Origin of the sequence: Paenibacillus violae (genome assembly GCF_032461945.1) — a bacterium.
GTDB classification, from domain to species: domain Bacteria; phylum Bacillota; class Bacilli; order Paenibacillales; family NBRC-103111; genus Paenibacillus_E; species Paenibacillus_E violae.
In genome coordinates, this window is record NZ_JAWCUD010000002.1 from 461,372 (window position 1) to 519,042 (window position 57,671).

General features: G+C 44.2%; 55 protein-coding genes (2 of these 55 running past the window's edge). 7 read left to right on the plus strand and 48 right to left on the minus strand.

All coding sequences use genetic code 11. The features are described from left to right. On the plus strand, window positions 1-908 hold the 3' portion of the coding sequence (locus RQP52_RS09035) for a GerAB/ArcD/ProY family transporter (protein WP_315950947.1). The gene continues 193 nt to the left of window position 1, outside the view; 908 of the gene's 1,101 nt are visible here — the last part of the coding sequence; its start codon lies beyond the left edge, outside the window; its stop codon occupies window positions 906-908. Here RQP52_RS09035 and RQP52_RS09040 read toward each other — a convergent pair. The 12 genes from RQP52_RS09040 to RQP52_RS09095 all read right to left on the minus strand — a co-directional run bounded on the left by RQP52_RS09040 (window position 897) and on the right by RQP52_RS09095 (window position 12,119). Then, entirely contained in the window at window positions 897-1,127 is a 231-nt protein-coding gene (locus RQP52_RS09040) for a hypothetical protein (protein ID WP_315950948.1), read from the minus strand. The two genes, RQP52_RS09035 and RQP52_RS09040, sit on opposite strands and share 12 nt — an antisense overlap. Next, on the minus strand, window positions 1,124-2,296 hold the full coding sequence (locus tag RQP52_RS09045) for a Ger(x)C family spore germination protein (RefSeq protein WP_315950949.1): 1,173 nt from the start codon (window positions 2,294-2,296) through the stop codon (window positions 1,124-1,126). The genes RQP52_RS09040 and RQP52_RS09045 overlap by 4 nt, the downstream gene beginning before the upstream one ends. Further along, entirely contained in the window at window positions 2,293-3,864 is a 1,572-nt protein-coding gene (locus RQP52_RS09050; RefSeq protein ID WP_379175179.1) for a spore germination protein, read from the minus strand. The genes RQP52_RS09045 and RQP52_RS09050 overlap by 4 nt, the downstream gene beginning before the upstream one ends. 191 nt (window positions 3,865-4,055) lie before the next feature. Beyond that, on the minus strand, window positions 4,056-4,718 hold the full coding sequence (wrbA, locus tag RQP52_RS09055; protein ID WP_379175176.1) for an NAD(P)H:quinone oxidoreductase: 663 nt from the start codon (window positions 4,716-4,718) through the stop codon (window positions 4,056-4,058). A gap of 65 nt (window positions 4,719-4,783) precedes the next feature. Beyond that, complete coding sequence (locus RQP52_RS09060) at window positions 4,784-5,527, minus strand: SDR family NAD(P)-dependent oxidoreductase (protein ID WP_315950952.1); 744 nt, start codon at window positions 5,525-5,527, stop codon at window positions 4,784-4,786. Window positions 5,528-5,747: 220 nt separating this feature from the next. Then, the gene (locus tag RQP52_RS09065; RefSeq protein ID WP_315950954.1) at window positions 5,748-6,245 is read right to left on the minus strand and encodes a hypothetical protein; all 498 of its coding nucleotides are present in this window, start codon (window positions 6,243-6,245) and stop codon (window positions 5,748-5,750) included. Between the two features lie 231 nt (window positions 6,246-6,476). Beyond that, on the minus strand, window positions 6,477-7,148 hold the full coding sequence (locus RQP52_RS09070) for a succinate dehydrogenase cytochrome b558 subunit (protein ID WP_315950956.1): 672 nt from the start codon (window positions 7,146-7,148) through the stop codon (window positions 6,477-6,479). A 161-nt stretch (window positions 7,149-7,309) separates the two neighbouring features. Next, a complete protein-coding gene (locus RQP52_RS09075; RefSeq protein WP_315950958.1) occupies window positions 7,310-8,305 on the minus strand; it encodes an oxidoreductase in 996 nt (331 codons plus the stop codon). A gap of 205 nt (window positions 8,306-8,510) precedes the next feature. Continuing rightward, on the minus strand, window positions 8,511-9,173 hold the full coding sequence (locus RQP52_RS09080) for an SDR family oxidoreductase (protein WP_315950959.1): 663 nt from the start codon (window positions 9,171-9,173) through the stop codon (window positions 8,511-8,513). 245 nt (window positions 9,174-9,418) lie between these two features. Further along, complete coding sequence (locus RQP52_RS09085; protein ID WP_315950961.1) at window positions 9,419-10,738, minus strand: FAD-dependent oxidoreductase; 1,320 nt, start codon at window positions 10,736-10,738, stop codon at window positions 9,419-9,421. 80 nt (window positions 10,739-10,818) lie between these two features. Next, on the minus strand, window positions 10,819-11,568 hold the full coding sequence (locus RQP52_RS09090) for an SDR family oxidoreductase (RefSeq protein ID WP_315950962.1): 750 nt from the start codon (window positions 11,566-11,568) through the stop codon (window positions 10,819-10,821). A 71-nt stretch (window positions 11,569-11,639) separates the two neighbouring features. Continuing rightward, window positions 11,640-12,119, minus strand: coding sequence for a carboxymuconolactone decarboxylase family protein (locus RQP52_RS09095; RefSeq protein ID WP_157321082.1), 480 nt, complete (start codon window positions 12,117-12,119; stop codon window positions 11,640-11,642). A 144-nt stretch (window positions 12,120-12,263) separates the two neighbouring features. On the opposite strand from RQP52_RS09095, the gene RQP52_RS09100 reads away from it, so the two are divergent. The 3 genes from RQP52_RS09100 to RQP52_RS09110 are packed head-to-tail and all read left to right on the plus strand — an operon-like array spanning window position 12,264 to window position 15,991. Further along, on the plus strand, window positions 12,264-13,712 hold the full coding sequence (locus RQP52_RS09100; RefSeq protein ID WP_315950964.1) for a spore germination protein: 1,449 nt from the start codon (window positions 12,264-12,266) through the stop codon (window positions 13,710-13,712). Beyond that, the gene (locus tag RQP52_RS09105) at window positions 13,709-14,881 is read left to right on the plus strand and encodes a Ger(x)C family spore germination protein (protein WP_315950966.1); all 1,173 of its coding nucleotides are present in this window, start codon (window positions 13,709-13,711) and stop codon (window positions 14,879-14,881) included. The genes RQP52_RS09100 and RQP52_RS09105 overlap by 4 nt, the downstream gene beginning before the upstream one ends. Before the next feature lie 15 nt (window positions 14,882-14,896). Then, entirely contained in the window at window positions 14,897-15,991 is a 1,095-nt protein-coding gene (locus RQP52_RS09110; protein WP_315950967.1) for a GerAB/ArcD/ProY family transporter, read from the plus strand. A 54-nt stretch (window positions 15,992-16,045) separates the two neighbouring features. Here RQP52_RS09110 and RQP52_RS09115 read toward each other — a convergent pair whose 3' ends face one another. From RQP52_RS09115 to RQP52_RS09150, 8 genes are all read right to left on the minus strand, one after another. Next, the gene (locus tag RQP52_RS09115; protein ID WP_315950968.1) at window positions 16,046-16,951 is read right to left on the minus strand and encodes an RNA polymerase sigma-70 factor; all 906 of its coding nucleotides are present in this window, start codon (window positions 16,949-16,951) and stop codon (window positions 16,046-16,048) included. A gap of 309 nt (window positions 16,952-17,260) precedes the next feature. Further along, on the minus strand, window positions 17,261-17,851 hold the full coding sequence (locus tag RQP52_RS09120) for a DUF3892 domain-containing protein (RefSeq protein WP_315950969.1): 591 nt from the start codon (window positions 17,849-17,851) through the stop codon (window positions 17,261-17,263). Window positions 17,852-17,928: 77 nt separating this feature from the next. Then, complete coding sequence (locus RQP52_RS09125; protein WP_315950970.1) at window positions 17,929-18,774, minus strand: ABC transporter permease; 846 nt, start codon at window positions 18,772-18,774, stop codon at window positions 17,929-17,931. Continuing rightward, entirely contained in the window at window positions 18,758-19,561 is an 804-nt protein-coding gene (locus RQP52_RS09130) for an ABC transporter permease (RefSeq protein ID WP_315950971.1), read from the minus strand. Before RQP52_RS09130 ends, RQP52_RS09125 begins: the two co-directional genes overlap by 17 nt. After that, on the minus strand, window positions 19,536-20,555 hold the full coding sequence (locus RQP52_RS09135) for an ABC transporter ATP-binding protein (protein ID WP_315950972.1): 1,020 nt from the start codon (window positions 20,553-20,555) through the stop codon (window positions 19,536-19,538). The genes RQP52_RS09130 and RQP52_RS09135 overlap by 26 nt, the downstream gene beginning before the upstream one ends. Before the next feature lie 229 nt (window positions 20,556-20,784). Next, window positions 20,785-21,042 carry a hypothetical protein gene (locus RQP52_RS09140; RefSeq protein ID WP_315950973.1) on the minus strand — a complete coding sequence of 86 codons (258 nt, stop codon included), beginning with the start codon at window positions 21,040-21,042 and terminating at the stop codon, window positions 20,785-20,787. 87 nt (window positions 21,043-21,129) lie between these two features. After that, window positions 21,130-22,014 (minus strand): DUF3298 and DUF4163 domain-containing protein, encoded by an 885-nt coding sequence (locus RQP52_RS09145; protein ID WP_315950975.1) that lies wholly within the window; start codon window positions 22,012-22,014, stop codon window positions 21,130-21,132. 1 nt (window position 22,015) lies between these two features. After that, window positions 22,016-22,525, minus strand: coding sequence for an RNA polymerase sigma factor (locus tag RQP52_RS09150; RefSeq protein WP_315950977.1), 510 nt, complete (start codon window positions 22,523-22,525; stop codon window positions 22,016-22,018). Window positions 22,526-22,722: 197 nt separating this feature from the next. Here RQP52_RS09150 and xerS point away from each other — a divergent pair, with 197 nt between their 5' ends. Next, the gene (xerS, locus tag RQP52_RS09155; RefSeq protein ID WP_315950978.1) at window positions 22,723-23,805 is read left to right on the plus strand and encodes a tyrosine recombinase XerS; all 1,083 of its coding nucleotides are present in this window, start codon (window positions 22,723-22,725) and stop codon (window positions 23,803-23,805) included. Between the two features lie 3 nt (window positions 23,806-23,808). Here xerS and mgrA read toward each other — a convergent pair whose 3' ends face one another. The 9 genes from mgrA to RQP52_RS09200 form a co-directional block, all read right to left on the minus strand. Then, complete coding sequence (gene mgrA / locus RQP52_RS09160; protein ID WP_315950979.1) at window positions 23,809-24,798, minus strand: L-glyceraldehyde 3-phosphate reductase; 990 nt, start codon at window positions 24,796-24,798, stop codon at window positions 23,809-23,811. Between the two features lie 526 nt (window positions 24,799-25,324). Next, on the minus strand, window positions 25,325-26,365 hold the full coding sequence (locus RQP52_RS09165) for a phosphotransferase enzyme family protein (RefSeq protein ID WP_315950980.1): 1,041 nt from the start codon (window positions 26,363-26,365) through the stop codon (window positions 25,325-25,327). A gap of 24 nt (window positions 26,366-26,389) precedes the next feature. Further along, a complete protein-coding gene (locus RQP52_RS09170; RefSeq protein ID WP_315950982.1) occupies window positions 26,390-26,896 on the minus strand; it encodes an ADP-heptose synthase in 507 nt (168 codons plus the stop codon). 169 nt (window positions 26,897-27,065) lie between these two features. Then, the gene (locus RQP52_RS09175; RefSeq protein ID WP_246068962.1) at window positions 27,066-27,596 is read right to left on the minus strand and encodes a ribonuclease H-like YkuK family protein; all 531 of its coding nucleotides are present in this window, start codon (window positions 27,594-27,596) and stop codon (window positions 27,066-27,068) included. A gap of 171 nt (window positions 27,597-27,767) precedes the next feature. Further along, a complete protein-coding gene (locus RQP52_RS09180) occupies window positions 27,768-28,721 on the minus strand; it encodes a C40 family peptidase (RefSeq protein ID WP_315950985.1) in 954 nt (317 codons plus the stop codon). Window positions 28,722-28,869: 148 nt separating this feature from the next. Beyond that, the gene (locus RQP52_RS09185) at window positions 28,870-29,223 is read right to left on the minus strand and encodes a hypothetical protein (RefSeq protein WP_315950987.1); all 354 of its coding nucleotides are present in this window, start codon (window positions 29,221-29,223) and stop codon (window positions 28,870-28,872) included. Window positions 29,224-29,233: 10 nt separating this feature from the next. Further along, window positions 29,234-31,537, minus strand: coding sequence for a thiamine pyrophosphate-dependent enzyme (locus RQP52_RS09190; RefSeq protein WP_127450909.1), 2,304 nt, complete (start codon window positions 31,535-31,537; stop codon window positions 29,234-29,236). A 35-nt stretch (window positions 31,538-31,572) separates the two neighbouring features. Next, complete coding sequence (locus tag RQP52_RS09195; RefSeq protein ID WP_127450910.1) at window positions 31,573-32,583, minus strand: 2-oxoacid:acceptor oxidoreductase family protein; 1,011 nt, start codon at window positions 32,581-32,583, stop codon at window positions 31,573-31,575. Window positions 32,584-32,698: 115 nt separating this feature from the next. Further along, window positions 32,699-32,878 (minus strand): hypothetical protein, encoded by a 180-nt coding sequence (locus RQP52_RS09200; RefSeq protein WP_315950990.1) that lies wholly within the window; start codon window positions 32,876-32,878, stop codon window positions 32,699-32,701. Window positions 32,879-33,151: 273 nt separating this feature from the next. On the opposite strand from RQP52_RS09200, the gene RQP52_RS09205 reads away from it, so the two are divergent. Both RQP52_RS09205 and RQP52_RS09210 read left to right on the plus strand, forming a co-directional pair. Continuing rightward, entirely contained in the window at window positions 33,152-34,351 is a 1,200-nt protein-coding gene (locus tag RQP52_RS09205) for a HAMP domain-containing sensor histidine kinase (protein WP_315950992.1), read from the plus strand. Window positions 34,352-34,441: 90 nt separating this feature from the next. Beyond that, complete coding sequence (locus tag RQP52_RS09210; protein ID WP_315950993.1) at window positions 34,442-34,840, plus strand: hypothetical protein; 399 nt, start codon at window positions 34,442-34,444, stop codon at window positions 34,838-34,840. Between the two features lie 55 nt (window positions 34,841-34,895). Here RQP52_RS09210 and RQP52_RS09215 read toward each other — a convergent pair whose 3' ends face one another. The 19 genes from RQP52_RS09215 to RQP52_RS09305 all read right to left on the minus strand — a co-directional run. Beyond that, window positions 34,896-39,842: a family 43 glycosylhydrolase gene (locus RQP52_RS09215; RefSeq protein ID WP_315950995.1), complete on the minus strand. Its 4,947-nt coding sequence runs from the start codon at window positions 39,840-39,842 to the stop codon at window positions 34,896-34,898. A 200-nt stretch (window positions 39,843-40,042) separates the two neighbouring features. Beyond that, on the minus strand, window positions 40,043-40,528 hold the full coding sequence (locus tag RQP52_RS09220) for a low molecular weight protein-tyrosine-phosphatase (RefSeq protein ID WP_315950998.1): 486 nt from the start codon (window positions 40,526-40,528) through the stop codon (window positions 40,043-40,045). Continuing rightward, complete coding sequence (locus RQP52_RS09225; protein WP_127450928.1) at window positions 40,525-41,259, minus strand: phosphonate ABC transporter ATP-binding protein; 735 nt, start codon at window positions 41,257-41,259, stop codon at window positions 40,525-40,527. Before RQP52_RS09225 ends, RQP52_RS09220 begins: the two co-directional genes overlap by 4 nt. 116 nt (window positions 41,260-41,375) lie before the next feature. Beyond that, complete coding sequence (locus RQP52_RS09230; protein ID WP_315951000.1) at window positions 41,376-41,843, minus strand: RicAFT regulatory complex protein RicA family protein; 468 nt, start codon at window positions 41,841-41,843, stop codon at window positions 41,376-41,378. A gap of 29 nt (window positions 41,844-41,872) precedes the next feature. Further along, the gene (gene miaB, locus RQP52_RS09235; protein WP_379171911.1) at window positions 41,873-43,342 is read right to left on the minus strand and encodes a tRNA (N6-isopentenyl adenosine(37)-C2)-methylthiotransferase MiaB; all 1,470 of its coding nucleotides are present in this window, start codon (window positions 43,340-43,342) and stop codon (window positions 41,873-41,875) included. A 147-nt stretch (window positions 43,343-43,489) separates the two neighbouring features. Beyond that, entirely contained in the window at window positions 43,490-44,059 is a 570-nt protein-coding gene (gene pduL, locus RQP52_RS09240) for a phosphate propanoyltransferase (protein ID WP_315951004.1), read from the minus strand. Window positions 44,060-44,153: 94 nt separating this feature from the next. Then, window positions 44,154-45,020: a 2-oxoacid:ferredoxin oxidoreductase subunit beta gene (locus tag RQP52_RS09245; RefSeq protein WP_315951005.1), complete on the minus strand. Its 867-nt coding sequence runs from the start codon at window positions 45,018-45,020 to the stop codon at window positions 44,154-44,156. Continuing rightward, complete coding sequence (locus RQP52_RS09250; protein WP_127450938.1) at window positions 45,008-46,756, minus strand: 2-oxoacid:acceptor oxidoreductase subunit alpha; 1,749 nt, start codon at window positions 46,754-46,756, stop codon at window positions 45,008-45,010. The genes RQP52_RS09245 and RQP52_RS09250 overlap by 13 nt, the downstream gene beginning before the upstream one ends. 206 nt (window positions 46,757-46,962) lie before the next feature. Continuing rightward, on the minus strand, window positions 46,963-47,904 hold the full coding sequence (locus RQP52_RS09255) for a dipeptidase (RefSeq protein ID WP_315951007.1): 942 nt from the start codon (window positions 47,902-47,904) through the stop codon (window positions 46,963-46,965). 125 nt (window positions 47,905-48,029) lie between these two features. Beyond that, entirely contained in the window at window positions 48,030-48,290 is a 261-nt protein-coding gene (locus RQP52_RS09260) for a stage V sporulation protein S (protein ID WP_028558349.1), read from the minus strand. 113 nt (window positions 48,291-48,403) lie between these two features. After that, complete coding sequence (locus RQP52_RS09265) at window positions 48,404-49,198, minus strand: TIGR00282 family metallophosphoesterase (RefSeq protein ID WP_315951012.1); 795 nt, start codon at window positions 49,196-49,198, stop codon at window positions 48,404-48,406. A gap of 119 nt (window positions 49,199-49,317) precedes the next feature. Next, window positions 49,318-50,859 carry a ribonuclease Y gene (gene rny, locus RQP52_RS09270; RefSeq protein ID WP_315951497.1) on the minus strand — a complete coding sequence of 514 codons (1,542 nt, stop codon included), beginning with the start codon at window positions 50,857-50,859 and terminating at the stop codon, window positions 49,318-49,320. A 387-nt stretch (window positions 50,860-51,246) separates the two neighbouring features. After that, window positions 51,247-51,936 (minus strand): regulatory protein RecX, encoded by a 690-nt coding sequence (locus RQP52_RS09275; RefSeq protein WP_315951014.1) that lies wholly within the window; start codon window positions 51,934-51,936, stop codon window positions 51,247-51,249. Between the two features lie 78 nt (window positions 51,937-52,014). Then, entirely contained in the window at window positions 52,015-53,058 is a 1,044-nt protein-coding gene (gene recA / locus RQP52_RS09280) for a recombinase RecA (protein ID WP_315951015.1), read from the minus strand. A 171-nt stretch (window positions 53,059-53,229) separates the two neighbouring features. After that, window positions 53,230-54,480, minus strand: coding sequence for a competence/damage-inducible protein A (locus RQP52_RS09285; protein WP_315951017.1), 1,251 nt, complete (start codon window positions 54,478-54,480; stop codon window positions 53,230-53,232). Window positions 54,481-54,521: 41 nt separating this feature from the next. After that, window positions 54,522-55,109, minus strand: a complete 588-nt coding sequence (pgsA, locus tag RQP52_RS09290) for a CDP-diacylglycerol--glycerol-3-phosphate 3-phosphatidyltransferase (protein WP_127450952.1) — start codon at window positions 55,107-55,109, stop codon at window positions 54,522-54,524. After that, window positions 55,106-56,434, minus strand: a complete 1,329-nt coding sequence (rimO, locus tag RQP52_RS09295) for a 30S ribosomal protein S12 methylthiotransferase RimO (RefSeq protein WP_315951018.1) — start codon at window positions 56,432-56,434, stop codon at window positions 55,106-55,108. The genes pgsA and rimO overlap by 4 nt, the downstream gene beginning before the upstream one ends. A gap of 127 nt (window positions 56,435-56,561) precedes the next feature. Then, entirely contained in the window at window positions 56,562-57,053 is a 492-nt protein-coding gene (locus RQP52_RS09300; protein WP_315951021.1) for a YajQ family cyclic di-GMP-binding protein, read from the minus strand. A gap of 146 nt (window positions 57,054-57,199) precedes the next feature. Continuing rightward, a protein-coding gene (locus tag RQP52_RS09305; RefSeq protein WP_315951022.1) for a helix-turn-helix domain-containing protein crosses the window boundary here: on the minus strand, window positions 57,200-57,671 show its 3' portion. 407 nt of this gene lie beyond the right edge of the window; the window shows 472 of its 879 coding nt (coding positions 408-879); its start codon lies beyond the right edge, outside the window; its stop codon occupies window positions 57,200-57,202.

The window sequence follows — 57,671 nt, forward strand, 5'->3', positions numbered from 1 at the left end:
ATCCGGGTCTGACAATCATAGCGTATAGTCAAAAAATACTCGGTAAATGGTTAGGAACCTGTTTGGGCCTTTATTATATCTACTTTTGGTTTATGTCTATTTCGATTATGACCATACAACATACCTTTTTCATTAAAACACTGCTATTACCAAGAAGTCCGTCCATCATAGGAAGTCTGACGTTATTGATCCTTTGCGGTCTAGCTGTATATATGGGTATTGAGGTCATTGGAAGATGTTCTGAGTTTCTTACGCCACTGAAATTGGTTTTTTTGATTCCACTTTTGATACTGACGATTGGTGCAGCGGATCATGAACAACTAAAACCAGTTTTAGCAGACGGCTTTCTGCCGGTATTACAAGGAGCCATCCTACCGGCAGGAGCATTTATGAATCAGTTGTTTATTTTGGGATGGCTGCTTCCCTATTTGAATCAACCCCAAAAGGCGTTTAAAATTTCCTTGTATGCGCTTATATGTATCTTTGTTTTTATTTTTATCATTGTTTTATCTACGATTTTGGTTCTCGGTTCGTTAACAGGTCAACTCAACTATTCGTATTTAAGTGTTATGCAATATATAGGTATTGAAGGTTCATTCGAACGCCTCGAAGCCATTGCTGTCATGGTATGGGTCATTGGGAGTTTCGTGAAAGTTTCGGTGTCATTGTTTATATTAAGTATTAGTATAAGCCAGATTTTCGGCATTCGGAATTATCGTGATCTCGTGGCGCCAATCACCCTCTTGTGCCTCATTGGATCTGTTTGGGTTTTCAAAAATGGTGCTGAACTTCAGACTTATCTTACATTAATTTACCCGAGCGGGGGTTTTGTAACACAAAGCCTCATACCGCTTTTACTTCTCCTGATAGACACAATCAAAAGAAAAGCTATGCCTTCAGCGCATTAAAAGCATTTTTCCGATGGGTTCAAAAACAATTTTGAACGGGACGACCATACTCGGCAGCTCAACTCGAGCAATTAATAAAGAGCCGACGATAGACGATATGGCCATTAAACCGCTGAATACCGCTGCTTCTCTATTTTTTTGCCTTTGCAGATTAGATCGGATTGTAACAAAAGACCATACGATCATGAAAGATACAAAAAGAATGATTTTGACGATCATTTTATGATCTCCTTTCTCTTCAAATGTAAAGGAGGACCTGCCATCCCGCTGCCTAATATATTTATCTTTACATCAAAGGAAACGGCTACCTCCGGATACTTATTGTCCCATTGATCTTTCAACGTTTTCCACTGTTTCGGCTCGTCACGGTAGATTTCTCTGCCAAAACCCACACTATCTACTTTGTATTGCTTCTGGACTTTGGATAACGTATCGTGAATTTGTTCTTCAACCGCTTTCTCCAAGGCTTCCTCAACAATTTTAAGATTCTCTGGTATTCGAATATCTAAATTGGTGTTATTTTCCCAAATATTCCCTTCACCTTGAAGCTGTATGTTAAATTTAATCTTACCCCCACTGATCTCCGGAGTAATTTTCCGATCCGTTTTTGATAAAATCATCCCAACCGTTCCACCGCTATCTGGTATATTTGCATTAAGGCTCCCATGCTTCATTCTATTTGTAACCCATAGAAATCCATTGGTTTCATTCTCGTTTAGAAAACCAGCTAATTTGAAGTCCTTAAAAATGGCCGAGCCGGCTAGCTTAAATATATGGCTTTCTTTGACTCCTTCTGTTATGCCATCCGGCGTGATGGCTCCCAAAACGGGGCTGATTCCTTCTCCAGACGAGGCTAAAAAAAAGTCTCGCAATGAGATTGCCAGCTCATTTCTTAAGCCTTCCATTTCCTTGATGGCTTCACTGGGCACTTGTTCAAAGGGGTATTTCACTTTCAGAATGTCCCGCCCTTCTCCTCCCTTTACAACCATGATATATGTTTTTAAGCGTTGTTTTGAATCGTGGGTGTAAATGTCGAGAATGTCTTGAATTCCACGTTTAGACAGCTTCTCACCAATGTAAATAACGACGCGGTGTGCAGTAAACAGTCTACGCGAACTTTTTTTCTGAAGCCTATAGAAAGCTTCATTCACATTACTACCCTCAGCGGAAATAACGAAAAACTTCTCGTTGCTGTTGCCTCCACTCCCCGGCCCTCCTTGCGCAGAGGAAGGAATTGCAATTTGATGGGATAAGATATAGTTCCCGTCTTCGGTTATGTCAAATGCCGTACCCATAATGAAAGCAAGATCGTTTATTTCCGTTCGGTCCCAACAGCCACTTGTGGTCAGCAGTGTGATTAGTACCCCTATAAAAAGGAATGGTTTCATTCTGGAGCTCCCTTCCTTTTGCCCGCAGATTCAGGGCTTGGTTTTTGACCTGCAGGCTCACGTACTGCGTCGTTAAAGCTTGTTGCTTTAGGACGTTGAGTTTTAGCCCATATAGGTGCCCGGATGATGACATCCTTTAATTCAGAGAATGTCATCGGAGTTGCTGGAGCAAAGTATGGGACTCCGAACGAACGAAGCGATGAGATATGTAACACAATACCCAGTAAACCGATTACAATGCCATAAAGACCAAGCGTACCCGCCAGTAATAGCATGGGAAATCGTAGCAATCGGATTCCATTAGCAAAACTGTAACGAGGAATCGTGAACGCTGCAATACCAGTAATGGACACAATAATAACGACCGGTGCGGAAATTATGCCTGCTAATACAGCCGCTTGTCCGATGACCAATGCCCCTACAATACTTATCGCTTGCCCGATTTGCCTAGGTAATCGAATCCCTGCTTCCCGTAAGGCTTCAAATATAATTTCCATTAAGAAGGCTTCGATTACGGCTGGAAAAGGAACAGGCTCTCTAGAGGAGGCAATACTCAGTACCAGATTAGTAGGAATCATTTCCTGATTGAAGGTCGTAATTGCGACGTATAGAGGAGGAGCAAATATCGCGATACTAATGAAAAGGAAACGAATCCATCGCACAAAAGTGGCGATTGGCCAGCGGATGTAATAATCCTCACTTGCCTGGAGCCCCGTCCAGAAGGTCATGGGAACAATTAAAACAAAAGGAGATGTATCCACGAGAATAGCTACTTTTCCTTCCAATAGTTCGGCTGCAACCACATCCGGTCGTTCCGTACTGTGTACAAGTGGAAATGGGGAAAATGGACTATCCTCGATAAACTCCTCCACGTACCCTGAATCAAGGATTCCGTCTATTTTAATCCTTCCAACCCTTTCTCTAACTTCCTCAATGATCGTCTCCGAAGCAATTCCAACAATATAAGTTATAACAACTTGCGTTTGTGAAAGTTCACCGAGTATAAAAGACTCCATTTTTAATCTTGAAGTCTTAATTAAGGAGCGAATTAACCCTATATTCCTTGAAATATTTTCGATAAATCCAACCCTGGGCCCGCGGATGACGGGTTCAGATGTCGGTTCGTCTAGGCTTCTTGTTGATTTGGCATTCACCTTCACCATCATCGCATCGCAGTTCCCTATGGTGATCACGGCTGCATGGCCATTTAAGACTTGTTTCACGATGTCAGTTACTTTGGATATAACACTCGTCATCCCTAGGGAGATACTTTGATCATCCAGCCATTCTGTTTTTGCTATCTCTTCCTGTCTTTCCGATGCAGCGATTAATGGCTTCAAGATATGATCATTAATCAACTCTTCTTCAACCAGGGTTGCAAAGTAGATAATAAGCCAGTGGTTGTGTCCAGCCATTTGAACATGACGGAAAACGATATCAGAGCTGTTGTGGAATATCCGTTTAAGAATAAATTCATTATGCTCTAAATCCTCGGTTAACCCGGAGTTCTCTTCACCTTCAGATTGAAGTTCCTCAGGTATAATTGGATACCCAGGTTTCGTGCGCATCCATTTCCTAAACCATTTCACTGAACAGCCTCCTACAGAAAACACGGATAGATCTAATTTCCCATTTTTTCTCCAAAAATATTCTTGGATGAATGGTCATCTTCATCGCGCTCTCCTTGTTATGGTTAGGAAATAACGCATATAATCCCAGTACCAATACGGCACTGGGATTATATAAAGAATTAGCAATATTATTGAGCTAAACCGGCCTTTACCCATTTGGCAACAGACACAGCGCGTTTTGCTTGGTGCTGGGCAGCAGCGCGCGCGTCTTCCTTAATCGCTCCATTTTGATCCACGGTTACGCTTGTCCCGTACGGATTGCCGCCTGCAACAAATACCGAAGGATCCGTGAACCCTGGCGCTGCCACAATCGCACCCCAATGGTACATGGAAGTGTATAATTGAAGAATCGTTTGTTCCTGACCTGCATTCGGATTTTGGGCGGAAGTCATGGCGCTCACCACTTTATTCACCGTTTTCCCTTGTGCCCAAAGGCCTCCTGTCGTATCTATGAACTGTTTCATTTGAGCTGGTAGATTACCGAATCTTGTGGGCATACTAAAGATGATCGCGTCTGCCCACTCCAAATCTGCCAAAGACACGGTAGGAATATCCTTGGTTTGCTCAAGATGAGCTTTCCAAGATGGATTGTTATCTATCACAGATTGTGGCGCAGTTTCCGGCACTTTGAGAATTTTGACCTCTGCACCTGCTTGAAGTCCTCCTTCAGCGGCCCATTGCGTTAATTGATAATTGGTCCCATTTGAACTGTAATAAATAACGGCTAAATTCACCTTTGATGTTGACACTTGTGTAGACTCCTTTTTAAATAGTTTTTTAAAGATACTCACGAATATCGCTCCAAACTTTATATTTTATGTTCGATTCTATCAACGACTCTCTTACTTAGACTTGCTTACCACTGTCCTGCGTTTTGACCACCATCGACGTGAAGAATTTCTCCCGTCACAAAATTTGCGGATTCCAGATATAAAATAGCATCAACAATTTCCTGCATCTCGCCCATTCGGCCCATCGGGTGTAATGTAGCTAAATAAGCGTGATTCTCAACCGGATGCATCGGTGTTTTGGTGATTCCAGGCGCGACTGCGTTCACTCGGATGCCTTTGTCCGCGAACTCGATTGCCAGTGACTTCGTAGCTGAGTTCAAACCGCCTTTGGTTAAAGCCGGCAGTGCAGCAGGAATGGCTTTAATTGGCTGTTCAATAAACCCACTTGCTGTGATGTTGATGATATGGCCTGAACCCTCTTTCAACATCTCGATTAACGCACGCTGAGTGAGATGGAAGAAGCCTGCGACATTGACGGAAAGGATCGATGCAAAATCTTCTTCCGTGTATTCGGTGAATGGTTTAGCAATAAAAATCCCAGCATTATTAATCAGTGTGTCAATGCGTCCAAAACGCGCAAGTCCTTCGCCGATTAACTGCTCAGCTACTTTCGGGTTTGAAATATCGCCTGCAACATAAGCGACATGCGTACCTGTCGGATCGATTTCATTGGCAGCCTTAATCAACTCTTGTTCACGACGGCCGTTGATGACTACGTTAGCTCCTCTTTTTACGAGTTCCACTGCTGCTGCTTTCCCAATCCCACTGCTTCCTCCTGTAATTACGACCACTTTACTTTGAATACTCATTTTCTCCACTCTCCGTCTCTACCTATTAAAAGGTAGTTAATTTAGTTAAAAAAATGCGTCCTTTTTCAAGACGCTATTGATATGTCTTGTTTCTGGCCTGCTCATGTATCTTACAATGATTCTTCTATCTTGTATAATACAGAAATGAGATACTCGATATCTCATTTCTAGATGACTGGACTACATCTACACTTTTTCCATAGTAGAGGGCTTGCCTAATCTATTTGCGCTTCCCCCACGGCTTAAAAACGGAAAGTAGAAACATGGAAACCAAGGAGATCAACTGTAAACCTATACCAATGAACAACGATAGCGTGTTTACTACCAAAGCCCCTTGATTTGCTCCCTCTACCCCTACATCCGTTATCAGCGATATGCCTTGAAGTGTATATATATACATGCCGATAGGACCTAAAATAAGCGCAAGCAAACTAAGTATTTCCTTCGCTATGATCCAATAATATTTCACCAAGCCCCAGTGAGTCCATACGGATAACAGCAACCCTGTCACTATTGTTCCAATAAATGAAGCTCTCACAGAAGTTGTAGATAAAACATGCATAGCCTTATAGCAAGAAAGTATTAATCCTGAATCATTAGAGCTCGCTGCCGTTATACTCAAAATAAGAAATGTTACACTTGTACCGAGCATAATGGCTGAAAAAAGGATGTGCAAGCTCAAGAGCCACTTCTTCTGTGTCATGTTTAGCACTTTCATAATCCCGCAATCCCCCTGTAATTGTAGTATCTATAAGATAATAAATGGAAATAAACTAGATCTAAACCACATATTAAAAATTCATAAACTAGGCATTTTCTTACCGCGCTATTGACTATTTCTTTAAATAAAAAAGCGGGATAAAGTTTGCTGTCAAGAGCTGTGACAGCAACTTTATCCCGTTATGAATTGGCAGGAATTCACCAAGTTTTAATTCAAGGGGTCCCTCCTTTAACTATACCTACCGAGTAGTACAGCGGCATTAGCCGCTCCTTTAAATTCCTCGCCAGTGAACGCAATGAGCGAAAGAAGGAATAGCAGCGAAACAAGCACAAAAACCCCCATACAAATTTTAGAGGAGATTTGTTGTGATCTCGGTGATATCGTGACCCCCCAACTAATCATAAAAGCCCATAGACCATTACTGAAATGGAATACTGCTGACAATACCCCTATCACATATAGGACGAAATAGGTTGGATTCGTAGCAATTTGATGCATCGTAGACCCAAGATCATCATGCGTGATGGTCCCAAGGTAGACTTGAAGGCGTGTATTAAAAAAATGCCAGAAAACGAAAATAAACGTAATGACCCCCGTTATACGTTGAAAAGTAAACGCCCAATTGCGACCGTACGTGTATTGTCCCGAGTTCATATTGGATTGATAAGCCATATAAAGTCCATACACGCCATGGAACAGGATCGGAATGTAGATTCCAAAGATCTCAAGCAAAGGCTTAAGCGGCAAGCTGTTGACCAAATGTACACCGCTGCTGAACCCCTCTGGTCCGCGTTCAAACGATTGAAAGTTAATCAATAGATGGACTAGAATGAAGCCCCCGAGTGGAATGACTCCGAGTAGTGAATGCAGTTTGCGCCAGTAATAGGAATTTCCTTTCATGTGACACCTCTCTAAGATGATTTGTTCCCGATCTGTCTCGTTGTTTCTAATCGGTCAATGATATGCTATCTTGACATTAATAAGACAATTGAGAGTGTCAAAGTGTGACAAAAAACCGCCCACACGGTTCGAAAACCTGAGGACGGTTGATAAATTTTTGCTCATACTGGAAACTTGATACCGGTAAGTTCTTCACTAAGGTGCCAGAGCTGCTCCGCGAATTCCGGATTCGTCGCCCATGGTTTAACGCCTGGTCCGCGAGGGTTATCGGCAGGAACAGCCTGTGCAATATCTACATTTTCGCAATAGACGCCCCCTTTACCTTCCAATTGTTTATTTGCAGCACACCAGACAATCGTAGCTGCACCCTCTGAAATTGTTTTAAACTCATCATTATACTCGCTGAATACTCGCTGCCCTTGTTCGTCCAGAGCTCCCATCGCAAGCATTTCATCATCAGACAGGTTGCGTGACAAGTCGGTTACAATCGATCCTGGATGGACAGAAAAAGCACGAACACCATAGGATTGACCCCGCTTATCCAACTCGACCGCAAATAAGGCATTTGCTGTTTTGGATTGTCCGTACGCCGTCCACTTTTCATAATGGCGAGTTTCAAAAAGCGGATCCTTGAAGTCCATTCCACTAATTGCATGACCTCGCGATGAGACCGATACAACTCTAGCTCCCTCCGCTTTAACTAAAGCCGGCCACAGTCTTGCTGCAAGTTGGAAATGTCCTAAGTGGTTTGTTGCAAACTGAGCTTCATACCCGCGGTAATCACGAGCAAGCGGCGATGCCATGATCCCGGCACTATCCACAAGAATATGCAAGGGACGATTTGAAGCAAGGAAGCGCTCCGCGAAAGCATCTATGGAGGCAGGAGCTAGAAGATCCAAAGATTCTAGTTCAACCCCAGGTAGATGGGAAACGGATGCCTGAGCCTTCTCGGGCGTACGTGCTGGCACAATAACCGTTGCCCCGGCTTCCGCAAGCACACGCGCAGTCTCGAGACCTAGTCCCGAGTAGCCGCCTGTCACAATAGCGACTTTACCGCTCAATTTTTCTCCCCCAAGTGCTTCCTGCGCCGTCGTTCTTGGACCAAATCCTGATTGAATCGGAGCTTGTATTGTTACTTCGTAACTATTCTTTTGCATCTGAATATTCCTCCATGGTGATAGAATTTTGAGCATAGGCTGAAATCCCCTTTGCCTAGTTCCAAGAATAGTACCTGGAGTATACTCGATATCAATTTTAAAATTTCATACAAATGCTGGCTCCTGCTTTGTAAGTGTGAAATAAAAAAGAAGACCCACATTCTGTAGGTCTCCTCATACTAAAATTGTTCGCAATGGTCATAATTCAAGTGCGCTTTAACCAATCTTCGAAGCGAGTCGTGGAAATACGCGCTTCCCCTAGAGGGACAAGAGAATGTTGGTTCAATAACACGCCGTAGTAACGTGAGTTTTCGTCTGTCACTACCTGCCTAGTGTCCTTTCTAGCGGTCAGGAAGCGACGCACGAGTTCGTCAAGACCCATGCGTTCTGGACCAGCCAGGTCTACAATGCCATTCACAGGCGCCGCAAGCGCATAGTCCGCAACCGCGGCAGCGACATCGTCGGATACAATCGGTTGAATAAAGGCGGACGGCATCCGGACGGTTTGCCCTTCCGTAGAGAATTGAGCAATGCTTTCAACGAACTCGAAGAACTGCGTCGCACGAACGATTGTGTAAGGAACTTTAGAGGCCTTAATCATTTCTTCTTGCGCCATCTTTGCCCGGAAATAGCCACTCTCAAGAAGACCATCCGTACCAACGACGGATAACGCAACGTGATGTTTCACGCCGGCAGCAGCTTCAGCTGCTAGGAGATTGCGAGTTGAGGTCTCAAAGAACTCTAATACAGCTTGGTCTTCCCATGATGGAGCGTTCGAAACATCGACGACAACTTCCGCACCGCTAATTGCTTCACCTAATCCTTCTCCAGTAATAGAGTTGATGCCTAAAGAAGGTGATGCGGCCACTACGTCATGACCACGCTCACGCAGGTTATTTACAAGTTTTTTTCCAATAAGTCCACTACCACCAATAACAACAATTTTCATATGAATTCCTCCTAGTAGGTGATTGCTGCATATAATTTACACGTTGTGCTATTTTTATATTCCTTCCTTGTGCTGTTCCTTAATTATTTTCTTAACACTATTAAGACAATTGGCAGCTCTGAAGTGTGACATACATTTTGCTTTGTTCGAGTACCAAAATTTTATTAAACCTTTTGTAAAGCTTCATGAACTTCATTAACAATGGACAAAGCCACATTCCGAGCGCTGGAGAAAGCTCTTTCTGCAAGTTCTCCCTTCCCCTCACAGCCATCTCCACAAAAATAGAACGGAACATGATCGATACGAGTAGCCAGTAACTTATTTGTAATAACGTTTTTCACGCTGGAGACCATTGCTTTTTTGGAAACGCGTTTCACCGCGGTAACTACGCGCCACCCTGGGTAATGCCGATCGAAGAGTGCTTCAATCTGTGCGTTCTTATCATCCAAATAAGTTTTACGCTGCTCCTCACTATCAAAATGATCTTTCAAATAGGCGATTGCCTGCAGCAATTGTCCACCCTCTGGTACAAGCGTATGGTCTGTTGCCGACACATCCGTGATAAATATTTTATTATCCATATCGCTAATATACGTAAAAGGTCTTGCAACAACCTGACTTAATCCAACATCGTAGATCATTACTTCAGTTGCTGTATTGGATTCATATGGAGCAAGGAATGGCTCCCAAGCCGTACCTTTGAGAAATTTGATGACTTGTTGAACCGGCATGGCAAAAATAACTTTATCGAAAGCTTGCTTACGATTTTTGGTCTGCAGAATAAATTTCTGATCTTCATATCGAAGTTCTTCTACACTTTCCTGCATGGCGATTTCCCATTGCTCTGAAGTCATTATTTTCTGCTTCAATTGATTCGTAATAACGGACCAACTTCCTAGGACATAATTGACAGGTTTTGTTGACAGAAACAAATTATGATAGTACTCACTAATCACAGCTCCGGAAACATGACGAGCATCTTCAGGAGCAATAAAGAAATTGGAGCAAACCAAATGCTCCCATAACTCCTTCACATCATCATCCGCCTTAGAGGCTTCGAAATAGTCGCCTAAGGTGTTGTAGTTTTTCAAGTTATGAATATTGGCAATAATCGCCGTGATATCTCCGACAAACCTTACCTTCTGCATGGTGCTTAATAGATCTGTTGTTAATAGATTAATAGCGTCCAGCGGCGCCGTTGTAAGATGATTACCTTTCGAATAAACGACTTTGCGTTTATCTACCTGCTTAGAGGAAAACGTCAGGCGCAATTCATGTTCCATGGACGACAAGGTATGACGGTCGATGCCATATATCGCATGTGCGCCGTAGTTTAATGTGAATCCAGCCTTTTCATAAGTAAAAGCTCGCCCGCCTAATTGCGGACTGCGTTCGAATAAAATTCCTTCAACATGTGGATTCTCAGTCAAGTAGGCAGCCGCTGTTAATCCAGCTAATCCACCGCCAATAATAGCTATTTTCATTATGTTATCCTCCTGGGGTACTAAAAAAGGAGAACTGCACGCAAGCAGTTCTCCTTTTCGGCCATGCAGAACTATTTATCTTAGTTCGCAGAGCCATTTAACCACTCTTCAAAATGTGTTGGAGCAATACGCGCCTCGCCTAGTGGAACGAGTGAATGCTGCTTCAACAGCACGCCATAGTAGCGTGAATTTTCGTCTGTGATAAGTTGTCTTGCGTCCTTTTTGGCGTCCAGGAAACGACGAACAAGTTCATTAAGACCCATGCGTTCCGGACCCGCCAAGTCGACAATACCATTCACAGGCGCCGCAAACGCATAGTCCGCAACCGCGGCAGCGACATCGTCGGATACAATCGGTTGAATAAAGGCGGACGGCATCCGGACGGTTTGACCTTCCGTGGAGAATTGAGCAATACTTTCAACGAACTCGAAGAACTGAGTTGCGCGAACGATGGTATAAGGCACTTTAGAAGCTTTAATCATCTCTTCTTGCGCCATTTTCGCACGGAAATATCCACTCTCCAACAAGCCATCCGTACCAACGACCGACAACGCAACATGATGTTGCACGCCTGCAGCAGCTTCTGCTTCAAGAAGATTTCGCGTTGACGTCTTAAAGAAGTCTAATACGGCTTGATCTTCCCACGAAGGAGCGTTCGTAACGTCAACGACAACCTGTGCGCCGTTGATTGCCGCAGCAAGCCCCTCACCCGTAACGGAGTTGATGCCTAAGGAAGGTGATGCCGCTACGACTTCATGACCAAGCTCACGTAAGTTATTTACAAGTTTTTTTCCGATAAGTCCACTACCGCCAATAACAACAATTTTCATATAAATTCCTCCTGGTTTTATATTTGAAATTATCTAGTCTATAGAGTCCAAACAAATGAAGTATGAACTAATTACTTGAGTCCAGCTTTCGATAAACCAAATGCAGCATCAGCTGAACCTGGAACTGTTTTGAAACCGACATTGATACGGTTCCACGCATTGATCGCCATGATGGAGAAGCTCAAATCTGACAATTCTTTCTCCGACAACTGGCCGCGAACTCGGTCATACACTTCATCAGGTACACCATGTTCAGGAAGCTTGGTTAGGATTTCAGTCCAAGCCAACGCAGCGCGTTCGCGCGGCGAGAACAACGTGGATTCCCTCCAAATTGGGAGGTGATAGAGACGAAGTTCGCTCTCACCATGAATTTTGGCTTGTTTGACGTGCATATCTACGCAGAATCCACAACCATTCATTTGAGAAGCCCTAATGTGAACCAGATGCAGGATTGTTTCCTCAATTGAGCTATCCTTCTCAGCGTTGCTGAAGTCCATCATTTTTTTGGTGAATTCCGGTGATTGCTGCATGTAATTTATACGTTGTGTCATTTTTGTTACCTCCACTTTTTTGATTTCATAACACTATTAAGACAATTGGCGCTTTCAAAGTGTGACATTCTTCATCCGCTGAATAACGAAATGACACTCTGTTAATAATATCCAACATCTATGATGCATGGGGGGTGATCCTCGATGAGCGAAATAAGCAGGTCAATCGAAGTAAACGAAGCCTTTCTTAAAGATCAGTTCCGTGATTGCTCAGATGTCGTTATTCGATCTTTTATGTTAAAAGACGAAACCAAACTAATCCTTGTCTACCTAGACGGCATGACTCGCTTACAAAGTATAGAGGATAACGTACTCAAACCGCTGATTTTCAGCGGACTCCCCCAAGGCATGGATCGGATTCAATCTCTAGCCGACATGTTTAGCCAGGAATGGATTCCTTTGACGGATGTCAAGACGGATTGTACGCTCCAAGATCTTGTCCAGCACATCCTGCAAGGCAGCTTAGGAATATTAGTGGATGATGCGGCAACCGCGCTAATTGCACAAGTGCAAGGATTTGAGACAAGAAGCATCCAAGAGCCAAGGAAAGAAGCAACATTACGGGGGTCAAAAGAGGGATTCGTCGAAAATATTCGCACGAATACAACGTTGATTCGGAGAAGAATCGTTCACTCTCATTTGAAAATGGAATCTTTTACGGTTGGGACTTATACGCAGACTGAAGTTGTCCTAACCTATTTGAAGGGACTAGCAGATGAGAAAGTATTAATGGAGGTAAGAGATAAGTTAAATGCCATAGAACTTGAAGGCGTTCTCGATTCCGCTTATCTCGAGGAGTGTCTTGAGCATAACTCTTTCTCTATCTTCTCACAGATTCAGAATACCGAACGACCTGATATTGTAGCGGCAAGTCTTCTGGAGGGAAAAGTCGCGATTATAACGAATGGAACTCCCTTTGTCCTAATCCTTCCTATTACACTATGGTCAGGTCTTCAATCGGCTGATGACTATTTTGAGAGGTTCATCTTTGTTTTACTGACACGTATGATCCGATATATCTTGACCTTCACTTCCTTTGCTTTGCCCGCAGTCTATGTTGCCTTATCAACGTTCCACCCGGAAATGGTCCCTAACTCTCTCATGATTGAAATCGCAACAGCAAGAGAAAGCAGTCCGTTTCCGACCGTCATCGAAGTATTCCTTATGATGTTTATTTTTGACGGATTACAAGAAGCAGGGGTACACCTTCCTAATCAACTTGGTCCGGTTGTCAGTATTATTGGCGCGTTGGTAATTGGGCAAGCGGCCGTTGAAGCCGGCATTATATCCACGCCGATTATTATCGTTATTTCGTTGACCGGTGTCGCGGCATATACCATTCCGAGATACAGTGCCACCCTGCCCTTCCGTTTCACCCGCTATCTCTTGTTGTTCATAACCGGGTGGCTTGGTTTTGTCGGCTTCGCGTTTGGCATTATTTTTTTGCTGATTCATCTCGTATCGCTTGAATCCTTTGGAACGCCATTCTTGAGCCCGCTCGCGCCGTTCGATGCCAAACGATTTAAAGATGTGATTATCCGTTATCCTTATAGGTTTAAGAATCTTCAAAACAAGAAAGGACGCCAAACATGATCCGCGCTGTAATCATCACGTGCGCATCTGTCATATTTATGTTCTTCGTCTCAGGCTGTACCGATTTTGTAGAGCCGAATCAATTGGCATTTGTAATGGGGACGGCTGTTGACCATGTTGATAATGGCAACATCGAAATCAGCCACCAGATTGTCATCCCCTCCCAAATGAATGGTACTTCCAAAGGAAGTGGATCCGGAGACTCGGACAGTTTCCTCGTCATGTCGGCCAAAGGAAGGGACGTTCTTGAGGCAAATCAAAAAATACAGAGGGAGATATCAAGAAAATTACTGACGAGCCATCGCATTATAATTGCAATTAGTGAAGATTTTTTCATTAAGAATGAAGTGGACAAGATATTTGATAAACTCGGAAGGGATCCTGCCAACAATCAAAGGGACATTACCGTTATGATTAGAGGGAAAAGCGCAAAAGAATTCCTGATGACGAAGAATCCTTTGGAAAATCTCTCTAGTATTGCGGTTGGCAAAGAAATGAATATCAATGGGATGAAAAAATACTCTACAAGGCAATTTGTTATCGACAGTGTTGCACAAGACCACCGGCCTCTCGTTCCGGTTCTACAGATGAAAAATACGCAAACAAGCAAGAATAAAAAGGATCTACTGGCCGTACTATCCGGTTTCGCTGTCTTGAATAATGAACTTAAAATCGGGGGGATTTTGGACGATTTGGAGGGAAATAAAACAGCCTGGATGTCCGGGAAGGATGGGTTGCGAGTGCTGACCATTCCTTGGAAGGATGGCAAGGGGAGTCTTTCCTTCAGATTGACCCATCTGAATCGCGAAATGAAATCGGCTGCCGGCCCTGCTCCTACTCAAGTAGCTGTAACTGCTAGAGCACAAGCTTATCTGCTTGAAAACACGACTCAACTTGACATGTCCGAAGTAGGCAGCATGCTTGAAGTACAACAATATCTCAATGAGAAAGTTAGTGAAGAATTACAACTTACCTTTAATAAAGTTCAGAGTTGGGGCACGGACGTTTTCAGCATCGGTGCTTACCTGCACCACAAGTATCCAGCATGGTGGCGGTTGAATAAAGAGGATTGGGATGAACATTTTAAGCAAATCCATGTGGTAGTCCAAGCAAATATCCAATTTAAATCCATCGGGGCAACTGGCGGACAAATAAAACGAGGACGGTAAGGAGTGGTACGAAATATGAAAGTAAGTGGTTATCAAATGTTTTGGCTGATCTGCATTTCTTCCATTATCGTCGTTTCTTACCTTCCTATCCATTTGGCCGCGGAGCATGCTCGTCAGGACTGTTGGATTTCCATTCTGCTTGGAGGATTGGTTATGATGGCGGTCACTTGGGTTATGCTCCGTGTTTGTATGCAAAATAAGGATAAAACAATAGTCGTCTTCATAAAGGACCTATTAGGCACTGTTCTTGGCAAAATCATCGTCATCGTGTATTTTCTGCTGTGGTTTTTGCAAATGTCAACGATCGCAAAAGGGAATGCTGAGTTTGTGAATCTAGTTTTGATGCACAATACACCGATGATTATTATCTTACTCTTTATGTTATTTCTCGTTGCTTATGCCGTATATAAAGGGGGCATTACGACTGTCAGCCGATGCGCAGAAGTTATAGGCCCAATCTTTGTTTTCACGTTGTTTATTCAATTATTTCTGAATCCTCAAGACATGGAAGTAACCAGAGTTTTACCTATCTATTCGGATTCAGGTTGGTTAAAAATTCTTAAAGGCGCCTTACATTCATATACCTACATGGTGGATCCTTCAATCATCCTTATGCTGTTCTTTTTTGCAGAGAACAAGCAAACTGCCTCGCGAGCGATCCTTTGGGGAACGGGAGTTTCGATGATATGGGGTGTTTTAGCTGCACTGGCGCTTCTATTCGTAACTGGCCCCGACATAGCCACTCAATTGGTAATTCCTGTATATTCTCTCACTAAATTTATATCTATTCTCAATTTCATTCAAAATATCGATGCTCTTTATATCCCATTATGGGTATTTGGTGCTTTTATTAAGTTAGCGGTCAGCTTATTCATTCTAAGCTATGGATTATCGGAGTGGACAGGAATCAGAAATTGGAAATATATTGCATGCGGCATGACAGTTATATTACTGACATTTCTCATCTATAGCTCTTACAATATTCAAATTTCTTATACGCTAAAGAGCACGTTTCTTGTTAGGATCTTTTATCCATTCGCCTACTTTGCCATCCCTTTAACCTTATGGACAATTGGCAGTATGAAGAAACGACGCAAGCTGTCTGTTTAATAGACAAAACTCCGAAATTCCGCCACTTGCACGGATCCAGAGTTTAATTTGCTTTTAAATGGATAGATGTTTTAACTTATCTGGATTCAAAATAATGAAAATTCGTTGTACAGCCAACTTATAGGCATCCCACTCAAAAGCAATGACGCCAGATGGCATACCATCTTTGGTTAACAATATCCCCTGCTGATCATTAACCTCAACGAGTTGGGCCTTATTTTCAGGAAATTTTGATGAAAGAGCCTGTAATATTTTGAGCACACGCTCTTTCATGTAGACAGGTACAGCTGCAGCCGACACTTTTCCTCCACCATCCGCAACCAAGATGACATCCTCGGTTAATAAGTCTACTAGAGATTGAACGTTGCCGTTCGAAAGCGCAGAGATAAATCGCGTCACCAGTTCCTTTTCCTCAACGGGATGCATCTGTAAGTAGTCATTTTTTTCCGTAGATAAATCAACTTTTTTCTTGACCCGGCTATAAATTTTACGGCAATTCACTTCCGTTTTATTAAACATTTCGGCAATTTCGCTATGTTCATAAGCAAAGACCTCTCTTAAGACAAATACAGCTCGCTCTAGTGGTGTTAGTTTTTCCATCAATACAAGAAAGGCATAAGAAATCGTGTCCCGACGCTCAATGCTATCCAGCGGATTATCTTCACTCAATTGTACCAATGGTTCCGGAAGCCAATTGCCTACATAACTAATGCGTTTTTTACGTGCAGATTTCAATTCATTCAGGCACCGATTAATCATCATTTTGCTTAAGTATGATTTCATATTATTAATATTTTCATTTAAATAACCGTGCATGCCAATGAACAAATCTTGTACCATATCCTCGGCATCCGAGCTGGAACCTAACATGCGATAAGCAATTGCAAACAAATGAGACTTATAGGTTTTATACAAATCTTCGATGTTATTAAGTTGTGGGTCCACGGTATAACTTTGCATAATAACCTCTTCTCTTTGATTTAAAATTCAATCTGTTCTAAATATTATGAAACAAATCCAAATAAACCATTCTATACAAGGATAAACGACTTCGTCGTCCTTTTAGGACGGACGCGTTTGTCAAGGTAGATGCGAAGCAAAAGGATAAAACTTATACTTTCTTATCTACTGAAAAACTGCCCAGAACCATCCGTTAATAAGACAACTGGCAATGCGATTGTGTGACATCAGAAATGAGATTTTTCGAGAAAAATCTTGAAAAAGTAAAAAAGCAGCTTGCTTGGTAGCAAACTGCTTGATTTCATCCCTTTAAAACCGGGGTAAATTCGATAAGTTATTGCTTGGATCTCCATCCGGGTAAGACCTTAGCGTCTTTTCCCCTTCTCGATTTCGGCCCGTATTCACATCTTCAATTAATCCAGCTTCCGTCATCGCTATCGCATCCGCAATATCCACGATTCTGCCATCTTGAAATTGTACGCTACGAATGCCGCCGTCTCCATAATGAACGGCTTGAATGATCGCCTTATTCGGATCAATGGTGTGAGGTCCTGCCCCGTACTGCGTCCCATCTCTCATAAACGTACCGTACTGTGTTGGTTGACCATTCGCTCCATACCCAGTGTATCCACCCTGGAACCCCACATTGCGCGCGTCTGCGTGATTGATACCCGTGTTTCGTTGACCATATGGGGCACTCATGTCGCCGGAAGAACCGGGAACGGGCATTCCACCCTGATAGGTCTGGTACTGATTTTGATCATTACGTGCTTGCGGCATAAAATTTGGTTGCATGCTTGGTTGATACGATGACGTTGCTTGAAAAGTTGGCTGCATCATACCGTTAGGTTGGCTTTGCATATTCGGATTCGGTACTGGACCGCGCCGGCGTCTTGACATTTCTATCGACTCCTTTGATTTACGTAATATGTCTGCCACCTAACTAGCATGCGCAGCTTATTAGGATCCTATGCCTATTAGCGTCTCAGCCCCATCATGTTACCAGATGAATACCTTCTTAACCCTCCATAAAATAGGCTAATGGCGACAACGCAAAGGAATAGAACGATACCAATGGCTGCTAATATAAACGGCAAGTCAACTTCGCGTAATAATCCAATCGGCAAATAACTAATAAATCCTGCTGGCAGCACGGTGAATAGAACGATTTTACCTAGACCTTTAAAAATGCTGGTCGGATAGGTTGTAAAAGTTAGAAGTGCATTATACAACTGCAAACTAAGTCCCTCCGTGCTGCCCAACCAGAAAGCGAGACAGTTTACAATGACCGTGAAAAATATAAAAATCAGCGTCGACAGTACCATCGCCAGTGCAAATTTAAGAAAACCAAGCCCTGACTTATCTCCGAAAGCAGCATAAATCAAAAGGGCAGATAAGACGTCACCAATGGCACTAACCGACATCCGGCTAATAAGGACATGCAGCAGTACGGGCTTTGGCTGTGTTAAATAAATATCAAGCTGTCCGGTTGCAATCAGATTGGATATCCGGGTCGCATTGCCAAAGAATGTGGCCATCACTCCAAAACCTCCTGCTGCTACGGCCCACAGCATCATCACATCCTGCATCTCCCATCCATTCAAGACATGGAATCGGCCAAAATAAATTCCCCAGAATACGATCCAAACCACATTATTGATGATCATCATGCCGGCGGTAAGCAGAAAACTCAAGCGAAATTCCATGGCTCCCGCCAGATTGAGCTTCCAGCACGCCAGAACAAATCGAAGTAATCGCTTAAACTTCCCGGGCTGCCCGTATTCGCTGATTGTTGGCAAACGCTTGTTATCCACCGTTAACATTGAGTTTTGTCACTCCTTTCCGATACACGAGGAAGACGATAACACCGATTACCAGCATCCAAATAAGCTGTATGGAAATAGTTCCGGCCAGATTGGAGGCATCGAAAGCCACCGTTGTTTTGGCAGGTAGATAAACAATCGTTTGAAAGGGGAGCCAGCGGCCTACCTGCTGGAGTGCTTCAGGGAATAGCTCAAGAGGCATCAGCATGCCGCCTATGGTAAATAGAAATTTATTGTACACAAATTCCAATCCCCGAGTCTCTTCCACCCAGAAAGCGCAGAGCGCTAATACCATATTCAGCAAAAAATTGACCGTGAAACCGCAAAGCGCAATAAGCGGAAGCCATAACAACCCATAGCCGAAATGCGGCGGTCCAATAATTAATAATCCCAAGATGGTGCCAAGAATAGCGTTTACGATAAAACGAATGGCTGCTTCACTCATGTATTCGACATAGTGGAACACGACAAAATTGACCGGACGAACGAATTTAAACACAATGTCGCCGCTTTTCACTTCTTCTTCAACGCGAGTGCACAAGCTGGGACTAGCCAAAATCATCGATTCCGTAATGACCAGATACCACATAATCTGTTTGAAACTATAGCCGGCAATGGTATCTGTGCCTTCACCATGGAACGTCGTCTGCCACAGCTGAAGGAAAATATATAGGATCAGAAGCAGGAAGATCGATCGAATGAGAAAATCAATCATATAGGCAAATTGATTACGCAGTGTGATTTTGCCGATAAAAACATACTTAACCGATTTGCTCCAGGAGTTCATGTTCCGTCCCTCCCTTGCCATAGTCCCCGTATATGCGAGTGATGATATCCTCCATAGGCGGGTCTTCTACCGTGACGTCAACAATTCGGTGAGCCGCCATAATCTGAGATAAGGCTGTTTCAATCGTCGTTAGCCCCGTATCCACCGACAGGGAAAGACCCACGCCGTTTTTTTCCAGCAATGTCACGCCTTCCAGTTCCATCTCGCCTGGTTCGTCCTCCAGCACAAGACGTACTGTCTTGTGGGTCATGAAGCGCTGCTTCATCACTTGAACACGATCATCGAACACAATTCGTCCATGATTGATCACAATGGCTCTATCGCATAGCCGTTCAATGTCGCCGGCATCGTGAGAGGTTAGAAAAATCGTTGTCCCCTCTTCTCGCTTCAACTCCAGAATAAGCTCTCGGATGCGCTGCTTTACAACCACGTCTAATCCGATGGTCGGCTCATCCAGGAAGAGCACTTGGGGACGATGCAGCAAGGAAGCTGCGATTTCACAGCGCATCCTCTCGCCTAGAGACAGCTTTCGAACGGTGGTGTGCAAGTAGGGACCTAGCTCGAACCGCTCGATGAGATCATCACGCCGCTTGATATAATCACTTCGCCGCAGCTCATAAATACGGCTCATTAGCTCAAAGGTATCGATCGGCGGCAGATGGTACCAGAGCTGCGATTTTTGGCCGAACACAGAGCCGATCTGATAACTAAGCTTGTTCCGTTCCTTCCAGGGACAACAGCCCAGCACTTCCGCCTCGCCCGTGGAGGGATGCAGGATCCCGGTCAGCATCTTGATCGTCGTTGACTTCCCCGCTCCGTTAGGGCCAAGGAAGGCTAGCGTTTCTCCTCCAGCAGCAGAGAACGTAATGCCTTCAACGGCTACTTTCTCGGTGTATTGCGGCCTAATGAGCGCCTTCACACTGCCGATGAATCCCTCTTCTTTCTTCTTCATACGAAATGACTTTCCTAACTGCTGAACACGTATCGACTCCATTAGGTCCACCGTCCTTTCATTCACTAAAGCAAAAAAGACCTCTCGGTCCGTTTCGCCTATGCAGGCGGAACTTTCCGAAGGTCTTTTATCCCTTACGGTGTAACACGACTTGATCCGTGCCGGCTTCGCTCGGTTCGCCATCCGCGTGGATTCGGATCCCTAGAAGCCCTTCCGTTTATTTTCCACATCTTAACACATCATGTCATGTACAGACAATACCTTTTTTCAATTAATTCCCAGATTGTTGAAGGGAATCAAGCTCCTCTTTGAGGGTAGCCGATTTCTGCTGCGCATCCTTAATTTGGGTCTGCAGCTCCTGAATCTCCTGCTCCGCCTCCGAGAGTGCCGCCGCGGTAGCCTGGGAGTGAAGCTCCTGAGCTACCTGCAGGGTTTGTTCAGCAGCTTGCTCCGCTTTTTGGGCAAACTGTTTAATTTGTTCAATGTTTTGCTTATTGTCATCCTGATCTTGTTGGTTTTGTTGTGGCATAAAAGAACCCCCAGCTCGAATTTTCCATACACGATTAATTTTAGTAAATTGAGCCGATCTTATTCCTCTCATCCAAAGCAGCTTGATTTATCGAAGATATTCGTCTTTGCTGACCAGAAGATCGGATAACACACGGGTTGGAATGACGAATTCAGGAACGCCCATATAGCCTGGCGCAACTTCATACTTTTGAAACGAAATCACAAGTTGACCGTCCGAATTGATATAAAAGTTTTGATCTTTTTTAATGGACTTGAAGACTTCGCTCATCTGTACCGGTGCCGGGGAGCCTTCCACCCAATACACTTTTCCCTGATCCACTTTCATCTGCTCATTCATTTGCGATTTGATGTTCTCGCTGATCACCTCGATATACCGCTCATCCATGAACAAACTGGGCAGCGTAATGAGAATCTCTTTCTTTTTATCAATGGTGTCATATTGAAACGTTGTCGAAGACGATCCGACCATGTTTACCACGTATCTTCCTACGGATAAAATGCGATCGTTATCGGTCTTCACGACATAACCGCTGTTTACACCCAAATGGCCTCCACTGCCTGCTGCTTTCATGCTGTCCATTTCCGTCATGAACTCTTGATACTGCTTCTTCGCTTCCTCCTGATATTTTTGATTCAGCGATTCCTGAAGTTCCTTATTTTTCATATCCGTAATCACGGGCACTTCCAACTTGGCTTCATACGTCTGGTCTTTAAACATATATTCTCTAAACGTGAGCACCTTGATCAAATTTCCCACCAGCGGCACTTCGGACAATGCATGAGCAAAAGCAGGACTTGTGTTGATACCAGCTACAAAAATAATTGCCGCGGCAGCAGCAGCTGTCAACCATTTGAGACTTCTCTTTTTCTTCGTATGACGTTGGATGGCTTTCGTTACGATAAAATCAAGTTCTTTGGGGATCGGGACATCCATATATTGTTGTTTCATTTCTTCTAATTTCCTATCCATCTTAGAGTGCCTCCTCTGGATTTTCGTCGTTCATACGAATACGAAGCAGCCGCAGGGCTTGATATAATCGGGTTTTAATTGTCGAAATATTTTCACTCAGCACTTCGGCAATTTCATCGATTTTCAAATCCTCAAAATATCTAAGGGTAATCACGCTGCGATACATGGTTGGCAATTCATTCAGAGCTATCTCCAGATCCATATTGGCATACACGTCTTCACTGCCTGAGTCCATTGCTTCCAGCATCGTTTCGTCCACGACCTGCATCTTCTTGTGCTTTCGTAAGAAATCCAGCGATGTGTTCACAACAATTCGATAAAACCAACTCTTCATCGACGCTGTGTTTTTCAACGATTCCACAGAGGCAAACGCTTTATGGATCGCTTCTTGAACAATATCAAGCGCATCTTCCTGATTTTTTACATAACTGAATGCCAAACGGTAAACGTGTTCTTTATGTTCTGTTATACAGGTAATTAACAATTTCTCCAGATTTGGATGTAAGCTCATGAGTGTAAAAACGCTCCTTTTAAATACGCGTGAATGATGTGTCTTCTATGAGGTAGGACGTATAAGTGCGTCATAAAGTTTGGATCTAGTTATCATAACATAGGGTGTAAGGTCTCAGAGCCATCCTTCTTCTACCAATTTTCTTCTCTCACTGCTATACTTACAACATGCATACGTTAGAGAGGTGACTAGTGCCTATGAATATTATTAAAGTCAAAGACCGCCATGAGTTAGAGAAAAGAATCCCCACCATGCCCTGGTATATAGAGAAATTTATTAATTATAAGCTGCCGGATCTCTCACCCTCCTCTCTACTGGAGTACGTGCGCGATTATGAAATCTTCTTATCCTGGCTGCTGGCCGAAGGATTAAGCACGGCCCCCTCGATCAATCAAGTGCCTATCGAAGATTTAGAGAAATTACATATGGACAGCGTCGATAATTTCCGTATGTTCCTTGCTGTTCGGAGAGAACATGCCAATGTCAAGACGACGGTTAACCGGAAGCTTTCCGCACTCCGATCCCTTTTCCATTATTTAAGCCAAATTGCCGAAGACGAGAATTTCTACCCGCTGCTGAAGCGGAATGTCATGGCTAAAGTGGAAATTAAGCGGTCCCACAGGCCCAAGGATACTGCTGCCAAGCTGGAAGGTAAACTGCTGCAGGAAGAGGAAATTGCCCAGTTCATCGACTATGTCCAGAATGGGTACGAGCATGACGTAGCTTCCAACAAGCAGGCTATCTACTCTTATGAACGCAACAAAATTAGAGACATCTGCATCATTACATTAATTTTGAATTCAGGTCTGCGTGTATCCGAAGTTTTTAATCTGAATGTTGATGATATTGATCTGAAGAAGAAGTTAACGCATGTCTACCGCAAAGGTAAAAATGATGATACGTTCAAAACGCCTGTCTACTTCCGTCAGGATGCCATTGAGGCGCTAACGGATTATCTAGCTATTCGGCAAACCCAATATAAGCCGCTGAAAAAAGAAAAAGCCCTCTTCCTTGCCATCGCAAATGGCAAAAAAGAAGGCGTTCGTATGACCAAACGGGCCATACAGGAGCTTGTTATCAAATATGCGAAGCGTTTCGGCAAACCCTATTTGTCCGTTCATAAGCTGCGACATTCTTTCGCCACGGATTATTACTTGCAGAATGATTTGTACAAAACACAAGAGCAGCTTGGGCATGCCTCGCCGGAAACGACGCAAATTTATGCGCATTTGACCGATCGAACCATGTCCGAAGCGATTGATAAACGATTGGAATCCTGAAGTTTACTTCAGGATTTTTTCAATTTGTTCCAACTCTTCCGTAGCGAACTCCAGATTTTTCAAAGCTGCAACGTTTTCTTCGATCTGGGATACACGGCTTGCACCAATCAATGCTGAAGTAACACGTCCGCCGCGCAGCACCCAAGCCAGCGACATTTGTGCTAAGCTTTGGCCACGGCTAGCAGCCAGCTCGTTCAACTGAATAATTTGATTCAACTTCTCTTCCGTAATATCCTTCGTATTCAGGAATTGGCTTTTCCCGCCTGCGCGTGAATCACTTGGTACCCCGCTCACATATTTATTCGTCAGCAAACCTTGAGCAAGCGGACAGAACGCGATGCTGCCCACGCCGAATTCATCCAGCACGTCCTGCAGCCCACTTTCGATCCAACGGTTCAGCATGCTGTAAGAAGGTTGGTGAATTAGCAGCGGTGTGCCAAGACCTTTCAGAATGGTGACCGCTTCTCTCGTTTGTTCTGCTGTGTAGTTAGAAAGACCAACGTACAAAGCTTTACCTTGACGAACAATTTGATCAAGAGCCGCCATCGTTTCTTCGAAAGGCGTGTTCGGATCGGGTCTGTGTGAGTAGAAAATGTCCACGTAATCAAGGCCCATTCGTTTCAAGCTTTGATCCAGCGAAGAAATAAGATATTTCTTAGAGCCCCACTCCCCGTATGGTCCTTCCCACATATGGTATCCGGCCTTTGTCGAGATGATCATTTCATCACGATAAGCGCCGAGGTCGCTTTTCAGTACTTTACCGAACATTTCTTCAGCCGACCCAGGAGGCGGGCCGTAGTTATTAGCCAAATCGAAATGTGTAATACCTAAGTCAAAAGAACGAAGCAGCATAGCTCGTCCATTCTCGTGAATATCCAATCCCCCGAAATTGTGCCACAGACCTAATGAAATCGCTGGCAGTTTAAGTCCGGATTTCCCGGAACGATTATATTTCATTTCTGCATAACGCGTTGAGCTTGCTTGATAAACCATGTGCTTGCGTCCTCCTTCAAAATGTCCATAGAAAACTTACGCTGTAAGCATCTATTAAAGTTTCACCAAAGTTTGGTTTCTTAGTACAGTATAGGCGAACGCTGGCAACAAAAAAAGAGCTGAAAAAAACGTGTCTTACTTACCTTTAGGTTAGTAGGCTTTCACAGACTTTGTTTCCGTCAACAAAAAAACTGCCGAGTCGCCTCGACAGTTTCAGGATTTACTTGCACTTACCGCAGCCACAACCGCATTTCCCTTTGCCTTTTGGTTTATAGATCTCTTTTTTCGTGAGCAACGCTTTCGACTTCGCTGTTCCACGAATTCCCGCACAGCGTAAACAGTCCGCGATACATTGATTCCGGCCAACTACAAACAAACGAGTACATACATTCGTACAAAAACGGCCGCAATTTGGTATTGCACGTACATTTCCCAGATAAGCTCCTCTTGGCATACCACCAGCACCACCTTTTCCTTTGGTACTATAGGGTATTCCCGCAACGATGCTTACGGTTGTACAGTTCCTCTAGTCTAATTGCTTATTTTGTAAAGAACGTACAAGCTCCGTGCTATGTTCCTGCAGCCATTTTGTCTTATCAAATGTATTTTGGATAATATCAATCAGCACACCTTGTGGATCAACACCATCCGCATATCGTCCCAGGAAGTGAATAAATACATCCAGCCTCCGCAGCTCGATCAATAACGGCAGTACCTGCATTTCCGCTTCTTTTATGTCAACGAATTGTTGGTAGCCTTTATAGAAAGCGGCACAATTTCGCTTCAACTCCGCTTTCGGCAGCGCAGGATCAATCAAATCGGACAAGCAGACCGCAATTTCCATAACCCGAAGATCTCGCGTGATAAATTCAAAGTCCAGAACGGATGTAATGTGACCTTCCTCATCCACCAGCATGTTGGAACCATTAATATCGCCATGCACAAGCTGGTGAGGCAATTTACGCAAAGAGGGAATCGCTTGATATAACGCGGAAAATCGTTCAAAAATATATAAGAGCTCCTCACGCTGCGCGAAAAACGGTTCCGGTGGATGCATACAGAATTCGCGGATCGCATCCGGTGTGCAGCGAGGATGAATATTTTCAATCTCGTAGTAAGGTGGGTAAACAGGCTTCAAATCGACAGCTATCGTTCCCAAAACAGCAGATAACTGACCAACTGCCTCTCCATAATGCAGCAATTGCTGAGCATTCACCCAGGTGGGATTCATCCCGTCCGTAAAGGTAAATAACGCCGCGAGTTTTCCTTGGCTATCATCCAACTGTACAACCGTTCCACCGTCCGGCAGTTCGATTGGCACTGGAATTCGATAAGGCAGTTGATTCTTTCGTTTGTTCAAAGCAAGGAGAATGCGATGTTCAAAAATAATTTTATCGATATCGCGGTGAGTTTCGTACAACCGCAGTACGTAAGATGTGCCTGCTACATCAACAAATCTTGTTGTATTATTCATGCCGCCCGCACCTACACGGATCGTCCAAGCTTGACCAGGAAACCAGTATGCAGGCAATAAGGCCAATTGCTCCTCAAAATCTTTAACTCGCATAATTGTATTCACCAGCTCCTTTCACTAAACTTGATTGTCGCCTTCCACCGCGAATTCGAAGTCTTCTACATCAAACGCTTGAACAGGAATTTCCGCTTGAATCAGCCTCTCGATCAGATCGAACTGATCCGTTAAAATGGGCGCTTGCTCCTTCATTGAACTGAGGATTAACTCCGTTTCAATCGGGTCAAACTGCTCCCCATAAGCCTCTGTATCAATGGCTAACACAACCATTAAAGTGACGTTCTCATTGATTGGCAGCGGAGGACTTTTCCGCCATGGTGCAACAAGCGCCTTTTCAATTTTTTTCTTATTAAATGATTCCTCGAAGAACGCGATCAGCTCGCCAATCATTTGTTTGACGAAACCATCATCCTCTTCTTCCAGCATGATCGGCTCGCTGCCTGCCTGTAATTCATATAGCTCTTGAATGCTTGTATAAGGGATTATATAGGTAACCGGCTGGCCTGGCAGCATTAACTGACCATGCACAGCGAGCATTACTGCCTCTATGATAAATGTTTTGCTCATGACTTATCAGTCTCCTCTCTCTAAGGGTGCATCAGCATTTATTTCGCTAATCAACTTTGAAAACCCTTTTTTCACTGGACATTTTAACCGCGAGATCACGAAGAGACAACAAAAAACCGCCAGCTCAATGATCGCAGTGATCATATAGAACTAACGGTTCAATCTTCTCTTATAAACTGCCATCCTTTACCTCACGATCTTCATACAAGGGAAGATAAGGTTTCTTAGAGAATCGGTTCGCATAGGCCGATGCCACATAACAATCCGGTTTAATGACAGGCACCATGCCTACAGACTCTACTCGCCGCACCATCTCTTGGACATATTTGGCCGTCCTGTTCTTATTCTCATCATCACCTGCATCAATATGGATGTACATATCGAAAGAGGCACCTTGGTACAGATGAGGAAGAACAATATTTTCCATATCCTCTCGTTTAGCCTCGTCAAAGTACGTCGCAATTTCTTCACTGAGTGCCGTTTCCATCGAAAGCTTTTCCTTAATTGAATGCAAAGCTCGATGAACAATCACTTGACGATAGCATGCCCACGCTCCTTTTCCAAGCCGTTGAATCACTACACCTGTGATGAATTTGGTGTGGCCTGAGTGCACCTGACAATCCGTTCCAATGATAAACTTGTAGGTACCCGCCGGCTCAAGACGCATGAAATGCAAGATCCTCTCATGAACCGTATCCAAGTCTAGTCCTCTTTCCGTCGTGTTCCGAAATTCCAGTGGGTGATTTGCTCTCAAGGGTTTCAAAGATAAGGTTCTTCCTTTCTCCTTAGAATCAGGAAGAAGCGGATGCTGGCCAGCTGCATCCGCCCCTATCTATAGTATATAGCAAAACTCCAATGATCGAACCATCACTTAGCGTAAAACACTTCCTCCATACAAAAAGCGGTTCTCCCACTGCTTGCCATCGATCGTATCGACACGAACACCGCCGGATTCAACGGAATACGTATGCAGGATAGTTCCATTCCCCAGGTAAAGTCCAACATGGGTAATCGGTTCTTTGAACGGATCGACATTCTCATAATCAGAAGGTTTGCTTCCTTTATAAGAGCTGAAGAACATCAGATCTCCACGCTTTAATTTTGTCCAATCCGTACTAACAGGTCCTAAAGATCGAACGAAAGTGCCTTGTGCAGCGGAATCACTTGGAACCGAGAGGCGAAGCGCATCCCAGAACATTGTTTGTACGAAATCAGAGCAATCAAACGTGCTAGGATCATTTCGAACGGAACCAAACTCGTAAGGAGTGCCTAAGTAAACATTTCCAGCTGAAATCACCGCTTCAATCTCATCCTCAAGCGGCATACCCGGAACGATCACGGAGAAATCAGTGACCATATATTTGCTGCCTGTGCTTACGTAGCCGCTTGTGCCGTTCGCATCCACAATTTTGTACCAGCTGTCATTGACCTTATCCGTAATTAAAACTTCTTCACCTTTATTAAGCATGCGAATCACTTTGGAACCACTTTCTGATGAAGGAAGCGTACGAAAGTTAACGCCATAAATGATTGCTGCATTGCTGACAATTTTTATGTACTTGCTGTTTGTCGATACATAGCCGCTCACACCTTGAGCATCCTTGACTTTGTACCAATTGGTTGTCACATAATCCGTTACCGTGACGATTTCGTTCGTTTTCAGCAACCGGATCACATGGCTTGACGTGTTCGGCTGATCTCGAAAACTTACCCCCGATACGATCTGTGCTTTCGTCGAAGCACCTACATCCGCTGAAATCGCTGCCGGTAAAACAAAAGTAAGCGCCAAAACAATCAAGCTAACAACCAACGACCATTTTTTCATCGCCTCAACCTCTCTCCATGATGTCATATTTTTCTTACATACCTTTATTATAGTTTCAGGGGCTGAAGAGCGAATATAGGCGAAAGGTTGCGATTTTTGTCGATTTTATGTAAATGCCGCATGGCTGCATACCTATTGACGGCGAGGTTTAATTTTCCAATTTTCGAACCTCGGGTTTTCTTGTTGGAAGCCAGCAGATCGTGAGGTTAGGGTCATTTTTCAATTTCACATTGCAGAGTTTCATTTCCCCTTCTTCAAGCTCAATCACCTGCCAATCTTCTGGCACTATTCCCTCTATGGTGAGGAGAAAATCCTGCGAAAGCTCGTCCGCCTCCTCCTGCTCCGACCAAAATTTCACACCATAATAAACAAGTCCATAATGATTAACCAACATGCAGGTGTAGAGTAGCTCTGTGTTTTTATTTTGCAGTACATACGGCATTTGATCTTCCTCCATTAAAAAGGCACATTCACCGCAACAGGGTGAACGTGCCTCGTTCATATGATTGCTATTACAAATAAGCGTTCTCGTGTTTTGCTTTTAAACGATTCCAACGGCGTTCAACTTCGACTTCGAATGATTTGAGCGAACCCTCGTATTCCGGCTTCGTCATATGCTTCGTTTTCCCCATCGTCTTGAGCCAATCCGATAAAGGAATTTTCTTGTTTTTATCTTCCGGGTTATACGTGATGCTCGTAATGCCGTGCTCCACTTCATACAGCGGGAAGAAACAAGAATCTACCGCAGCACCTACAATGTTGGATCCTTCTTGGTCGTCAGACAGCCAGTTGAGCGGGCATGCAATCAGGATCTTCCCATATACAAGGCCTTCATTCTGAGCGTACCATTGTGCTTTCGCTGCCTTTTTCACGAGATCCTGCGGATACGCTTCTGATCCTGTGAAGACATATGGAATATGCGTAGCCGCCATAATTTGCGCCGTATCTTTATGGTGGAACACTTTCCCGCCTTGGTGTTTCCCAACGTTCGATGTCGACGTGCGATGCCCCATCGGCGTTGAATAGGACAGCTGCGCGCCTGTATTCATGTAACCCTCGTTATCATACTCGAGGATAATCATTTTATGATTGCGCAGCGCAGCGCCAATGGCTGGCCCCATGCCGATATCCATGCCGCCATCGCCTGTAATCATGACGAAAGTGAAATCGTCCTTCAATCCCAAATGATCGAGTTCTCCACGGCGCTTGCGCTCCCAGAACATCTCCACAACCCCTGACAGCGTTGCAGCGCCGTTCTGGAACAGGTTATGAATATACGTCGCCTTATGAGCCGAGTATGGATAACCTGTCGTGACAACCATCGCACAGCCTGTGTGGAAGATTGAAACGATATCGCCTTCGATTCCCTTGAAGAACAGCTCTAATCCCGAGAAAATGCCGCAGCCCGGACATGCGCCATGGCCAGGAGCAATACGCTTCGGCTTCTTGGTTAGAGCGCGCAGTGGCGGGATCCGAACATTCAGCTTGCCGGAGGCTTCATCCGGTGTAACGGTGATGAGGCCCGTCTTCAAATCCTCATATTTCATCGGTGTCAGTACCCGCTTCGGTGCTTTCGCCGGATCACCTGGTGTGTGACCGTAGTAATCGAAGGGCACTTCCACCTTGCCGTTTTGCACAGCGTCAATGGCAAATTGGAACAGGTTATGCCCGTCTTCGGCATAAAAGTCCTTGCCACCTAAGCCGTATATGCGGCTTATGACAAGCGTATCTCTGTTCCCGTGTGTGAACAGCGCCGCTTTAATTTCGTTGACCATATTGCCGCCATGGCCGCCATAGGAATCCGCGCGATCGCCGACCGTGATCGCCTTCACATGCTGCAAAGCTTCGGCAATCTGCTTGGCAGGGAAAGGACGGATCATATTCGGTGCGATCGATCCGGCTTTAATGCCCTTTTCGCGGAGCTGGTCGACGACGTCTTTGATGATTTCGGAAGCCGAATTCATCAGGAACACCGCGACTTCCGCGTCCTCCATCCGATACAGTTCAAGAATCGGATAGTCACGGCCTGTCAATTCGGCATATTCCTGCCGAATGCGATCATACACCTCTTCGGCATTGTACATCGCCATAGATTGCTGATAACAGTTATTAATGTAATCCGGTTCATTCATATAAGGGCCAACCGTGATCGGGTTATTCCGATCTAACGTATCAGGGAAGCCTTGCGGCTTTTCGCCGATAAAAGCATGCACGTCTTCACGATTTGCAAACGTTTGCACTCTGCGTTTCTGATGCGACGTGAAATATCCGTCCGAAGCTACCAGAACCGGTAAGCGCACCGCAGGATCTTCAGCCAATTTCAAGGCGAGAATATTCATATCGTAAACCGCTTGCGGATCACGACACATCACAATCGGCCATCCCGTATTTAAGGCATAATACAGATCCGAATGATCCCCGTGGATGTTCAAGGGACCGGAGACAGATCTACATACCAAGTTCATCACCATGGGAAAGCGTGTGCCGGACTGCACCGGCATTTGTTCCAGCATATACAAATAACCGTTGGCGCTTGTCGCGTTAAATACGCGGCCGCCAGCAGTTGAGGCTCCATAACATATACCTGCAGATCCATGCTCTCCGTCTGCGGGGATGAGCACAATATCATGTTGTCCGTTGGACTTCATCAGATCCAGGAATTGGGCTACTTCGGTCGATGGAGAAATCGGAAAATATCCCATAATGTGATAATTGATTTGATGGGCTGCATAAGCCGCCATCTCGTTGCCTGACTCATATACAATGCGTTGTTCAACCTTGGCCTGCCCTAATTCCTTCTTAATATCAATGGACATAACGAGTAGTTCCACCCTTCTCCCATAAATACTCTCTAAGAGTTTATAGCTAGATTGAAGCGATGTGGCATACGGTGAATATCGGCATAACCGTCTTCTTCCCGCTCATCAGTGAGCGCTTCGGTCGGACAAGCCTGTACACATTTAAGGCAACCTTTACAGTATTGATAATCAATGCCCTGCAAAAACATCTGCGGACGCCCTTTTTTGTCAGGGAGCTCATCCCATACAAAACAGAAATCCGGGCAAGCGTTATCGCAAGAAGCACAGTGAATGCATTTATCTTCATGGAAATGCGGCATCATGCCCGCGCGTGAAATGCTTAAATCCTTTAGAATGCTGTTCCCAGGATTAGAAATCACTCCGCCGATCGTCTGCGTTTCGTATCCGAGTACAGGGGTATCGAAGCGCACGAAATCAGGCATTGTCTCCCCTTCTGGAAGCGCATACGTTTGGAACTTAACTTCGTTGTATCCGCGGTCGAACGTTCGTAAGGCTGGTGCAACAGCCTGCGGATACTTCTTCTCTAATGATTTCCGGATAACACCTCTCATAACATCCGGATCAAGGAAATCACATAACCGGAACAAGGCGCCAAGCATCGCCATGTTTACACGATTTTTCTCCTCCAGCGAAATGCCGATGGCATCGATAACCGCAATCGTGCCGCCTCTTAACTTCATCTTCTCCTTGAGTTCATCCGGCGTTTTCGTTGAGTTTACTAATACTGTACTATCTTCATAGATGCCACTGATAACGTTTACAGTTTTGGAAAGCGATTCATGAAAAACACCTACAACATGCGGTCGTTCTACGGGTGACGTATCCCGTATTTTCGTATCCATGTCACAAAACCTGATGTGCGCTTTCACTGCCGATCCTTTCTTCTCAGAACCATAAGAAGAAAAACTAACCCCGTTCAATCCCACCCCGACCACGCCCGCTTCCGCCAGCATCTTGCCTGCCAGATTAGCGCCGAGACCGCCGATGGATTCCAGTCTTATCTCGAAAAATCCGAGATCGTTCAATTTAGGTAAAGTTACCATGCAAGGTCTCCTTTCAAAAATGAACAGCATAAAGAATAAATAGTATGAATAGTAAATCTACTTACATTGTAACAAGAAATTGCTGGTAATCAACCTTTTTTTAGACAATGCCTTTTTAGAGCAAATAATCGATAATAAGGCCGCATTTTCCCAAATAGTAACTTGCTTCTTCTAACCTCTCACTCTCTGTCTCAGACTCAAGCCTTCCGACATGCTCACACTCGTCACAAACGTTCACATAAGCTTCGTCAATCGGATTAAAGACAACACCGCAAACCTGTGAGCACGCCCGCATCCTCATCTCTCCTCGTTTTCAAATCCCATGAATTTGTAAACGCTTGCATTGATGTTAACTCCTATTATACAGCGGTTAATAGCGTAAACACCATAAGTCTTTATTAAATCTTTAGCAAATCTTTAGCATCCAAAATAGACCCTTTCTCTTGATAAGGTCTAATTCTGTGAGATAATGTAGAAATAGCTAAGATAATGTCGTACACATGGAAAGGATGGCAATCGTTTGCTCCATTCAATCATTTCCCATGAACTGCATGGTCTCTTCTACCTCATGAGCGCTACATTAATCCATCAGGTTCTCACACCTATATTCATCTACAAAGAGCAGCACCGCAATCTGTTATTTGGTATTCTGCTCATCATTCTACTTATCTTTTATTGGAATTTTGAAGATATAGATCCCTTCATCTATTCGCTTCACTTTCTCCCCTTGAGTTTAACAACAGTCATTTTATTTGCTGGTTTTATTCCTGCTTCAATGACTTGGATCAGTTTTAATATTGGTTGTATCTTCGTGCTTCAATATTATTGGCAGCCGGCATTGCTGAGCAGTGCTTTTATCTTGCTAAGCAGTTATTATTTCAGAAATAAAGTGAATCAGCTTAACCTTAAATTCAAAATAACATATGCACTGGCCTTACTGGTTGTGTACGAAGTATTGTATGCACTGCTAGCGTCTTACATACAATCTTACTTTTCCATGTATGTTCTATACACCATATTGTTTACTTTTATTTCACTACTGCTAATCACTTTTTTAGTTTTCCATGTGAAGAAACATGAATTTCATAGACAGCGTATTATCGCGATTGAAAAAGACCGCATGATAGGTCAATTGGCTGCTACGATTTCTCATGAAATTCGCAATCCATTAACCTCCATTCGGGGGTTCCTTCAGTTGTTAGATCAGAAGGAGCTGCCGCTCCATGATCAGAAGAGGTATATTGAGTTAGCGTTATCCGGTGTAGACCAGGCGAATACCATCATCAATGACTATTTGAACTATGCCAAGCCTTCTAACGGGTTGCAGGAGCAGCTGGATATTAAGGAGGAATTGGAAGCCACGCTTCGCTTCATTACTCCACTTGCAACAGATCATCAGGTAATCATCGAAATCATTCATGAGACAGATGACCCCCTGTTCATCTTGGGTGAGTCCAAGAAACTTCGGCAGTGCTTAATAAATTTGGTCAAAAATGCCATTGAGTCCATGCCCGATGGCGGTCACATTGTGCTGCGCACCTGCAAGCTGCCGGACGGTGTTCAAATTTCCATTACTGATACAGGGGTTGGGATGAGCAAGTCACAATTAGATTCGCTAGGCATGCCGTTTTATACAACCAAAGAACAAGGAACCGGACTTGGGCTTGTCGTCGTTATGAGCATCATCAAAATGATGAACGGGAAAATTTCCTTCAGCAGCGCTTTAAACCAGGGTACACAATGCTCCATCCTTTTCCAGCAAAAATAGGAACCAAGTCCCTCCATTTAACAAGGATGATGATCTGTGTTATTCTGTTAAGACAAGCGAACATCATGACTCGTGAAGGAGGGCTTTACCATGAATTCGGATTTCATTCAGATAAAATCGCTGGACGGCGACTTGAAGATGTCTCATAAGAAGAAGGATTATGGTTTAACCATCACGACCAAAGAACTGATTCTTCACAAGCCACATATGAATTATTATTTTAAATTGGAGAACATCATCAGTATTGTTCCCTATGAGCATTCTTCACTGAAAGCCATGTCTTTCGTCAATGCTCGATCGGGTAATCAGGAGACCACACATTTATCTCCGGGCTCCGATCACTTCCGTATTTATGTGCAAGGAGCAACGGTCCATAACAGAAGCGGATTGTTTGAACTTGGTCCTATTAACATCGTTATTCCTATTTATCCAGTCATGCTCGGCGCTATCTCCGAATGCCTCACTCGTACAGGGTTGATCTCTTTATAAATTTTCTAGTGAAAAGGCGTGCAAATGGGTTATCCATTTGCACGCCTTTTTGCCTTTAATTCAAGATCATTCGAGCTACCTCTGCCAAGTCTTTAATATCTACTTTCCCGTCACCATTAATATCTGCCTTTTTGTACTCGCTCCAATTTGGATCATTGAAGGTTTTCCCATAAGCGGCAGCCACGATAGCCAGATCGCCAATTGCAACGTGTCCATCGCTGTTGACATCCGTCGAATGCGCTGTGTTGACCGATTCGATGAACGCTTGAAGCGCTAGATTAAGCTCTGTTACTGCTTGATCGATCTGTTGTTGGGAAGCATTCAGATTGTTCAGCACCGATTTTGCTTTCTCGATCGCTGACAGTAATACAGCCTTGGATCCCAACGGATACTGATTCACTTCTGTTCCTTCCACTGCGCTATCATATTTCGCTTGTGCTGATGCTATAGCGGCGCTAAGTACGGCTCGATCACCCGTCTGGATTTCTACACGCTTGAATACATTGCCGAGTGCGGTTTCCTCCCCTAGACCATTCGAAATCATCACATTAGTTAGCCCGATTACGGCTGGTTGAGCAGAAGATTTCGCTGTAAAACGAAGCTGCAGCAAATCGCCGTTGGCATGAATGGCACCTCCCGCTCCTATGCTTGCCAGCAGGATGCGCACGCGTCCGGACATTTCGTTTTTACCGGCGATGGTTAGTCCCTTCTGAACAGGCTCTGCATCAACAAATTCTATTTGCGCAGGATCGAACGTGACCGTAATGTCCTGTGCATATATACTTTGCGTGACACTAAGATGATTGAGACCATACAAAAGTTCGAAGGACTGTCCGGCTTGTACGCTGCTCGCCCCATTTAATGTAGCCGTCAATTCTGTTGCTTGCTCAGCAGATGGCTTAAGCTGAGGAGTAATCGTCGGGCCCCACACTTCCATCGCATCGATCCCGCTGGCTTGCGGCACAAAATGAACGCGATCAATCGCAAGCTTGCGCGGTTCCGTTGTACCCGCCTTGTAATGAGTATGATACACCATAAACAATTCCGTACCATCCGGCGAGTAGATCAAGGAATGATGTCCCGCACCGGGCACAATTGTGTTGGATTTCATAATCGGATTATACGTGTACTTCGTCCAAGGCCCCATTGGAGTCGGAGCCGTTGCATAACCCACGCCATAATCCGGGCTTTCGAAGTGGTTGCCGGAATAGGTCAAGTAGTAGGTACCCTTATGCTTAATCATAAACGGCCCCTCGTTTATACTTGCAACCGGCTGCTTTTGGCTGCGTTCCCATTCTTGAGTGGCCCGGAACACGAATTGCACCGTATCTTCCTTCATGCTCTTCATATCGTCACTCAACTCGGCCATCCACATTTCATTGCCTTGATTGAATCTGACGAAGTAAATATACCTTTTGCCGTTATCGTCTTTAAAAATATGCGCATCGATTTCCGGCGTATTCAGATGCATCGGTTGCTTGACGTCTTGAACGAACGGTCCTAAAGGTGAGCTGCTTGTTGCTACCGCAAGCCTTTCGTTGACTACATAGTACATGTAGAAGGTTCCGTCCTTTTCCACGACCTCCGGTGCCCAAAAGCCGCTAGTCCCCCAAGAATCGGACTGCTTTAACGCCAATTCATTTTGTTCCGACCAAGTGACCAAATCCGTTGAGGTATACACCTTGAACCCCAAAGACGATTTATTAGGATCCGTATTCGTTCCATACAAGTAATATTTGCCGTCATGCTGCAGTACGAATGGATCCGCAATGTTTGGCAGCACCGAGTTGGTATAAGACGGCCCCGTTATCGAATCGTGGTACGAAGATACTTTGATGTTGTCAAATTTGGCATCGGCATTCCATGTGCGCAATCCGATTGCTCCAGTCGCCATATGCGATGCATCCAACAAGTCGAATTTCGGATATCCGTTGACATTGAGCGGGTTATCGTTTACGTAAACTTGAATGTGATCTTCGTTTGCAAGGACCTTAATATGGTATCGCTCGTTTGCCAGAATCGGCAGTTTTTTGGATGCAAGCTCTTTCCACTGGCCTTTCGACATATGGCCGAGTACTGCCGATTGTGCGGAAGCGTTAATGCCTACGTAATATCCGTCTAAATTATCCGCGCCATTGGCAACATTCAATGCCCTGAAAATAAACCCCGCTTCATTCCCGCTCGTTATTTGCACATCGCCCTCAAGGACGAAATCAGTGAAGCTTTTGCTGTTAAGCACCGCTTTATAGCCGGGACCGCTATTTACCGCATATTGCCCGTTAGACACGGTCCAATTCCCTTCGTACGTAGACCATCCTTCAGCTGATGTTCCACTAAAGTCGTTCGTGTATAAGATCTCCGGCACAGGGGCGGAGTTTGGCACGGTTACTGTTGCTTGCGAACGGAAATCACCGCTTGTAGATGCCGCTTCAATGACCGCTCTGCCTGGCGCTAAGGCCTTTACTAATCCGCTGCTGCTGACGGTAGCGATTTCCGGATTGCTGGAGACCCAAGTCACTTCATCTCCGCTTTCTCCCAGGTTGTGAAGCTGAGCTGTCTTCCCTGATTCGAGTGTCAGCTTCTTCTGATCAAGATCAACTCCGCCTTGAATCGATCTGACAGCAAAATAATCGAATCGGGCATCTATCCGATTATTTGTTGCAACGATATTATTTGCGTAGAAGCCGACCTTGATATTTTTCAAATTCGCAGTGACAGGGTTCGATGCCTGTATCCACGCATATCCATCCCAATAATAGGTCGTATAAACATTCCCCATCTTCTTGATTTTGAGCGTCAGTGTATCACCACCGGGATGAGCCACCTCATTGCCTGGTTTCTTATAACTGCCGTTAAGTTCATAAGCGGTTTCAATAATTTTTCCATTCGCATATACATGCCCCAGCTTTACGAAATTATCTGCATCCTGCCAGACGAACAGACCACCTTGCTGGTGATTTAAGGCAACAGGTGCCGTAACTTTCGTAACAATTTCAAAATCGCCATTGGCGGGCACATTTCTCAAAAATACATTGTTTTGACTATTATTATCCTGATAGACATCCGTAGGCGTCGTATGAATCGTCATTGAACCAGGCGTTTGAGTCAAGCTCCAATTGTCTTTGCTTTCCTGAAAAATGGACCATGCCGGGTCGAGCACCTCGCTATCAAAGGAATCAACGGTGAACTTCGATAAGTCCGGTTCTCCAGGCGTTTGACGGACAGTAATGTTACTTTCACTGATGACTGCGCCATTATCAACACTTGCAACTCGAATTGTTGCGCTGCCTGCTTTCAATCCCTTTACCGTCAGCATCGAGCTACCTGAAGCAGTATCTTTGCTGTCTTGAGTAACCGTCGCCACTTCAGGTGCCGATGAAGTCACCACAACGTTCTTGTTTGTTCCGATTAGCGGTCTCACAGAGGCAACTAAGGAAGCAGTTTCTCCAACCTCCAATGACATAGCTTGATTATCCAGTGTAATACTATCTACCGGTATTGAAACGTCACTCTTCTCTAGAGGCTCAAGAACGATGTAATCCAGTTGAGCGAAATTCAGTTTGCTGGTAAAACGGATCTTGTTAATGCCAGCATTCAAGCTAACATCCATCGATACTGGGTTAAATCCTTTCCAGCCAAAGTTTTTATAAGTGATCGACTCGCCTGTACCTCCATTTACGGAAACTTCATGCTGTGCAGAAGCGCCTCCGGCAGTTCCATTGTCAGCCATGGCAAGGAGTGAGTACTCGCCCGCTTCCTTAACATCAACTGTAAACTCTACATAATCTTTTCCGGGCTGATCCAAATGACCGACTACTTTGTCTCCTGATGCATTATCGGAAGAAGTAATGAGTGCTGTACCGCTGATGAGAGCGTTTTCAGCTTCGTATTTGTATCTCGTTACACTTGGAGTACCTGAGGGCTCCTCCATGGAAGCACCATAAGCGGAAGGCGTTCCGAAATTCGGGGTACCGTCTTCATTCCATGTGAACTTTTGCGCACGGACACTGCGATTTCCCCAGCTACCGCCCGAAAATTGATCGGCGTGATACACGATCCAGTCCTCTTTTCCGTCGGGTGAAGTGGTGAACGTATTATGGCCTGGGCCGTAAGCTGTAGGTGCTTTGCTGAAAATAGGGCCTGACTTGCTCCAGGAAGCAGGGTTCAAAACATTGCCATCCGTGTTGCTTAGCATGCCAAGCGTATAATCGTCCGTCCAACTACCGCTTGCCGAGTAAACTACAAATATTTTACCGTTTTTCTTCAAAATCTCCGGTCCTTCGTTGATATAAGGCGTACCTTTACGTTCCCATTCTTGGTCCGGCGTAGAGATTTGAACTCTCGGACCGCTGATTGTCCAAGGATTGCTCATTGGAGCGATATAAATGCTTTGCTTCACATTGACATCGCCTTCCCAGCCCGACCATACGAAATATTTGGAATTGTCATCTTTAACCAGAACCGTTCCGTCAATTGCCCACTTATTCGTGCTGTCTGAAATTTTCCCTTTCAACGTATATGATCCTTGTGGATCCTGGGAGTCTCCTTCCAGGACATACATCCTGTGATTTTCATTCGCACCGTCATCCGCAGCAAAATAGATGTACCACTTCCCATCCAGATATTGCAGCTCTGGCGCCCACAGTTCCTTGGAATAGGCTTGCCCGCTTGGCGGCGAATAAACAGTCACTCTGGGGACTGAGCCGATATCCTGCAATCTTTTCGCCTTCGAAATCGAGATAGATGCATCTCTGTTGGATTTTACATAGTAGTAGTAGCCATCTCTATACACAATGCTCGGATCCGCTGAACCGCCACTGCTGTTGGAAACAGGAACGATTGGGTTTTTAAAAGTCGTTCTCTCTTGAACCGTCACTTCCGCAGATGCTGTAGCTCCATCGTCATTAGCGGCTGCTGTGAATGTTAAAACCATGCTGGCAATCAAGGCAGAAGATACGATCGTATGAATCTTTTTGGATATGCAATTTAATCTTTTCTTCAAGCTTCTTCCTCCTGTCACTACCTATATTTCTCCAAGTACAAGATACATTATGTAGCAAAAAAACGAAATTGTATTTGCGTTATCCCGTCTTTTTGTTTGTTTTTACAATTTATTCGTACAAATGTATACACAATTAAGCATTTTCAACGACAAAAAACGGAGCTTCGCGAATTTGCGGGCTCCGTTTTCTAAATAACTTTTTATGTAAGTTGTTCCTTATCAAGGATATACGTCAATAAGTTTGCGCAGCTCTCTTCAACCATCTCGTAAACTTCTTGAAAATTCCCCGTATAATAGGGATCCGGAACATTTTTATCCTTTCGCCCGGGTGCAAAATCCAACAATTTATGAATGGAAGCACGCTTCTCACCATCTACCGGTTCAGGAGCGAACGCAGCTAGATTCTGCACATTACTCTCATCCATCGCAATGATATACGTAAATTGCACGAAATCATCGGATGTTACCTGTCTAGCTTGCATGCCTTTGTAGTCAATCTGGTTTTTATCTAAAATATCCCGTGTTCCTTGGTGCGGCGGATGTCCGATATGCCAATCACCTGTGCCTGCGGAATCAATAGCAATGGCATGTTCAAGTCCGGCTTGTTTGACCTGATGGTGAAAAACAGCCTCTGCCATGGGAGAGCGACAAATATTTCCTAAACAAACGAATAAGACCTGGATCATACTTCACCAAATACAAGCTTTTTCTCACGCATCGTTAACTGTCTAGCGGGGATGTCGAGTACGATCCTACCCTCTGAAAGACCCCAAATACGTGTTGCGAATCGCTCTGCTAATTCCACCTTATGCAATGTAGCGATTACACTCATATTCCTATCTTTGCATAATGACTTCAAATCCTGAAGAATATACTCCGTTGATTTCGGATCTAGACCAGAAACAGGCTCATCAGCGACGAGCACTTTAGGTCCAAGTATTAAAGCCTTTGCGATGGCTACACGTTGCTGCTCACCGCCGCTAAGCTGACCAACCTTCTTGTCCCCTTTATCCAGCAGGCCTACCTTTTCCAAATAATCCATGCTATCTACATGCTCATCCCTGGACGTCATGCCTGTAAGAACTCGTATTGGCGCTTGAAACACTCTGCCCATCATGACATTCTTGACAGCGCTTTTATTTCGATTCAGCGCAGGTTTCTCTTCTAAGTAAGCGAAATCCTTGCCTAATTTAAAGCGCTCCCAAGGTCCCGGTTGAGAGATATCATTAGAGTTATAAATTAACTGGCCGCTTGTCCACTTTTCTTGATGGCTAATGCAGCGCAGCAATGTTGTTTTCCCACTCCCGCTACTACCTATCACGGCGATAAATTCGCCTTGATCCACTTGAAAGCTAACCTGAGAAAGCACTTGATTGTCTGGCGGATATACTTTACTTAGATTACGTACGGTAAGCATGACAATCTCTCCTTCATGTTTCCTATTGGTCCCTTTGGAAAAAATCGCCACTCACATCAAGCTAAGGCCTGAATAGAGGGCGATTCTCGCTAACCCACGGGAAGTCATCTTTCATCTTAGTCACAAGATGTCGGTGCTTCTGAAGTTCCTGCTTCTACATTGATTTTATCGGAAATCGTATCGCGAATGACCGACATCACCAGTTGTAGTAAATAATTGATATCATCTTGTGTTTGTTTAAACTCACTTACAATGGGAATTCCATCTAATTCATCTTGCAGAACTTCGATTTCATTCTCGATCTTTTGAACCATTTTCTCGTTCTTAAATGTCTGGAACGCCACAATTTCTTTTTGCTTCTTTTTAATGGAGCTAATTAAAACTTGAATGTCCGGGTTTGTAGCAATTTGCTTCTCTGCTTTTTGATAAAACTGCACTTCATTCGAAGTCGTCAACAAATTGGCCAGTTCTTTGGCTTTGTCTAAAATATCTTCGCGAACGATCATTTCCGTATTCGTAAATTCCTCAACTTTAAAAGCATGAGGCTGGTTATCATGTTGATGATCACATTGGGACACTCTCATTCACACTCCTATCAATAATAACAATCGGATTAAATGGATACTTTCAAGGGTTCCTGAACAATTTCGCCCTTCAAAATCCATGTTTGCGCATGCGTCACTTTGACGTCAATCATTTGACCGATTAGCTCTTTGGAGCCGGTAAAATGAATCAGCTTATTCGTTCGTGTGCGCCCGGCAAGTACATCGGCGTTATTTTTACTTTCGCCTTCAACAAGTACTTCAACCGTTTGGCCTAGCAACTTCTCGTTACTCGCTTTACTGTGAGCGTTCACAAGCTCATTCAAGCGGTACAAACGCTGTTTCTTCACTTCCATCGGAACATTATCTTCCATTCCAGCAGCAGGTGTACCTTCGCGCGGCGAATAAATGAATGTAAACGCGAAATCGAATCCTACTTCCTCGTATAAAGACATCGTTTCATCGAATTGCTCGTCTGTCTCACCTGGGAAACCAACGATAATATCCGTAGTTAGCACGACATCCGGCATCGTGGCTTTAATTTTGCGGGCAAGTTCCAAATAATGCTCTCTGGAATATTTCCTGCTCATCCGTTTCAGGACTTCGGTATTCCCCGCTTGTACGGGCAGATGAATATGCTCAACCAGATTACCCCGTTTGCCTAAAACTTCAATCAGGTCGTCATCAAAATCCCTTGGATGTGAGGTTGTGAAACGAATCCTCGGAACATCAATTTTACGGATATCATCCATCAAATTAGCGAAAGAATAAGTAATATCTTCAAAGTCTTTGCCGTAAGCATTGACGTTTTGTCCAAGTAGCGTAATTTCTTGAAACCCTTGTCGTGCAAGATCTCTTACTTCAGCAAGCACATCCTGCGGTCTGCGGCTTCTCTCTTTGCCGCGCGTATACGGAACAATGCAGTATGTACAGAATTTATCGCATCCGAACATGATGTTCACCCAAGCGCGGATACCTTCCCGCTTCTTCGGTAAATTTTCAACAATGTCGCCTTCTTTGGACCATACTTCAACAACCATTTCTTTGTTATAAAAAGCGTCCTTCAACAAACTAGGCAAACGATGAATATTGTGTGTTCCAAAAATCAAATCAACAAAAGCATGCTTTTGCATAATCCGATTGACGACAGCTTCTTCCTGTGACATGCAGCCACAAACCCCAAGAACAAGTCCTGGCTTCTGTGCTTTGAGCGCCTTCAAGTGTCCAAGCTCACCGAACACTTTATCCTCCGCATTTTCACGGATCGCACAAGTATTCAACAGAATCACGTCTGCCTGGTACTTGTCTTCCGTCGTCTGATAACCCATTTGTTCAAGCAAGCCCCTCATAACTTCTGTATCATGCTCATTCATCTGACATCCGTAAGTGCGAATCAAATAATATTTATCTTTGCCGAACCCCTGCATGTCCTCAGGGATATGGAAATCATAGTGAACGGCGATTTCTTCTTTTCCGCGCTTCTTAGCATCTGACAGTGAAGGAGGCTGAAAATATTGAGAATAATCCTTATCGGATTTCACTTGGTTAGCCACTTCCGTTCCTCCTACGTGTTTGCGTTGGTAAAACTTACGTAATTCACGAATAATTACGCAACTTTTATTATAACATCACATGCCTATTTAGTACAAAAAGAAATTGGCATAACCGTGAAAATAGCTCTTTTTGAACTAGTCAAGAATCTCAGCTATATCCCCTGTTTTGACCCCTGCTGCGTTCCCCTCATCTGTGTCAATATGCATGTCCAAAGCAAATTGTTCGGAAACACGAGCAATCACATTTTCAAAAATCAACGGTCTTTCGCCATTTACTTTGACACGGAGCAATTGTTTGTCTTGGATGCCCCATTGATCTGCATCTGACGTGTGAAAATGAATGTGTCTAGCTGCTACAATCACACCTTGATCAAGTTCTACTTCCCCTACTGGACCTATCACCCTCAAACCTGGTGTTTGATCGATATGGCCTGATTCGCGTACAGGCGGGTTAACTCCTAAAGAAAATGCATCCGTGCGCGAAATTTCAATTTGGGTAAAAGGGCGTGCAGGACCCAGAATTCTCACTTTATCCATCCTGGATTTCGGTCCGACGATGGACACTGTTTCTTGGGCTGCGAATTGTCCTGGCTGTGAAAGATCTTTAAATACTTGAAGCTCATACCCTTCTCCAAATAAAATCGCAATATGCGCCTCTGTCAGATGAATATGTCTTGCCGAAACTCCAACGGGAACTGTTTTCATTAGGGTATCATCCTTTGATTAGTATAGTTGTCAGTATTGCCGCTCAGCAAAAAGGGCATACGGATTATCTCCATATGCCCTCAAGGTCAAACCATTATTTGAATTCAGTGAGCATTTTGTTGAAGTCTGCTTCTGAAATTTGAAGATCTTGTTTCGAAAGTCCTTCTTTAGCGAAGCTAGGGATGGAATCTTCATAGCTCTTTTTATCTTTGTTTTGGTAAATGATACCTGTCAACATGGAGTTTGTTTCCATGATTTTGGTCATTGCCATAACGCGGTTTGTGTAATCGTAATCCGGAATTTCATCCAAATCAACAATGTTTTCTTTGAACCAATCATACGTGTTTACTTTGTTGAAAGTAACGCATGGGCTGAATACGTTGATCAAGGAGAATCCCTTGTGATTCAAGCCAGCTTCGATAACAGCTGTTAACTGTTTCAAGTTACTGGAGAAAGATTGTGCTACGAAAGTTGCACCGGCAGCCATCGCTACTTCTAACGGAGAAATAGCGGACTCGATTGTACCTTGCGGTGTACTTTTCGTTTTGAAGCCTTCCGCACTACGTGGAGATGCTTGACCTTTTGTCAAACCGTAGATTTGGTTATCCATTACGATATAAGTAACGTCGATGTTACGACGAATCGCATGAACCGTGTGACCCATACCGATTGCGAAGCCATCTCCGTCACCGCCGGAAGCGATAACTGTAAGGTCGCGGTTAGCCATTTTTACACCTTGTGCGATTGGCAAAGATCTACCATGAATACCGTGGAAACCATAGGCATTGATGTAACCGGAGATACGTCCGGAACATCCGATACCGGATACGATTGCTAAACCTTCAGGCTCCAAACCAACATTAGCCGCTGCACGTTGAATTGCTGCTTGTACGGAGAAGTCTCCGCATCCTGGACACCAGTTTGGCTTTACATTGTTACGAAAATCTTTTAATGTTGCCATGCTAAAGTCAACTCCTTACATTTTTGTTCGATTTCTGCTGGAAGGAACGGATTACCGTTGTACTTCAGAACGTTTTTAATTTTATCTGCATGACCAACATGCAGTTTAATTTGATCAGCCAATTGACCTGTTGCATTGTTTTCAACAACGATAACTGTTTTTGCTTTCTCAACAAGTGGTCTCAGCTGTTCAGCTGGGAACGGATGAATCAAGCGTACAGTCGCGTGGTTTGTTTTGATGCCTTCTTGTTCAACGCGGCGTCTTGCTTCATCAATTGTTCCACCAGTGGATCCCATACCGATGATCAAAAGATCTGGGTTCTCATGAGGAGCATCTGCTTTGATCGCATCTGTTACTTGAATGTGTTTCAACTTCTCAAGACGTTTATCCATCATTTTTTGACGATTCTCTGTGCTCTCCGAAGGACGACCCGTTTGGTCATGCTCTACCCCAGTTACGTGGTGAAGACCATGTTTAACGCCTGGGATTACACGAGGGGAAACGCCATTCTCTGTGAATTCATAACGTTTGAACAATTGATTTGCTTCTAGCTCAGGAGCTTCTGTTACCAGAGCACCGCGATCGATGACGATACGGTTGTAGTCCAGCATTTCAGCGGATTGTTTACCCAAGGAAAGCTGAAGATCCGTCATCAGAATAACTGGGCATTGGTATTTCTCAGCCAAGTTGAAAGCTTCAATTGTATCATAGAAGCACTCTTCAATTGTGCTTGGGGACAGAACGATTTTCGGGATTTCACCGTGTGTTCCGTAGACCATTGCGTTCAAGTCAGATTGTTCTTGTTTCGTTGGAAGACCTGTACTTGGACCGCCGCGTTGTGTATCAACGATAACAACTGGCGTTTCTGTCATACCAGCCAAGCCAATAGCTTCCATCATCAAGGACAGACCAGGACCAGCGGAAGCTGTCAGTGCACGTGCACCCGCGTAGTTAGCACCGATTGCCATTGTGCAAGCTGCGATCTCATCTTCTGTTTGGATAACTGTACCGCCGAATTTAGGAAGTGCTTTAATCAAGTATTCCATAACCTCGGAAGCAGGCGTAATCGGATATGCAGGCATGAAACGGCAGCCAGCAGCTACAGCTCCCAGAGCGATTGCATCGTTACCGATCATGAACAATTTTTGCTTGCCGTCAGCCGGCTCTAATTGGAAGTCAGCGATTGGGCCGCCAGCCAATTCAAGTACGGATTCAGCACCTTTGCGAACAGCTTCAACGTTTTTCTCAACGACAGCTGCGCCTTTACGACCGAACTCTTCTTCAACAGCTTTATTAAACACATCAAGCGGCAAACCGAGCAATGCCCAAGAAGCTCCCGATGCGGCCATGTTCTTAAATAGGGATGTTCCTAGTTCTTCTGCAATTGCTGTAATTGGAACTGGAAACAGACGTGCTTTAATTCCTTCAGGTAAAACAGGGTTAAATTTGGCATCTGCAACGATGACCCCATTGTCACGAAGCTCGTGAGCGTTGAAATCGATACTTTCCTGGTCAAATGCAACCAGAATGTCCAAATCATCTGAAATTGCGCGAATCGGCTTGGTGCTGATGCGAATCTTGTTATTTGTATGTCCCCCCTTAATCCGTGAAGAGAAATGACGGTACCCATACAAATAGTAACCGAGACGGTTCAATGCAGTAGAGAAGATACGGTCAGTACTTTCGACCCCTTCACCCTGTTGACCTCCGATTTTCCAAGATAACTGACTAATCACCGTACGTCCACTCCTTTTGATTGTAGCTGCTCGAAGACATTAAAAGCTAAATTGTTTAGTAAGATAAGATAATGCAATAAAAAAAACCTTTCACTTGTCAACCAAATTCTATGCCTTTATGAAGCAAAATGCAAGGGGTACCAACGATTCTAAAAGATAGAGTTTTTAGATCGAATCCATATCAATTTTAGATCGATTTTCAATTTTCATTTCGGAAGGTTCGTCAGCATGAAATTCCGCCAATTTCCAAACAAAAAAGCCTCTACTTGTGTTTCGTTATAGTTTTTACAAAGCGCCTCGATTAGATTCTCGTATTGCCCTGCATGTCTTAACCCTTTGATCCATTGTTCAATGCCGTCAAAATCCGATCCAAACCCAATTTGTCTCTCTCCCCCCAACGAGCAGACGTGATCAATATGTTTAAGTAAACCTGGAATAGAAACTGCCAGATTCACGCTATCAACGAAGTAAGGAACAAATGTAAGGCCGATTTGACCCTGACATTGGATGATAGCTTTGATTTGATCGTCTGATAAATTTCTTGGATGGGGACATATTTTCTGAGCATTGGAGTGTGAAGCAATAAAAGGTTTGTTATAACCTTCGACCAATTCCCAAAATGCCGCCGTCGATAAGTGTGACACATCTGCTATTATACCCATAGTTTCTAATTCTCTTAACATGAGTTTACCTTTTCTTGTGAATCCGCCTTTTCTAGGCTCCATTACGCCGTCTGCGGCCCAATTCGCATAGTTCCAAGTTAGTCCTATGCTTCGTACACCGAGGTGGTACAGGATTCTTAGATGGGTCAAATTGCCTGCCAATGCATCCACGCCTTCAAGTGTCAGAATTGCGCCAATTTGATCTCCCGCTTCTACTTCATGCCAGTCCTGCACATTCTGAATAAATCTAATACCCGAATGACTCACAATTTTCCGATGAAAAATATCAACCATCTGTAAGATATGATCAAATGTCGGCTGTTGGATAGAGTCGGATAAATAAATGGCAAAACACTGCACCTTAACGCCCGCATGCTTTAGTCTCGGATAACTGACATCCAGTTCCTGATCTTCCTTCTCAAAATCGAGCTTTGGGTTCACATACAACTTCGTTAACGCATCGCAATGACCATCCATGATCTTCATCCATCCAGCCTCCTTATTTATCGCTAAACAAGACAAAAACCTCTTGTCAGAGGTTTTGGCGTAGAATAAAAAACCTGTCTACAAGGTAAACAGGCTGCAGGCATTCCTATGTATGGTGAAGTTCATTACCTCGGCTCAACAATTAATTTAATGGCCGTCCGATCTTCCCCGTCAATCACGATATCTGTGAAGGCTGGTACACAAATTAAGTCAACTCCGCTAGGCGCCACAAATCCTCTTGCGATCGCTACTGCTTTGATGGCTTGGTTCAAGGCGCCTGCACCGATCGCTTGGAGCTCAGCTGCCCCGCGCTCACGCAACACACCTGCCAAAGCACCTGCAACGGAGTTTGGATTGGATTTTGCTGAAACTTTTAATACATCCATGAATAGTACCTCCTCGGGAATGATGGATAGTTCCATTAATCATCATATTCCCGAGACAGCACAAACATGACTTTCTATTACGTTCTAATTCTCAAAATTTTCTGAAATAACTATTAATCCATGAAAACTTGGTCTTCATCGTACCGAATAAGCTGGATGGCTTTCGCTTGACCTGTTTGATCATTCAACTCGATAACGACAGCGTGGAAGTGCCATTTCCCTTCATCGGTTACAAATCTCACAGGAAGCTGTGTTTTGAATTTCTGAAGCACAGCATTTCGCTCCACCCCAAGGATGCCATCACGTGGACCAACCATTCCCACATCTGTCACATAAGCCGTGCCTTGCGGCAAGACGCGGTTATCATTGGTTTGCACGTGGGTATGTGTGCCGACAACCGCCGATACCCTCCCGTCCAAATGCCACCCCATTGCAATTTTCTCAGACGTTGCTTCAGCATGGAAATCGACAAAAATAAATTTATGTTTTTTCTTATCCGCTTCAAGGATCTCATCTACTTTGCGGAATGGACAATCAATTGGCGGCAAGAATGTGCGCCCTTGTAAATTGATGATCAGCAGCTCCTGATCTTTCACTTTAATGACAGTATGTCCCCTGCCTGGCGTACCTGGCGGAAAATTGGCTGGACGAACCATTTTCTCATCCCGATCAATAAAATCGAAAATTTCTTTTTGATCCCATGTATGATTGCCCATTGTAAGCGCCTGAATGCCCATCTCATAGATTTCTTTCGCGATGGCTGATGTTATCCCTTTCCCTGCAGCAGCGTTCTCTCCATTGGCGATGAACACGGCGTGAGGATGATCTCGCTTTAAACGAGGCATGACATTTTTTAGTGCTTTGCGTCCAACAGATCCAACAATATCTCCAATAAATACAATTTTCATAACAATTTTGTAGCTCCTTTATTCACATAGATGCATGGAGGGTAGTGATACTATGAAATCGGCCCGCCTATAAAATAAGGAAAAGTGGCTGTATCAGCCACTTTTCGCATTGGTTACTCTTATTTAGCGTATTCAACAGCTCGTGTTTCACGAATGACCGTAACCTTAATATGTCCTGGATAATCGAGTTCACCCTCGATTTTTTTGGTAATATCGCGGGCCAGACGGAACGCTTCGGTATCATCCACTTTCTCAGGTTGAACCATAACACGTACTTCACGGCCTGCTTGAATGGCGTATGATTTCTCAACACCTTCAAAAGATTCCGAAATTTCTTCGAGCTTTTCTAAACGCTTAATATATGTTTCGAGCGTTTCCCTGCGTGCTCCAGGTCTCGCCGCGGATAAGGCATCTGCTGCTCCGACTAACATCGCAATAACGGAAGTTGCTTCTACATCGCCATGATGGGAAGCAATACTGTTAATGACGACTGGATGTTCCTTGTATTTCTTACCAATCTCAACACCGATTTCGACATGAGATCCTTCAACCTCGTGGTCAAGCGCCTTACCGATGTCATGAAGCAGCCCGGCACGTTTCGCCAAAGTTACGTCTACCCCGAGCTCCCCGGCCATCAGACCAGCCAGATAAGCTACTTCCATGGAATGCTTCAATACGTTTTGACCATAACTTGTTCTAAATTTCAGTCGACCCAAAATTTTAATCAAGTCAGGATGCAATCCGTGAACTCCAACTTCAAACGTGGCTTGCTCCCCATATTCGCGGATGCGTTCATCCACTTCTTTACGGGATTTCTCAACCATCTCTTCAATACGTGCTGGATGAATACGTCCATCGGCAACAAGTTTCTCTAGGGATGTACGAGCAATTTCGCGACGAATTGGATCAAATCCAGATAAAATAACTGCTTCTGGCGTGTCATCAATAATAAGGTCAATACCCGTTAATGTTTCCAATGCACGGATATTACGTCCCTCACGACCGATAATACGGCCCTTCATTTCTTCATTTGGTAGTGAAACAACTGAAACGGTCGTTTCAGCAACATGATCTGCGGCACAACGTTGAATGGCGAGCGTGATGATTTCACGGGCTTTCTTATCGCCGTCTTCTTTGGCCTGTTGTTCGATTTCTTTAATAAGCTGTGCGGTCTCGTGTCGTACTTCCTGCTCCACATTGGTAAGAATGATGCTTTTCGCTTCTTCCATTGTAAGTCCTGAGATACGCTCTAACTCCGAAACCTGGCTTTTATAAAGCTGATCAATTTGATTTTGGGTATCCTCGATCCGCTTCTCTTTGTTGGAAACTTGCTCTTCTTTACGCTCGAGAGATTCTAATTTTTTATCCAGCGATTCCTCTTTTTGCAACAATCGTCTTTCTTGTCGTTGAATTTCATTCCGACGCTCACGAATGTCTTTTTCAGCTTCGGACCTAAGCTTATGCACTTCGTCCTTTGCTTCCAGAACCGTTTCTTTTTTCAGTGCTTCTGCTTCTTTCTTAGCAGCTTCTCTAATCTGCTCAGCGGCTGTTTCAGCACTGGAAATTTTCGCTTCTGCAAGAGATTTACGGATAAAATAACCAATCCCTAAGCATGCAGCTCCAACAATGAGAATGATCGCGATCCAGATGAAAGTCATCATCTTGTTCACCTCCTCGTTGGTTTCTCCAAGGTGTTAGCCTGGGATTCCGTTCGGTTTTTTAATCCGATTTTTAATTGTTTGACTAGTCATACATACCCTAAAGTAAAAAGAGTATGGCTTTTAAATGAATGCGCACTGTGCGTAAGAGGCACTATAGTGCTAATAATCCATAATCAACAGTGTAAAAATTGGCGGTTTTTACATCTGTCCTCTCAAAATCAATGAAATAAGTATGATTTTGAATACATTATGAAAATATACACTGTTATTTTATCTTTTGTCGAAGAAGCTTGTCAAGCGATAGTCCATGAGAAGATCATCATGCCCAACTACGTACCCTTTTATTCATTCATGTTGTTAAGTAATTTCAGTTAATATTTAACAACATTAATCATCGAAGGAATCATCATGGATTTCAAAATCATCTTCACTCGGCTCGCTGCTCAATTGCCCAAGCACCTTCGTCACTACGGCCCCCGTGTACCCTCTGCGCATTAGAAAAGCTGCCGTCTTTCTCTTCTTGTCAAAAAGCTCACCTGAAGTTTGCTTCCATTTCGTTTGAGCAAGTTTCATGGCTCCAGCTATTTCATCTTCCTGATTGATGTTCTCCATTGCATGTTTAACCAATTCTTTATCGATACCTTTTTGCTGCAGCTCTTGACGAACGAGGTTGCGGCCTTTCTTTTGAGAAATAATCCGGCTGTCCGTCCACATTTTAGCAAATTCTTCATCATTCAGATAATTTTGCGAAGCTAACTTCTCAATCACCCATTCGATAATGGGTGGTTCATAACCAGATTCTTTGAGCTTGCGTTTCAACTCGCTCGATGAATGCGGTCGCCGGCCAATCGCTCGCAAAGCCTTCATATACGCATTATTCTGCTCTTCATCTTGAATGATTCTCTCCATATCTTGGAGATCTACACTCTCTCCTTTTACTAACCGATGCTTAATCAGAATGTCTTCGTGAACGGAAAACGCGTACTCTTCATTCAAAAATATATTATAGCGGTGCTTCCCCCGCTTCTGTTTCTCTACTAGTGTGATGATAGACATCTGCTGTTCTTCCTGCTCCAAGCTTTCTAGCCCCTTTCATGCACGAAAGCACCCTAACCTAAGGTTTAAGGTGCTTTCACGGTATCATATCATCGAATCTTACTCGAAAGCCGCTTCTAACTCATCGTCTTCCTCGTCTACATTTGGCCCGACAGCAACAATCAAATTGCTGTTTTCACGGATTTTTTGTTCGATTGTTTCGGCAATTGCTTTGTTATCTTTCAAGAATTGCTTTGCATTTTCACGACCTTGGCCTAAACGCTCACCCTCATAGGAATACCAAGCTCCGCTTTTATTCACGATATCCATCTCAGTTGCGATATCAATGATACTGCCTTCACGTGAGATTCCTTCACCGTACATAATATCTACTTCCGCTTGTTTGAACGGAGGAGCTACTTTATTCTTAACGACCTTAATTCTCGTGCGGTTACCGACCATATCGTTACCTTGCTTGATCGTTTCTATGCGACGAACATCCAGTCGAACGGAGGAATAAAACTTCAGTGCACGGCCACCAGGCGTTGTCTCCGGGTTTCCAAACATAACGCCGACCTTCTCACGCAACTGGTTAATGAAAATCGCAATAACCTTGGATTTGTTAATTGCACCAGATAGCTTACGAAGTGCTTGAGACATCAGACGTGCTTGCAGACCCACGTGAGAGTCTCCCATTTCGCCTTCGATCTCTGCTTTAGGTACTAGTGCCGCTACAGAGTCAATAACGATAATATCAACCGCGCCGCTTCTTACAAGCGCTTCTGCGATCTCTAGTGCTTGCTCACCAGTGTCAGGTTGAGAGAGCAACAGCTCATCTATGTTAATGCCTAGCTTACTTGCATAAGAAGGATCCAAAGCGTGCTCTGCATCGATAAATGCAGCTTGTCCGCCAACCTTTTGGACTTCAGCGATCGCATGTAAAGCTACTGTTGTTTTACCTGAGGACTCAGGTCCGTATACTTCAATAATTCTTCCGCGTGGGAATCCACCTATTCCTAGAGCAATATCAAGGGCTAACGCTCCGCTTGAAATCGTTTCAACTTGCATATGCGTTGACTCTCCAAGCTTCATGATGGAGCCTTTACCGAATTGTTTCTCAATTTGTCGTAATGCATTATCAAGTGCTGCGCGACGGTCTGTCAAAACACTCACTTCCTTCTATCATTATAGGTATATGATAACTTGTTTCGGGGTGTTTGCCAAGTACTTTTTCGAACATACATTCGACTTTTTCGCGAACAAACAAAAAACCGCAACAAAGTTATCGCTTTGTTACGGTTCTTCCGTTAACACTTATTTGATTATATGCGAACTCTAGCTTTCTTTCAACTGTTTCCAAAGGTGGTAGAGCGCGCTCTTCGCGGATCTGTGTTTAATCGATTCCCGATTGCCGGAAAGCTGCAGCGTAATGACTTGTGTCTCCGCGTTCTTTTGCGCAAATCCTATATACACAAGCCCGACAGGCTTGCCTTCAGACGAACCAGGACCGGCTACACCGGTTACGGAAATGCCAAAGTCACTCCCCGTTGTCGTGAGCAAGTTCTCTGCTAAGATAACCGCTGTTTCGCTGCTAACGGCACCTGGCGCGCCTTCACCTTCCAGCACATCCATAGGAACACCGAGAAGTTTATGTTTTAGCGCATTGGAATAACAGATAATCCCCCCCAGGAAAGAGCTCGAACTCCCGGGTATTGAAGTTATTAAATCACTGAGCAAACCGCCTGTGCAGCTCTCAGCAACTGCAAGCGACAACTTGCGTTCATCCAGCATTTTCAAAACTATCGTTTCAATCGGTACGTCTTGATCCGCGTAAATATGCTGGCCTAAACGGCTTCTAATCTCTTGTTCAGTCGCAAACAGTTTACGCTCGCCCTCTTCCGCCGTTTGCGCGCGGGTCGTCAGACGAATCGTCACTTCGCCTTCTTTGGCATATGGAGCAATGGTTGGGTCCGATTGTGCCTGAATCAAATCAATTAATTGATGCTCTAAATTAGATTCACCGATGCCGGCAAATTTAAGCATTTTGGAATAAAGCGGAACTTCATCATGCATAACCGCATGCAGCCAAGGAACCGCATAATTGGTAAACATGGGCTTCATTTCTTTGGGCGGGCCAGGCAGAAGAATGAAATGAGTTCCTTCAAACGTGAAGGCAACACCTACCGCTAGTCCTGTTTCGTTATGTAATGGATCACTGCCCTCAAGCATTAACGCTTGACGCCTGTTGCTTTCAACCATATGTATGCCGCGTGATTGAAACATCTGGGTGATTGCGTTCATGGACGGCTCATGAATGATTAACTGACGACCTACGTAAGCCGCTAGGACATCTTTTGTTAGGTCATCCTGTGTAGGTCCCAAACCACCTGTGCAGATGACCACGTCGGCTCTGGAAGCGGCTAACGTGAGGCTTTCCAGCAATCTCTGCTCATTATCACCCACTACGGTTTGGAAATATATATCCACACCAATTGCGGCGCACTCCCTAGAAAGAAATTGAGCGTTCGTATTCGCAATTTGTCCAAGCAAGAGCTCTGTTCCAACAGCAACGATTTCTGCTTTCATCCCAGCATCCTCCTAGAATAGAAAAAAACCAATAGGATGACCTATTGTGTCTTTTCTGAAAAGTCTATGACATGTTTATTTTTCACAAAATACTCGATACCTGAGTAGACCGTAATGATGGCCGCTGCCCAACTTGCTATGACATCAAAAGGAAAATCTACAAACGTAAACGGAAAATTATTGATAAGTAGCGCTATGATGGCTGTAATCTGAGCTGCCGTCTTTGCTTTTCCCCACTTACTAGCCGCCATCACTGTGCCTTCCAGCAGAGCAATTTGGCGAAGACCAGTTACAGCCCATTCTCTACTGATAATAACAATGACGATCCAAGCATCTACTTTACCCATTTCCACTAGTGAAACGAGCACAGCCGTAACAAGCAGCTTATCCGCCAAGGGATCAAGCAGCTTGCCTAAATTGGTTACTAGATTGCGTTTTCTGGCAATATAACCATCTAAACTATCTGTGCTCGCTGCAATAATGAAAATAGTAGCAGCAATAATTTGATTATACGTAATGCTAAATTCCTCAATCCGTATATGAGGGAATTTCACCTTAATCAACAGAAAAAACATGATGATCGGTACTAGTAAAATCCTCGCCACGGTGATGCGGTTGGCCAGGTTCATGCAATTACCTCCCCAGATAAGTCAAACTCATAAGAGTGGGTAATACGAACTTTGGCGAGTTCACCGATCGTTAGTTTACCATTCGATACGAATACCTCCCCATCGATCTCGGGAGCATCAAATTGAGAACGCCCAATATACACATCACTTCTACCATCGTACCGCTCAATCAGTACATCAATTTCTTGACCGATACGGCGTCCGCCGCGGATATTCGAAATTTCTCTTTGGATTTCCATGATCGCATTCGCACGATACTCTTTCACATCATCAGGCACTTGATTCGGCAAACGTGCCGCCGGAGTATCATCTTCTTTGGAATAAGCAAAAACGCCAAGGCGATCGAACTGTACATCTCGAACAAATTGTTTCAAGTTCTCGAAATCTTCTTCCGTTTCTCCCGGGAACCCTACAATAAGTGAAGTCCGAAGCGCAACATCCGGGATCGATTCGCGAATTTTGCGAACCAACTCACGGGTATCCTTTTGACGGCCAGGTCTACGCATACGTTTAAGAATAGAATCTTCGCTGTGTTGAAGCGGCATATCGATGTATTTACATACTTTCGGGTTCGTCGCCATCACTTCGATTAACTCATCGCTAAAGAAACCAGGGTATGCATAGTGCAGACGTACCCACTCGATGCCTTCTACCTCGCTCACTTTATTTAAAAGCGTAGGCAGCATAAAGCTATCATACAAATCTGTACCGTAATTCGTAGAATCCTGTGCAATTAAGCTAATTTCTTTCACGCCTTGTGAAGCCAAGTTTGCTACTTCCGCTACAATGGACTCCATGCTTCTGCTCTTGAAGCTGCCGCGCATGATCGGAATACTGCAGAATGTGCAGGCATTATCGCAACCTTCGGCGATTTTTACATACGCTGTATATCTAGGCGTTGTAACAAGCCTCGGCAGGTCCGCATCATAGTTAAATACCGGATTCCCAACAAGAACCGGTCTTTTCCCGCGCAGAGCCTCATCAACAATATCATTGATTTTGTCAAAATCTCCCGTTCCCACGATTCCGTCAATCTCCGGCATTTCATCGAGCAGCTGCTTTTTGTAACGCTGGGTTAAGCAACCTGACACGATAAGCGCCTTAAGATTCGCTGTTTCTTTGAGTTCTGCCATATCCAAAATTGTATTTACGGATTCTTCTTTCGCTGCATCAATGAACCCGCAAGTGTTCACGATAATGACAGTGGCATCTTCCTTGTTATCTACAAGCTGAAAACCACGCCCATGTATTAATCCAGCCATAATCTCGGAATCGACCATATTCTTCTCGCATCCGAGGGTTACTACTTTAACCTTTTCTGTCATGAAAGAAACAACCTCCAATAGTCCTAAAAACGCTCCCTACAAGTATAATACAAGCCCTATAGGGTGTCAAAATGTAAAAACCCCCTAGCAGCAGGGGGCTTCTCTTTCAATAACATGGTATGTATGCCTATTTTAAGTTTACAAATTGCAGATCAAGAGGAATCTCCGCCTTGCGAAGCAGAGCGATAACAGCCTGCAAATCATCACGGCTCTTGCCTGTTACCCGAATTTGATCTCCTTGTACTTGCGTTTTCACCTTAAGTTTCGAATCACGAATCAGGATGTTGATTTTTTTCGAATTTTCTTGATCGACACCTTGTTTCATACTGATTTTCTGTCTTACAGTCGAGCTGGCAGCTGGTTCTACCTTGCTGTAATCGAGATTTTTGATCGAAATCCCGCGTTTTGTCATTTTCGCATGCAGGATATCTAGAACATTCTGAAGCTTGAATTCGTCATCCGAAGTAACGACTAATTGATCTTTTTCTAATTTAATGCTGCTTTTGCTGCCTTTAAAATCAAAGCGGGTTGCAATCTCTTTTTCAGCCTGTTGAATGGCGTTATTTAACTCCTGCATATCCACCTTGGATACAATATCGAACGAACTTTCTGAACTCATCTTAGACCAAACACCCTTTCCATCAAATTACAATAGCATTATAGCAAGAAGTCTAATAAAAAGAAACATCCCGCAGCCCCACGGCCTAGGATGTCTCTTGAGGAAATGATTTCATTACCCGGGAAAGCGCAGGAACTGCCAAAATGCTAGTTTTTTTGCAAGTTCAGCTGTACACGCTTTGGATTAGGTGTATCACCAACAGGTACCACGGTGCCGTTCACAGTAAGCTCTAGCGCACTTGCTGCTCCTACATTCAGATAGGCGGAACTTGTCAAATCAAAGGCGTCGGTATCGCCTGCTTTGTAAAGTTTTTGTCTTAACATGTCTTTACCGCCACCATCTGTAAGGGCATCAATTCGAATCCAGCAGGAACCGTTTATTTTCATCTGTATGTTTAAATTCGCAGTGCCAGTAATCGTGTAGTTATCTACGCCTTTTTCGTTGCTGCTAAATTTAACTTGTACCGCTGGTGGCGTCGGTGTCGGTGCCGGTGTTGGGGTCGGAAGAGGCTCCACTTTACCTTCACTGGAGGCATTCGTTGAAGTTGTCGGAGTCGTTCCTGCCCCGGGATTCGTGGTATCCGTAATTCGCGGAGACTGCGTTTGAGAAGGCTTTTCC

Excerpts from the sequence above, each read along its gene's own strand:
- RQP52_RS09040 (WP_315950948.1), bottom strand. The coding sequence starts at position 1,127 with ATGATCGTCAAAATCATTCTTTTTGTATCTTTCATGATCGTATGGTCT.
- RQP52_RS09045 (WP_315950949.1), bottom strand. The coding sequence starts at position 2,296 with ATGAAACCATTCCTTTTTATAGGGGTACTAATCACACTGCTGACCACA.
- RQP52_RS09050 (WP_379175179.1), bottom strand. The coding sequence starts at position 3,864 with ATGCGCACGAAACCTGGGTATCCAATTATACCTGAGGAACTTCAATCT.
- RQP52_RS09060 (WP_315950952.1), bottom strand. The coding sequence starts at position 5,527 with ATGAGTATTCAAAGTAAAGTGGTCGTAATTACAGGAGGAAGCAGTGGG.
- RQP52_RS09065 (WP_315950954.1), bottom strand. The coding sequence starts at position 6,245 with ATGAAAGTGCTAAACATGACACAGAAGAAGTGGCTCTTGAGCTTGCAC.
- RQP52_RS09070 (WP_315950956.1), bottom strand. The coding sequence starts at position 7,148 with ATGAAAGGAAATTCCTATTACTGGCGCAAACTGCATTCACTACTCGGA.
- RQP52_RS09075 (WP_315950958.1), bottom strand. The coding sequence starts at position 8,305 with ATGCAAAAGAATAGTTACGAAGTAACAATACAAGCTCCGATTCAATCA.
- RQP52_RS09085 (WP_315950961.1), bottom strand. The coding sequence starts at position 10,738 with ATGAAAATAGCTATTATTGGCGGTGGATTAGCTGGATTAACAGCGGCT.
- RQP52_RS09090 (WP_315950962.1), bottom strand. The coding sequence starts at position 11,568 with ATGAAAATTGTTGTTATTGGCGGTAGTGGACTTATCGGAAAAAAACTT.
- RQP52_RS09095 (WP_157321082.1), bottom strand. The coding sequence starts at position 12,119 with ATGACACAACGTATAAATTACATGCAGCAATCACCGGAATTCACCAAA.
- RQP52_RS09100 (WP_315950964.1), top strand. The coding sequence starts at position 12,264 with ATGAGCGAAATAAGCAGGTCAATCGAAGTAAACGAAGCCTTTCTTAAA.
- RQP52_RS09105 (WP_315950966.1), top strand. The coding sequence starts at position 13,709 with ATGATCCGCGCTGTAATCATCACGTGCGCATCTGTCATATTTATGTTC.
- RQP52_RS09110 (WP_315950967.1), top strand. The coding sequence starts at position 14,897 with ATGAAAGTAAGTGGTTATCAAATGTTTTGGCTGATCTGCATTTCTTCC.
- RQP52_RS09115 (WP_315950968.1), bottom strand. The coding sequence starts at position 16,951 with ATGCAAAGTTATACCGTGGACCCACAACTTAATAACATCGAAGATTTG.
- RQP52_RS09120 (WP_315950969.1), bottom strand. The coding sequence starts at position 17,851 with ATGTCAAGACGCCGGCGCGGTCCAGTACCGAATCCGAATATGCAAAGC.
- RQP52_RS09125 (WP_315950970.1), bottom strand. The coding sequence starts at position 18,774 with ATGTTAACGGTGGATAACAAGCGTTTGCCAACAATCAGCGAATACGGG.
- RQP52_RS09130 (WP_315950971.1), bottom strand. The coding sequence starts at position 19,561 with ATGAACTCCTGGAGCAAATCGGTTAAGTATGTTTTTATCGGCAAAATC.
- RQP52_RS09135 (WP_315950972.1), bottom strand. The coding sequence starts at position 20,555 with ATGGAGTCGATACGTGTTCAGCAGTTAGGAAAGTCATTTCGTATGAAG.
- RQP52_RS09140 (WP_315950973.1), bottom strand. The coding sequence starts at position 21,042 with ATGCCACAACAAAACCAACAAGATCAGGATGACAATAAGCAAAACATT.
- RQP52_RS09145 (WP_315950975.1), bottom strand. The coding sequence starts at position 22,014 with ATGGATAGGAAATTAGAAGAAATGAAACAACAATATATGGATGTCCCG.
- RQP52_RS09150 (WP_315950977.1), bottom strand. The coding sequence starts at position 22,525 with ATGAGCTTACATCCAAATCTGGAGAAATTGTTAATTACCTGTATAACA.
- xerS (WP_315950978.1), top strand. The coding sequence starts at position 22,723 with ATGAATATTATTAAAGTCAAAGACCGCCATGAGTTAGAGAAAAGAATC.
- mgrA (WP_315950979.1), bottom strand. The coding sequence starts at position 24,798 with ATGGTTTATCAAGCAAGCTCAACGCGTTATGCAGAAATGAAATATAAT.
- RQP52_RS09165 (WP_315950980.1), bottom strand. The coding sequence starts at position 26,365 with ATGCGAGTTAAAGATTTTGAGGAGCAATTGGCCTTATTGCCTGCATAC.
- RQP52_RS09170 (WP_315950982.1), bottom strand. The coding sequence starts at position 26,896 with ATGAGCAAAACATTTATCATAGAGGCAGTAATGCTCGCTGTGCATGGT.
- RQP52_RS09180 (WP_315950985.1), bottom strand. The coding sequence starts at position 28,721 with ATGAAAAAATGGTCGTTGGTTGTTAGCTTGATTGTTTTGGCGCTTACT.
- RQP52_RS09185 (WP_315950987.1), bottom strand. The coding sequence starts at position 29,223 with ATGAACGAGGCACGTTCACCCTGTTGCGGTGAATGTGCCTTTTTAATG.
- RQP52_RS09190 (WP_127450909.1), bottom strand. The coding sequence starts at position 31,537 with ATGTCCATTGATATTAAGAAGGAATTAGGGCAGGCCAAGGTTGAACAA.
- RQP52_RS09195 (WP_127450910.1), bottom strand. The coding sequence starts at position 32,583 with ATGGTAACTTTACCTAAATTGAACGATCTCGGATTTTTCGAGATAAGA.
- RQP52_RS09200 (WP_315950990.1), bottom strand. The coding sequence starts at position 32,878 with ATGCGGGCGTGCTCACAGGTTTGCGGTGTTGTCTTTAATCCGATTGAC.
- RQP52_RS09205 (WP_315950992.1), top strand. The coding sequence starts at position 33,152 with ATGAGCGCTACATTAATCCATCAGGTTCTCACACCTATATTCATCTAC.
- RQP52_RS09210 (WP_315950993.1), top strand. The coding sequence starts at position 34,442 with ATGAATTCGGATTTCATTCAGATAAAATCGCTGGACGGCGACTTGAAG.
- RQP52_RS09220 (WP_315950998.1), bottom strand. The coding sequence starts at position 40,528 with ATGATCCAGGTCTTATTCGTTTGTTTAGGAAATATTTGTCGCTCTCCC.
- RQP52_RS09225 (WP_127450928.1), bottom strand. The coding sequence starts at position 41,259 with ATGCTTACCGTACGTAATCTAAGTAAAGTATATCCGCCAGACAATCAA.
- RQP52_RS09230 (WP_315951000.1), bottom strand. The coding sequence starts at position 41,843 with ATGAGAGTGTCCCAATGTGATCATCAACATGATAACCAGCCTCATGCT.
- pduL (WP_315951004.1), bottom strand. The coding sequence starts at position 44,059 with ATGAAAACAGTTCCCGTTGGAGTTTCGGCAAGACATATTCATCTGACA.
- RQP52_RS09245 (WP_315951005.1), bottom strand. The coding sequence starts at position 45,020 with ATGGCAACATTAAAAGATTTTCGTAACAATGTAAAGCCAAACTGGTGT.
- RQP52_RS09255 (WP_315951007.1), bottom strand. The coding sequence starts at position 47,904 with ATGAAGATCATGGATGGTCATTGCGATGCGTTAACGAAGTTGTATGTG.
- RQP52_RS09260 (WP_028558349.1), bottom strand. The coding sequence starts at position 48,290 with ATGGATGTATTAAAAGTTTCAGCAAAATCCAATCCAAACTCCGTTGCA.
- RQP52_RS09265 (WP_315951012.1), bottom strand. The coding sequence starts at position 49,198 with ATGAAAATTGTATTTATTGGAGATATTGTTGGATCTGTTGGACGCAAA.
- rny (WP_315951497.1), bottom strand. The coding sequence starts at position 50,859 with ATGATGACTTTCATCTGGATCGCGATCATTCTCATTGTTGGAGCTGCA.
- RQP52_RS09285 (WP_315951017.1), bottom strand. The coding sequence starts at position 54,480 with ATGAAAGCAGAAATCGTTGCTGTTGGAACAGAGCTCTTGCTTGGACAA.
- pgsA (WP_127450952.1), bottom strand. The coding sequence starts at position 55,109 with ATGAACCTGGCCAACCGCATCACCGTGGCGAGGATTTTACTAGTACCG.
- rimO (WP_315951018.1), bottom strand. The coding sequence starts at position 56,434 with ATGACAGAAAAGGTTAAAGTAGTAACCCTCGGATGCGAGAAGAATATG.
- RQP52_RS09300 (WP_315951021.1), bottom strand. The coding sequence starts at position 57,053 with ATGAGTTCAGAAAGTTCGTTCGATATTGTATCCAAGGTGGATATGCAG.